The sequence below is a fragment of the Chryseobacterium sp. KBW03 genome, from assembly GCF_003852415.1.
Lineage (GTDB): Bacteria > Bacteroidota > Bacteroidia > Flavobacteriales > Weeksellaceae > Chryseobacterium > Chryseobacterium viscerum.
The window spans coordinates 57,672-115,342 of the sequence record NZ_QAJO01000015.1 but is presented as its reverse complement, the minus strand read 5'-3'; the positions used below and the strand labels follow the sequence as shown (position 1 = coordinate 115,342).

Genomic DNA, 57,671 nt, shown 5'->3' with positions numbered 1-57,671 from the left:
CTACATTTCCAAGGCCTTTGCTTTGAAGATCTTTCCAGCTTCCTTTTGCCTGCCAAACAAGGTTCATTCTGTTTTCAAAAGCAAAACCACTCTGGGTATCATAATTGGCTTTTAACTGAAGGTTTTCCCCTACTTTACCCAATAATCCCAGCTGAATTCTCTGATCGATATCGAAGGTAAAACTGGTCCTGTTTTGTGGCAGGATCAAAGGGTTATCAATTTTCTGATACAATCCGGCAAAGTCCAAAGATGCATACCCTGAAGGAATAATTTCAATTTTATTACCTCCGAAAATCGTTTCGAACAACCTGTTATTGATCAAGAGTGAAGGAATAAGTCCTTTCTTCCTTGCATCTGATCTGTCTCTTCTGAAAAGAAGGTTATATTTATCAGATTTCTCCTTGTAATAAGCTTTTGTCTGGGTAGCAAGCATATATTCTTTATACTCTTGCGGAGACATCGCTGTAGGAGGACCTGTTATGGTATTTCCGATTTTAGGATATACATAGTACATCCCGGTTTTTATATCGTAATAGGCTTCGTACCTCGTAGGGTCGGCCACTTCATATTGTTTTCTTATGATCGCTGTATCACTCCGTACCTGCGCAAACGCGCTGACAGACATACACAGAAACGACAGGAACAAAAATATGTTAAGATGCTTACTTTTCGCCACCAAATGTTAAATGTTTTTTAAGATTTGTTTAACCAATTCTTCTACCGAGATACTTGGATTTTGTTTTATTATTCTATCCGCAATCTTCTCACTCGCCCGCTTAGGAATTCCTAAAACTTCTAATGCAGATAACGATTCTTCCTTAATTTTATTATCCACCATCACAGAAATATTCGCGTTCGGATCACTGAATTTCTGTACTTTATCTTTAAGGTCTACGATGATTCTTTCGGCCGTTTTGGCACCGATTCCTTTTGCTTTTTGGATGAGGGCACTGTTGCCTGAAAGTATGGCAGTAGCGATCTCATCAAGGCTCAGTGTTGACAGCAGAATCAATGCAGAAACAGCCCCTACTCCGTTAACGCTAATTAACAGATTGAACATTTCTTTTTCTGAACGTGTGTTAAAACCAAAGAGAAGATGAGCATCTTCACGGATGATCTGCTGGATAAATAAAATAGTCTGCTGATTCAAAACCAGCGTCTGTGAGGTCATCAAACTGATTCCCACGTAGTAGCCAACCCCTTGTACATTGATTACCGCGTAGGTAGGCGTAAGTTCTTGAACAGTGCCTTGTAAAGAAAATATCATTATTAATTTTTAAAACTCCCAAATATAGCAATTTAAACTAATTAATGTTTTCATTTCACGCGCGAATGATTTTTAACTTAAATTTCAAATAAGAATTCAATGAATTAACATAAAAGCAAAAGACTCCAAAATATGGAGTCTTTTTATTATCTCAACACGGTTTAAGGTGTCATTTTTTAAATAAGAAAAATCTGATCGGAGGTTAGTGATTACTACTCAGGATCTCAATTTTAGATTTATTTTTTTTCTCTTCTTTGAGCATCAAGAACGGCAATCGTAGCAAGGTTTACGATCTCATCTACGCTTGAACGCATTTGAAGAACGTGTACCGGCTGTTTTAATCCCATTAAGATTGGTCCTATCACCTGTGCTACTTTCATACCTCTCAGAATTTTGTAAGAAAGGTTTGCACTTTCAAGATTCGGGAAGATGAATGTATTTGCTGGTGTTGTTCCTAATTTTGAGAATGGATAATCGCTCAGGTGATCCGCATTCATTGCAAAATCAGGCTGAATTTCTCCATCTACAATCATTTTAGGATATTTCTCATGAAGAATGCTTACTGCTTTAGCTACTTTTTTGGAAGTTTCAGAAATAGCAGCGAAGTTTTCGAATCCAAGCATTGCAATTCTAGGCTCAATAGCAAAAGATTTCACTGTAAATTCTGCCATTTTAGCAATATTCACAAGGTCTTCAGAGGTTGGGTTCTGATTGATGGATGTATCTGCAAAGAAGATAGGTTTCTTTTCGGACAGGATCATCATCATTGCCGCTACTTTGTCTACTCCTTTATCTTTTTCAATAACTTCCAACACAGGACGCAATACTGAAGTATAGTTTTTAGAGAATCCTACGATAAGACCATCCGTATCCCCATGTCTTAGCATCAGAGGTCCAAAATAATCTCTCTGACGAACATATCTCTTCGCTTTGTACTCGTTCATTCCTTTTCTCTGACGAAGTTTCCAAAGGGTTTCTCTGTATTTTTTTCTGTTTTCTTTCTGATCATCATCACTTGGATCAATGATAGGAACATCAAGAGTAATTCCGTAACGCTCCATCTGCTCTTGGATGTATTTCTTATCTCCTAAAAGGCTTGGATAAGCAATTCCTTCTTCATAAAGAATCTGAGCAGCTTTCAATACGTTGTATTCTTCAGCATTCCCAAGGGTAATTCTTTTCGGATTGGATTTTGCACGGCTCTGCATCATTCTTACCAATCTTTCATCTCTTCCCATTCTGTCTAAAAGCTGGTGCTCATATTCTTCAAAATCAGCAATCGTTTTTCTCGCAACACCGCTTTCAATAGCCGCTTTTGCTACAGCGCTTGATACTTTTGTGATCAGTCTGTTATCAAATGGTTTTGGAATGAAATACTCTCTTCCAAATTGCATATTCTGAACGTTGTATGCTAAAATTACAGCTTCCGGCACCGGTTCTTTTGCCAGGTCAGCAATAGCGTGTACGGCAGCAAGCTTCATTTCTTCATTAATTCCTGTAGCCTGTACATCCAATGCGCCACGGAAGATATAAGGGAATCCCAATACGTTGTTTACCTGGTTAGGATAATCACTTCTTCCTGTTGCCATGATGACATCTTTACGAGTCTCGATAGCAAGATCGTAAGCGATTTCCGGATCTGGGTTTGCTAAAGCGAATACGATAGGATCGTTATTCATGCTCAACAGCATTTCCGGAGTCATCACGTTTCCTTTTGACAATCCTACGAAAACATCCGTTCCTTTTACAGCATCTTCTAATGTTTCAATATCTGTCTGAGCGATGAAATCTAATTTTTCAGGAGTAAGATTTTCTCTTTTATGATTGATAACCCCCTTACTGTCACACATCAGAACATTTTCTTTTTTCAGTCCTAATGAAATGTAAAGCTTGGTACATGCGATAGCAGCGGCCCCTGCACCGTTCACCACCATTTTCACTTTATCAATATCTTTATTAGCAATCTGCAAAGAGTTGATCAATGCTGCTGCAGAGATAATTGCTGTTCCGTGCTGGTCATCATGCATCAAAGGAATATTTAATTCCTCTTTCAGTTTTTGTTCTATATAAAATGCTTCAGGAGCTTTAATATCTTCCAGGTTGATTCCTCCGAAAGTAGGAGCAATACCTTTTACAATTTCAATAAATTTATCCGGGTCTTTTTCATCAATCTCGATATCAAAAACGTTGATATCAGCAAAGATCTTGAACAAAAGACCTTTTCCCTCCATTACCGGTTTTGAAGCTTCAGCACCGATATCTCCCAGTCCAAGTACCGCAGTACCGTTAGAAATTACTGCTACCAGGTTTCCTTTTCCTGTATAATCATAAACAGTTTCCGGTTTTTCATGAATTTCCATACAAGGAACAGCTACCCCAGGAGAGTAAGCCAGTGACAGGTCTCTTTGAGAAGAGTGTGGCTTTGACGGGATTACTTCAATTTTTCCTTTAGGTTCTGCTTTATGATAATCTAGCGCGGCCTGGCTAAAGTTCTTTTCGTCACGATTGTTGTTACTTGACATAAAATTTTGTTTTTTGTTAAAGTATATATTTAATGTGGTAATCTACTAAGCTTTCAATTGGTTTCTGCACAACATGTCCCACATTTAAATTAAGTTCTGTAGCTACAGAACGTAGTATGTTTTCATAATAATAGGCAATAGAGCCGATGAAATTGATCTCGGCATCTTTTGCTTCCTCATAAGGGAGAACCTGGTATTCAAAGAAGTTTCTCATTTCTTCAAAAACCATATCCTGGAAATAAGGATGATCTTTTCTTTCGATCACAAATTTGGTAAAGTTTGCCAAATAGGCGTTTGGTCTTGGAGTATGATACATATTTTTCAATGCATCTTCTACAGTAAGCTGATAGTCTGCTTCAAATTCTTTGTGAAGATCTGAAGGCAGTTTTTTCATGAAATATCTGCGCACTAATTGCTTTCCGATAGCACTGCCACTTCCTTCGTCCCCGATCAGGAATCCAAGTGAAGGCAATTCAATCTTCAGATTTTCACCGTCAAAAAAACAAGAGTTTGATCCTGTGCCCAAAATACATACGATGGCAGGTTTTCCGCCATATGCTGCATAGGCTGCAGCCATCAGGTCTTCCTTTACAATAATTTCGGCTTTTCCAAATACCTTCTGCAGTTCTTCTTCGATAGTTTCACAATTTTTTTTCACTCCACATCCGGAACCATAAAAAAAGACCTTGGTAATTGAATTTTTAACTGATATCAGATTGCTATTCTTCTGTATTTCAGGAGCGATAAGTTCTCTGTTGATAAAATTCGGATTGAAACCTATTGTTTCTGTTTTTAGAAAAACTTTTTTAAAGTCATCAAGTATCACCCAATCCGTTTTAGTAGAACCACTATCTACAATAGCAACCATATTTTAGATTTTAATTTAAGCTTGCTAAATTATGAATTTATCTTCAATTAGCATTTAAAAACAACCTGGAAGCTGTCTAAAATCATTAATGTTTAATCTCTGTTTTTTTTTCATTGAATTGTAAAAGCCAATCTTCTATTTCATCTTCCAGATAGGAAGTCTGTAATACCATTGCATTGATAAAATCATCGGGGACAGGTTCCCCGTTGGAGTTTTCAAGATTCCATAATTCGTTTGACATATTTTCATATTCAGAATACACTCTTTTGAAGCGGGAATTTTCTTTCTCAAGAGCCTCAATATTTTTCTGTTGAAGCTGGAATTTTCTGTATTTGTTTTGACGTTTCATACAAATATTATTAATAATTGGGTCATAAAATGTTGGAGTATATGCTCTTAATCGTGCACTACAAGATAGAAAAAACCATCAACACAAGGAGTTGAAAATGAATTTATTATCAGGTCATTATTACATCATTCTGAATATTAAAATTAGAAATAATTTTAATTAAAAAAAATATTTTAACAACTTTTTTCAGTGTTTAACATATAGTTATAAATTTGCATACTCATATTATGAAGTTTTGTAATTATTGGTATTTTAAAATCATTATGAACAATCAGAGTACGGTAAGGTATTCACCTGCTGAAATATAAACGCTCTCTTGCTTCATACAATATGTACACAAATTTTTAGTTTTATATTAATTGAATGAAAGATATACTCATACGCCAGAAACAGGTTTTGTTCTTCATCATTGCTGGAGGACTGAGCGCTATTGTAGAAATAGGAAGCTTTAAAATTTTCAGCACTTCTCTTCCTCATTTCTTTGTAAGGGAAACCAACTTTCATGGTATACATTATCCTTTAAGTAATATTTTTTCTACAAGCTGCGGGATCATCACCAATTATTTTCTGAGCATCTGGTTTGTGTTTGAAAGAGGAAAACATTCGAAGAAAAAAGAGTTTGCTTACTTTATGGTGGTATCCTTCTTTTCAACATTACTCAGCTTAGGATTTTTCCAGATATTTTATAGTTTTATATTTAAAGACAATATCAATTTATTTTTTTATACCTTGAGCCCGGAAATAATCAGTAAAATTGCAGCAATATTGCTGGTTTCCATTCTTAATTATTCGGTAAAAAAGAAAGTAATTTTTAACGGTTAGGCTGTGACAAAAATTTTAAATTATCTATGGAGATTCTGGTTGCTGTTGTTGGCATTTTTTCTGACAGTTACCATTGGAATCCCAGTCTATATTTTATCTTTTAATAAAAAGCACTACAAGTACGGATATAAACTTGTCAGACTCTGGTGTTTCGGAATGTTCTACGGAATGGGCTTCAGATATGATCTCATTAAGCTTTCAGAACAGGAAATGGACAAAAAGATACCGTATGTCTTTATCTCCAATCACACTTCCATCATGGATATTATGCTTACCTGTATTCTATTACCCGATCATCCGATATGTTTTGTAGGGAAGAAAGAACTGGTAAAGATTCCTATTTTTGGAACCGTATATAAAAGGATATGCGTCATGGTAGACAGAGCGAGTGCGAGAAGCCGTGCTGATGTATATCGAAGATGTGCAGAGAAGATGGAGGAAGGCAACAGTATTGCCATTTTTCCTGAAGGCGGTGTACCTGATGACACTTCTATTATCCTGGATGATTTTAAGGACGGAGCATTTATGCTGTCTTCAAAACATCATTCCCCAATAGCTGTTTATACCTTTATCGGACTCAAGGAAATGTTCCCTTTTGAAAACTCAAAAGGCTTTCCCGGAAGAGTAAAGGTGTATTTCAATGGAATCATTGAGCCTACAGATTCGCCAAAAGACTTAAAGGCAGAGGCTTATGAAAAAATAAAAAAAACCTTAATCAGGTATTCCGTTGAAAGGAAATAGTTATATTTGTTTGTGAAATCTATAATAAATATGTCAAATTATTCTAAACAAACCAATTGGGCACAATTCATTCCGTTGGTTACTGTATTCTTCTTTTGGGGATTTGTAGCAGCCAGTAATGATATCCTGATCCCAGTTTTTCAAAAAGCCTTCAACTTATCACAAACTGAAAGTATGCTGGTCCAGATATGCTTCTATGTAGCATATACTGTAGGTTCTTTAATTTATATGATCATATCAAAAAGCATTAAGCAGGATTTGATCAATAAAATAGGGTACAAAAACGGTCTTATTGTGGGACTTCTTATTTCTGCAATGGGAACCTTGTTGTTTTACCCGGCTGCCAATATGCATTCTTTTCCGTTAATGATCTCCGGATTATTTATTGTAGGTTTAGGATTCTCTCTTCAGCAGATTGTTGCCAACCCGCTCGCTATTGAGGTAGGTCCTACGGAAACAGGATCTCAGAGATTAACAATGGCTGGGGGAATCAATAACTTAGGAACGACAATAGGACCACTTATCGTTGCATTTGCTATTTTTGGATCTGCAAGCGCAGCCAATACAGAAGCAAGTATCGAAAGTGTAAAAATACCTTATCTTATATTAGGGGCAGCTTTTGCTCTTGTAGCTTTAATGCTTAAATTCTCTTCCCTTCCTGCTATAACACCTACCAATAGTACGGATACAGATGATACAACTCCGGGAGAGCACAGAAGTTCAGCTTTCCAGTACCCTCAATTGGTAATGGGAATGATCGCGATTTTCGTGTATGTAGGAGTGGAGGTTTCCACCGCGAGTAACCTTCCTGCTTATATGGAAAAAAACTTAGGATTTGAAACTAAAGATGTAGCCCCTTACATCTCATTATACTGGGCGTCATTAATGATTGGCCGTTGGACAGGTGCTGTAGAGGCATTTGACGTGAACGCAGGCTTCAAAAAGATCTTAAGATTCTTAGCGCCTTATCTTGCATTTGGTGTCTTTTTATTCGTAAATGCGCTGGCTCATCATGATCTTTCTCCATTCTATGTATATGGATTTATCATTATTGCGATGATCATCTGCGATATCATGAGTAAAGGAAACCCGGCAAGGATGCTTTTAATCTTCTCATTAGCAGGAATTACGGCTCTACTTATCGGTATGTTCACTTCAGGTATGGTTTCTGTGTATGCATTTACCAGTGTAGGTCTTTTCTGCTCTACTCTATGGCCATGTATCTTTGCACTGGCTATCAACGGACTTGGAAAGCACACCAACCAGGGATCAGGGTATCTTATCATGATGATTATGGGTGGTGGTATCGTAAGCTTTATACAAGGTTATATTGCAGATATTACGAATATCCACTTCAGTTATATCGTTGGGGTTGTTTGTTTTGCTTATCTTGCATTCTATGCGATCCGTGTAAGTGGGATTTTGAAAGCCCAAGGCATTGATCTGGATAAAGTATCTAAAGGCAATGGTCATTAATATAACAAGGAAAATATATAATAAGAAAAGATTTTGGGCAGGTGTATTACTTGCCCAATTTCTTTTATTTTACGGTTTCTCAAAATCCAAAATGATGATTTCTTTTTTTGAGGATTTCTTTGAGCTTCAGAAAACAATACATCAGATGCTGTTCAGCTGGATTCCGTTTTCTATGGGAGATCTTATCTATATTATATTCGGCGCTTTTATTTTGTATTATATAATCACTTTATTCAGAAAGCAACGAAGAAATGATTCTATGATAAAGCTCCTGATTATCATTAATATCTTTTATTTTATCCATCAAATCTTTTGGGGAATGCTGTACTTCCAGACTCCTATTATTAAGAAGCTTTCAAGCCAGAAAGAACCGGATGTAGAAAAAGCAAAAAAACTGGCTCTTACCTACCTTGAAAAATGTAAGCTAACCCGACAGTCTGTTCATGAAAATGCTAAAGGAATTTTTGTCATCACAAACCTTACTGCTATACAAAAGGAAATTCTCAATCAGCAGGCAAAATTACCCTCTTACATATCAGATAAAAAAGCCACTCAGATATTAGCTATTAAACCGAGTTTATTCAGGAATGTGATGAGCTTTACCGGGATTTTGGGGTATTACAATCCTTTTACCGCAGAAGCCCAATATAACTCTGAATTACCTCCTACTTTCATCCCTTTTACAACCGCTCACGAGAGTTCTCATCAGCTGGGTTTCGCCAGGGAACAGGAAGCTAATTTTGTGGGGTATTTAATAGGGATTCATTCCAGTAATCTGGAATTGCGGTACAGCACCGAGCTTTTTACGTTAAAGAGTCTTTTAAGGTTCATTGTAGAGGAAGATCCTGAGTTTGTAAAAAATGTTCTTCATCAATATTCTCCTGCTATGAAAAAAGACCGCACTTATGAAAAAAATTTCGTATTCAGTCATCAGGGATGGCTGGATGACTTCTTTGGATACACCAACAATCTGTTTTTGAAAAGTAACCAACAGGAAGGCTCGGTCACCTACTCTTACTTCATAGATCTCCTCTTAAATTACGAAAAATAAACAAAAAAAAAGAATCGTATCAGGCGATACGATTCTAAAAACACAAATGATGAAAAAAAATTTATTACCTTGACTTGTTCCCTCATTCAAGGCGATGTAAAAGTACGACATATTTTATAAATACAAAAACATTTCTATCCTTTTTTAAAACTTTATGAAAACTTTATGATTTTTTAAGTTTTTTTGAGTTCATACCGAAACATCACAAATCGCAATCAATCCGGACATCAATATAAAAAACATCAATTAAACACCATATAACCTATAAAAAGATCAATAAACTAAACGATTGTTTAAATATAATTTATTGCACTTTTCTCGATATTTCATACTTTTAAAGTTGGAGTTATCACGCCTATTTTACATGATATTTCTAAAATTTGAGTTCAAAAAAAACAGAGATATTGGGATCAGAATGGCAGCATTTATTTTTACTGTTTTAACACCATTTATTCCTTACAAAAACGCTCTATATTTTGTTTAAAAGAAAGCTCTTTTCACTCCCAAAAGTAAAATTTAATGCAAACTTAACGATGAACGGTTAAAAATATATGTCTATGAAAAACGATCCTTATTGTGTCCAAAACATATATCCTGAAAATCAGGTATTTTCCTCAAAAACCTGTTTTATCGAGAAATAATCTATCTCTGAAAACAGGGAAAATCAGCTAATTTTAATAAAAAAACATAGCATAGAATTTAATTTTAAATTCAAGTTTTGTAAAATAAAATACTGAGATTCAAATAAAATCTACCAACACCTGCTTATATCTCACTAATAAAGGAGATTTTTTTTTGTATATTTAAAACATCTGTGTATTTTAGATAAAAATATTAACATGATTTTTGACAAACTAATTAACCACTTAAAACTCGATAAACAGGAATTCATTTTCCAGTTCAACTCACATCCCAATTACCCATCTGCACTTGCTTTTAGTGACACACTCAACTTTATGGGGGTAAAAAATGATGCTTATGAACTTGACAAGGAGTATTGGGATGAGCTTCCGGAAGAATTTATTGCAATTGTTGAAAATTCATTTTCTCTGGTAAAAAAGTCAGGAAGCAACTATTCAGTATATTCAGAAAAGGCAAAAACTTTGGGTAAAGAAGAGCTTTATACCAAATCAACAGACTTTGTGCTTTTGTTTGAAAAAACGGAGAACGCAGAAAGCAAAACAGCTTTCAATTTCAAACCTGTCCTTTATTTGATTTTCGCTGCTGTTCTGGCCTATTCTTTTATAAGCCAAACGATCTATGAAGCCCTGTTCAATCTTCTTTCTTTAGCCGGTGTATATATTTCACTGGAAATTTTCAATCAGAAATTCGGAAATACATCCACTGTAATTGGGAGTATATGTGGTGGCGGAGGTGCTGCTGCCAGCCAAACAGCCAATTCATGTGATAAAATTATAAAACAGGATAAAACAAGTATTTTAGGATTAAAGTTTTCAGACTTTTCTCTGATTTATTTTGCCGGACTTGCTGTATTGGGTCTGTTTTTACCCGCAACAGCTTATATTGTAAAAGGATTTACTTTTGTCTCTGTACTTGCCATAGGATATTCTTTATACATCCAGGCATTTGTGGAAAAAACATTTTGTAGAGTTTGTCTCTTGATTATTTCAATCCTTGTAGGACAGTTGGTCATCAGCAGTTTATTGTTCGAGAATTTCTCTTTCAGTATTGGAACACTTTTATTGACTGTTATTCTATGGGCGCTTGTTTTCTCTTCTATTATTTATTTTAATACTTTGCTTGAGCAAAAAGAAACGCTTCAGAAATCGAATGCTAAAAACCTTAGATTTAAAAGAAATTATGAGCTTTTCAAAAATCAAATGGAGCAGAATCAAAAAATAGAATTCCAGGATACTGAAACTTTCGCCGTTGGGAAAAAAGATGCTAAACTTCGTATTTCCATCGTTTCAAATCCATATTGTGGTTTCTGTAAAGATGCTCATAAGCTTGCAGAAGGTCTTTTGGAGAAATATCCGGATAACATCTCTTTACAGATGAGATTCAACTACAGCCCGGAAAGAGCTCAAGAAAAATACACCGGGCTTATTTCAGACTTAACTTATATTTATCATAACAAACCTGAAAAAGAATTTTTACATGCTGTAGAAGAATGGTTTGAAACAAAGGATGAAAGCAAAATCAATGCTCTTTCCGGAGGAAATGTAACATCGGAAAACCTGAATCCACTGGTAGAGATGTCTAAGGAAAACAGTAACGCGGGATTAAGCTTTACTCCTATCTTTATCATCAACGGATACCAGTTCCCCGACAAGTATGATCGTGAAGACATTTTGTTCTTTATTGATGAATTAATTGAAGATGATGAGATTTAGTAAATAAATCTTATGCATTCAAAAATTTCACTATCTTAGGAAAAACAAAATAACCATCTGAAAAGGTGTAAAAGAGTAGAAAAGCGGTGATAAATGGACCTATTTCCGGTTCACCATTTCATTGAATTATAATTGAATTAAAGTAAAAATGTCGTCATTTATTGACGGCATTTTATAATGAGTATTAGTTTTGAAAAAAAAATTTCCTTTTTATAAGCAGCCAGATACCAAAGACTGCGGTCCTACCTGTCTCAGGATCGTAAGTAAACATTATGGTAAAAGTATATCCCTGCAACAGATTCGTAATCTCTCCGAAACCACACGTGAAGGAAGCAGCCTTCTTGGGCTGAGTGATGCTGCAGAAAACCTGGGATTCCGATCAATGGGAGTCCAAATTGACTTCAACACCCTCACAGAAGAGGTTCCATTCCCTTGTATTGCACACTGGAATAAAAATCACTTTGTTGTCGTTTATAAAATTGATAAAAACAATAAGGTATATATTTCAGATCCCAGTTATGGGCTGATCACCTATACGCGTGAAGAATTTATCAAATCCTGGATCGGAGAAAATGCCAATGAGAAAACAGAAGAAGGAATTATCCTTATTCTTGAAACAACTCCTGCATTCTTCCAAACTGAATTTGATGCGGAAGAGAGCAAAGCCAGCTTTACTTTCCTTTCCAAATACCTTCTAAAGTATAAAACACTTGTTGTACAGCTTGCTGTAGGACTTTTGGGAGGAAGTTTATTATCGCTGATATTCCCGTTTCTTACCCAAAGTATTGTAGACGTCGGGATACAGAATCAGGATATTAACTTTATCTATGTGGTTTTACTTGCGCAGATCATGTTGTTCCTGGGAAGAATGGGTATTGAAACCATTCGAAGCTGGATTCTTCTTCACCTTTCGGCAAGAATTAATATTTCGATCATTTCCGATTTCTTTATCAAATTGATGAAGCTTCCAATAAGTTTCTTTGACACGAGAATGACCGGAGATATCATGCAGAGAATAAATGACCACCATAGAATTGAGCAGCTTCTTACAAGCTCATCTCTAAATACATTATTTTCATTGGTGAATCTTATCATTTTCAGTATTGTACTTCTGTTTTATGATTACAGATTATTCATTGTTTATCTTGTAGGAGCGATATTGTATATCGGCTGGATCAGCTTCTTTTTGAAAAAAAGAAAAGAGCTTGACTATAAAAGATTCTCTCAGGTATCTCAGGAACAGAGTAAGGTGATCGAGCTTATCAACGGGATGCAGGAAATCAAAATGCATAACGCTGAAAAGCAGAAAAGATGGGACTGGGAATTTCTTCAGGTAAAATTATTCAAAATCCGAATAAAATCGCTTTCACTAGAGCAATGGCAATCTGTGGGAGGAAATTTTATCAACCAGATGAAAGATATCCTGGTGAGTTTCCTTTCAGCAAAACTGGTTTTAAGTGGAAATCTTACCTTAGGGATGATGCTTTCTGTACAATATATCATTGGACAGCTGAACAGCCCTCTTCTCCAGCTTATCGACTTTATCAAACAGACACAGGATGCTAAGATTTCCCTTGAAAGATTGGGGGAAATTCATGACAAAGATGATGAAGAAGATAAGAATGAACAATACGTCACAGACTTTCCAAAAAAAGACATAGAGATCAAAGACATGTCATTCAGATATATAGGTTCTGATGTTCCCGTTTTTGAAAACTTAAACCTTACCATACCTTATCAGCAGACGACTGCAATTGTAGGCGCCAGCGGAAGTGGAAAAACAACTCTGCTGAAACTCTTGATGAAGTTCTATGATCCTGACAAGGGGGAGATCAGAATTGGAAGCACCAATATGAAAAATATTTCTCCAAGAAACTGGAGAGATCATTGTGGAGTGGTAATGCAGGAAGGATATGTATTCAATGACACTATTGCCAATAATATTGCAGTAGGTGAAGATCATATTGATAAACAAAAACTAAGACGTGCCGTAGAAATTGCCAACATCAAAGAATTTATAGAAAGTCTTCCACTAAGCTATAATACAAAGATTGGAAATGAAGGTGTAGGAGTCAGCGGTGGCCAAAAACAAAGGCTGTTTATTGCAAGAGCAGTATACAAATCACCTGAATACATTTTGTTTGATGAAGCAACCTCTGCACTGGATGCCAATAATGAGAAAGTGATCATGGAAAATCTTGAGCAGTTCTTCAAAGGAAAAACTGCTGTAGTTATTGCCCACAGGCTTTCCACAGTAAGACATGCTGATAAAATCATTGTGCTGGATCAAGGAAAAGTAGTGGAAGAAGGAAGCCATGCTGATTTGGTAGATTTAAGGGGAGAATATTACAGACTTGTAAGAAATCAGCTTGAATTGGGAAGCTAACCAACATACAGCGGAATCCGAAAAGCTTACAGAGTAGGAAAAATAAAAACTAATTTAATCATGAAAAATCTAAAAAAACTTTCGAGAAAAGATCTGACATTTGTCAGCGGAGGTGTAGTTATTCCGGACAACAACTGCTGTGGTTCTTGGTGTCTTGGCAGTTGGATGCCATGCCGTCTCCACCATATTGCATGTCCACCGGATGCAGATACTTCACCACCATCATGGTATGACGGGAATTGCCCATTTAATTAAATTATATTCCCCCTGAAATATTGGGGGAAATTTTACTACATAACAATGAAAGAAGACGTTTTAGACAATATTGAACTCCGCTCAGAAAGCGTACAGGATATTCTTACCCAGCCTCCTCATTGGATGATCCGTTGGGGGAATACCGTTATATTTATTATCCTCCTGCTCATTCTATTAATGAGCTACATTATAAAATATCCGGAGTTTGTGCCAGCTCCTATTATTGTAACTTCTCAGAATCCTCCAGAGAAAATAGAAGCAAGAACAAGTTCAAAAATTGAAAAAATATTTATAAAAGATCATCAGGAAGTTAAAAAAAATGATGTACTGATGGTCATGCAGTCTGCAGCCAACTATAAAGATATTTTAGAGTTGAAAAAACTGGTAGACTCTATTACTCCTGATAAATTATACGCCTTCCCTATTGCCCAGACATCAAGTTTTAAATTAGGCGAATTACAGGGTGAATACAACAGTTTTGCCAAGGCATTTCAGGATGAGGCCCTATTTACAAGATTGCAGCCTTATGCTCCGGAAAATCTGGCAGCCAATCAGAGTATTTCTGAATACAGGATAAGAATAGCTACCTTAAAACAACAGAAAAATCTTGAATCTATAAAATATGATCTGACGAGGAAAAACTTCAACAGATCTCAGGAACTTTTTAATCAAGGTGTTATTTCAGCAATGGAACTTGAGAATGAAAAGATCAAATTTCTTCAGGCTCAGCAAAATCTTGAAAATCTTAAAATTTCCATATCACAAATGGATGAAGGTATTTCCAACCTTAATAAAACAAAAAGTGGAACTGCCATTAACACAGAAAAGGACAAAATCACATACTCTTCACAAACTTTACAGCTCCTTGAACAGCTGAGAAAGTCTCTAAAGCAATGGGAACTGAATTACCTTGTCATCTCATCTACTGATGGTGTTGCCAGTTTTCAACAGTTTTTTGGCGAGAATCAGTTCGTAAAGTCAGGGGAGCCCATCCTTTCTATTCTTCCTAAAAATAAAGAACAGTTAGTAGGCAGAATGTCCGTTCCAACGGTCAATTCAGGAAAAATAATTCCGGGTGAAAAAGTACTGATTAAGCTCGACAATTACCGATTCCAGGAATACGGTATTATCGAAGGAAAAGTGCAGAACATCTCTCTTATTCCTGATGAAAAAGGAAATTATTATGTAGATGTGATTTTACCAAAAGGATTAAAAACAAGCTACAACAAAACGCTTACTTTTGATAAAGAACTGAGAGGAAGTGCAGAGATCGTAACACAAGATCTGCGACTGATTGAAAGATTCTTCTATCAGATTAGAAAGCTACTTGGATACCAGGTCTGATAAAGAACCTGTACAAAAAATAAAAAGCCGTTTTGCAGATTGTAAAACGGCTTTTTTATGATGTCTTAAGAAGCATTCACCCAAGGCTCTTTTAGGGAAAAACGATCACCATTACATACATCTGTTTTAGAGATCAATTATTCGCTTTATCTGACTAAACAAGAGTGTGAATCAAAATAAAAAAGTTCTTTCAAAAAAAGCCTATGAGAAAGCAAATAAAAGGAACATATTAATTTCCCTTTATTATAAAACTATAAGTACTATGGTCAAAAGAGGTATAGACTTGAAATCCCTCAATTTTCTCTTGGAAAGTCAGAATCTATAAAAAAAGAAAATTTTTTGGAGAAATTAGAAGATAATGTTTTTGACTATTCTAAAAATAAAAACCGCAATCATTAATCAATGATTGCGGTTTATCGTAGCGAAGACGGGAATTGAACCCGTGACCTCAGGGTTATGAATCCTGCGCTCTAACCAACTGAGCTACCTCGCCTTTTTGGTGGTGCAAATATAGAAAATATTTCTTTACCTCCAAAATTATTTTAGCTTAAAATATTCCAAAACATCCCCAACATGGTCTGGTTTACTGATTATCTTATTGTTAGCATCTAAAATAAAATACGTCGGAGTTGCATGAATATTGTACAAATCAGTGTAGCTACTGTTCCAGCCTCTCAATTCTGAATCATTCACCCAAGGAAAAGCAGCAATTTTTTTAGAATAAGAATTTTTATCAACATCCAGGGATAGCCCAATAACCTGAATATTTTTTGATTTAAGGTCATTGTATTTTTCCAGAAGTTTCGGAAGTTCGCTTTCACAGTGCGAACATGTAGATGACCAGAAAACAACAACCTTCTTATCTGCTTTTATATCGTATAATGACTTTGCAGTGGTATTTACAGGTGACTGGAATTTATAATTAGGAAAAGCAGCCCCCATTTCAATGTTCGCATTCGATTTCAATGTAGAAGCAAGCCTGTCTGTAATTGTACATTTAAGGTTCTTGGCAAGGGAAAGATATTTACTCTTGTATTCATCCATCTCATAAACATCAAAGATGTCGATCAGTTCTGATAATACAGTCTGTCCTCTTGGAGTTTCCACTTTCAAACGATCTAATAGTTTATCAACAGAAGCTGTAACATTAGTATTACCACCTGAGTTCAGATAATTAACTAATACAGGTCTCAATAATGATGAGCTCTCAAGCATATCACCTGATTTATCCAAAAAGTTGATTATTTCTTCCTGATCTACTTTTTTGGTTGTATCCGCTGAATTGGATAAGAACTTACTATAATTCGTATTATAATATGTAATAAACGGATGCTGTGCTGCATCAATAGAACTAGAACTACCAGAAAGTCTGTCAATCTCAGTTTTCAAAGCTTTTCCGAAGTCTGTGTTATCTTTATAATACTCTTTGATCTGAGATAAAGCCGGCAGGATAAGCTCTTTCTTTTGTGATCCCTCCTGCTGCTTGCTCATCAGAGCATTAGCTTCGTCCAGATAAGTAACATCTTTAACCTTATTATTCTGGATATCCAGCTTAAAGTTGACATTTTTATTTTCAGAAATAAAGCTTACTGTATTATTAGAAACCGGGAAATAGACTTTCATCATTCCCATGTAGTTGCTTGGGTATTTAAAGGTCCATGTATTATTCTTACTTTGTTCTTTAGTAACAATAATATCTTTCGAGCCGTTTAATGTATATAGAATAGCATCCTGATCTTTAAAATCTGCCGGAGTCTGAATTGTAACCGTAAATTGAGCCTGTAGAGCAAATGCGGCCAAAACAGCAGATAGCGTATAAATCTTTTTCATAGAGTAAAAATAAAAAAACTCTCTGACTAATCAGAGAGTTTAATATTATTTTAATAAAATTTTATGCTTTTACGCTTTTATACTTTTTTGTAAAGTAAACAACAAATCCAATTGCTACAATACCAAGTACATATACATACATATCAATGGGTGAGGCAAGTGATCCGGTACCATTTCCTCCGTTTCCTCCTCCGCTTGGCGGTGGTGGAGCTGCATTTGCTAAAGATATAACAAATAGAAAAAAGGCCAATACTAGTTTATTAATAGTCTTCATGTGGTTTATTTTAAGATTTTAGTGTTAACAGTTTCTCCCTTATCTGAAACGATTTTTACAACATATGAATTTTTAACTGAGCCATCAAGCTCGATTACAAAATCTCTGGATGTTTCAACCGCTTTTTTAGAGATTACCAGTTTACCGCTCATATCATAAACTTGAATATCTGCTTTTTTCCATTTTGGATCAAATCTTACAATGTAATTTGTAATAGATGGATCATACACTACAAGTGTTCTTGAAGCATTAGCTTTATTATCTACTGCTAAAGTAATATTACTTGGTTCTCCATAGTACAAATTAGCTTCCTCATTTGTTACAGGAACAATATCTCCTTGTTTAGCTTCTATTAAATTGCCATTTTCTGCTTTATAATAGAAACCAATTCCTGAAGATAACTGGTGTGCACCAGCTGGAATTAACTCAGTGTTTTCTCTGATCTCGAATTTATAAGACTTCACCTGGTCGTAATAGCTCATTAGCTTAACATTCTTACCCTGGAAGTTATTCTCATTAGCTTCGTTAATATATAACCAATAGTTTTGATTATTAGTATCATACCCGCCATTCAATGCTTCTTCATAAGTACCGATAAGGTTTTTACCGGCTGAAGCCTGAACCGAAGTTGCAGCAGAAATCTGGTGTCCTGTTGTTAATCCTGGAGAAACAACATAGTATGTTCTGGAAAGTTCTTTTCCATTAGCATCTAGTCCAATCACCCCAAGCTGTTTTACAGTATTCGTTACAGATTTCACATTAGCATTTCTAGCAGCATTCACATTATAATCAGTACCTGATGTTCTTGCTGTTGACTTAAATCTTCTCAGTGTATTAAAATTTAAAGTTTGAAGTGAATTATCTCTTAACTTTATTTTAAACGACTGCATAGGTTTGATAACCATTTTATCTAAGTTCACATCCCCAACTGCCGGAGCAACTCCATCACCTGTAGCTATATAAGTAACTACCTGAGCTCCTGTAGCATAAGTAGAACCATTTGGTAGAGTAACCACTGTACCCGGGTTATATTCAATACCCCAGATATTCTTCACAGCATTTCCATCAGTTGTTGTACCACCTTCAGTATATCCAATATTAGCTAAATCTATATTGGTAAGGAAAGGGTTTCCGAATTGATACCAGTTTTGACCAAATGTTCCAGACCATGGGGTTAGAGTAAACTCAAAACTGTCATCAAGATAAGTATTGTACTTCTCGTTGTATTGGTTTACAGCATTACCATTAGCTCCAAACACTACGTTAGAAGCACCTAAATTAGATTTCCCTCCATTCTGCAATGTTATAACACCAGCATATGGTGCATATGGTTTACCATTAATATTGAATACAGTCGCTGCACCTGCAGGAGTACTTGGATTCCAGTCGTTATTTTTAACCTTAAGCATATAATAACCTGAAGCATCCCAAGTAGTCGAGGTAGGAGCTAGATTCAAAGTGGTAATAGAAACAGCATTAGCATTATCCCATTTAAGAATTGGATTATCATACCTTCCAGTATTGAAAACCTTGCCCACTTCAGTAGATAATGAATTGTAAGCTTTACCAGAGAAAGGCAAAGCAACTTGCTGAAAATAATTACCGCTACCGTTACTTGTAGTTCTGTATTCTTTGGTGACAACACCTGAAATGTTGGATTGGGATAATCCATCAATGTACAACTGACCATACGTGGAAGTAGCAAAAGAAGCAGGAGTGTTAAGTCTTAAGATGATATTTCCACCGTCAGTTTTATCAGCACCGCCAGCATCAATTGTCTTAAAACCATCTGTAGCAGATCCTACAACCATGATATTTCCATGTACGTCCAAAAGACCATTACCTCTTGTCTGTACACCTCCACCGCTATAAACTAGGGTGCCTTCGCTCACATACATATTAGCATTAGTGTCAACATGACATAGTATCTGCGCCTGAACAGAATAACTAATTGCTAAAAGACCTATAGCAAATAAACTTTTTCTCATTGTATAAATTATTTGTGTGTTAATACAATCTTCACCCGCAAAGGTATTATTTTTTTTTCTAAAAAAAAAAAAAAATTATCTATTAATCAAAACATTATCCTCTGTAAGGACAATATCTTTCTCCTCTCCGATTGAAAACATGTAGTCTTCCAAAACTTTTTCAGTAGTGCCTCTTAGTCCTCGGGCACCTAATCCTTTTTCAAGGGTTTCTTCAACAATTTTTTCAATTGCTCCATCCGTAATTGCCAAATTCGTGCCATCCATTTTGAAGAGTTCTACAAATTGGTTCACGATTGAATTTTTAGGTTCCTTCATGATTCTTACCAGCGTCTCTTTTGTGAGTTTATCGAGGTAAGTGATGATTGGAAATCTTCCTAAAAGTTCCGGAATTAATCCGAAAGTACGAAGATCAATTGCATTAATATTTGTTAATACATATTCGTCTTCATCTGTTTTATTAATTTTTTCAGAGCTGAATCCGATTGCCTGTTTGTTCATTCTTCTTTCGATAATCTCTTTGATTCCGTCAAAAGCCCCTCCGGCAATAAATAATATGTTCTGAGTGTTCACCTGAATATATTTTTGATCCGGGTGTTTTCTTCCTCCCTGTGGTGGAACATTCACAATACTTCCTTCCAACAGTTTCAATAATCCCTGCTGTACTCCTTCTCCGGAAACGTCTCTTGTAATACTTGGATTGTCGGATTTTCTTGCAATCTTATCAATCTCATCGATGAAAACAATTCCTTTTTCAGCTTTTTCCACATCGTAATCCGCGACCATCAGAAGTCTGGACAGGATACTTTCAACATCCTCTCCTACATATCCGGCTTCTGTCAAAATAGTAGCATCTACGATACAAAAAGGAACATTAAGTTCTCTCGCGATTGTTTTTGCAAGAAGGGTTTTACCTGTTCCGGTCTCCCCTATCATGATAATATTTGACTTTTCAAGCTCCACCTCTCTGTTTTCGTCCTGAGCGTGAAGTAGTCTCTTGTAGTGATTATATACAGCAATTGAAAGCTGTTTTTTCGCCTGATCCTGGCCAATCACATACTGATCAAGAAATACCTTGATCTCCTTAGGTTTTTTAAGCTCATCCATGTTGTCTGCAGGTGTATGCCCTGTTTTCGATGCACCGTCTTTTACAATAGCATGTGCCTGCTCTATACAATTTTCACAAATAAAACCATTCTGGCCAGAAATCAGCATCTGCACTTCATTTCTTTTTCTGCCACAGAAAGAACATTGGTTTGAGTTCATATGATATAATATATATGTATATGTTATTAAAGAAAATCGTAAAAAATTACTTTTTTACGATTTTCTGTTTTTTAAGAATTAATAATTGAGTTTTGAATCTCTGTATATTCTTCGTTCGTTAATTTTAATCTTTCATTTCTAAAATTCATTTCTTCCACCTTGTTTAAAGGGATGAGATGGATGTGCGCATGAGGGACTTCAAGTCCTACGACCGCCACTCCTACTCTTACACATGGAATTGCAGTTTTGATCTTCTTGGCTACCTCTTGGGCAAATCCCCAAAGGTTTTTGTATTCTTCACTTTCAAGATCAAAAATCAAATCCACTTCTTTTTTCGGAACTACTAAAGTATGTCCCTTCACCAAAGGCATTGCGTCTAAAAATGCAATAAAATTTTCATCTTCTGCAATTGTATAGGAGGGAATTTCGCCATTGATGATTTTTGTGAATATAGTGCTCATTTTATATAGAAGTTGGATATCAGAAGTTAGAAATAGAATATGGTATCAGACTATAAAGAAATGTCTAATACTTCAAAAGATAGTTTGTTCCCGTTGGGTAAAGTAATTTCAGCAGTTTCGCCAATCACTTTTCCTAACAGACCTTTTGCGATAGGAGTGTTTACAGAAATCCTTCCTGTCTTCAGGTCGCTTTCGTTATCCGGTACCAATTTAAATACCTGTTCTTGCTGGGTAGCATTATTTTTAAGTTTCACTGTTGTTAAGATTGAAACTTTTGAAGTATCTAATTGGCTTTCGTCTATAATTTTAGAAGTAGAGACAACGTCTTTCAGCTTAGAAATTCTCATTTCAAGCATCCCCTGAGCCTCTTTAGCCGCGTCGTATTCTGCATTTTCCGACAAATCTCCTTTGTCTCTGGCTTCTGCGATCTGCTGAGTAATTTTTGGTCTTTCCACAGTTTCCAACTGTTCAAGCTCAGCTTTCATTTTCTCTAGGCCCTCCTTAGTTACATAGCTTGCCATAATTTTCAAAATTTAGTTTTAGTATAAAAAAATAATCCGACATTTGCCGGACAATGTTTTCGTGTTGTAATCGTTTAACTTTTACAAATATATAAAAATTTAAATTGAAATGAAAAAAACTTTCTCAATCTTATCTATTTTCAGTTTATTGATTTTCAGTAATTTAACTATAAATTCTTGTGGAAGCAGAGAAGATACAGTGAGCTGCTTTCCCAATACTCCGATCAATGTATCGCTTAATTTAAATCTGCCTGCCTACTATGCTTTGAACAATATCAACGGTTGGATTTACGTCAATGAGCAGCAGTCCGGAACAAGAGGGTTAATCATTGTCCGAACAGCAAACGGATTTAAAGTATATGACAGGAATGCGCCTCATATATGCCCTGATAACAATACAACTCTTGAGGTAAAGGACAATATTGCCATTCTATGCCCTCAGGATAACACAAGATGGATATTAAGTACAGGACAGCCAGAGTCTGGCGCTAAAACATCTCTTCCGCCTAAGACCTATCCTTACAGTTATGATGCGCCAAGCAAAACGTTGAATGTTTACTATTAGAATATAAAATGAAGATCGTTATACAAAGAGTCTCTGAAGCGAGTGTAAAAGTAGAGGGAAAAACAGTGGGTGAAGTCGGAAAGGGACTCATGCTGCTTGTAGGTGTAGATGAAAATGATGAAAAAGCAGATGCAGATTGGCTTGTACAGAAGGTTTTAAATCTAAGAATCTTTGGAGATGAAGAGGGAAAACTGAATCTTTCTGTGAAGGATATTTCAGGAGAAATCCTTTGCATCAGCCAGTTTACATTAATTGCAGATTATAAAAAAGGTAACCGTCCTTCTTTCATAAAGGCGGCAAAACCTGATAAGGCTGTACCTCTTTTTGATTACTTTAAAGAAGAAATAGCTAAGTCAGGATTAAAGACAGAAAGTGGAATTTTCGGAGCCGATATGAAAGTATCCCTGATTAATGACGGACCTGTCACGATTGTAATGGATTCTATTACCAAAAACTAATTCAGAGAGATGAAGAACAAAAAGATAGTCATTGCTTATCTGGCGGTGACTTTAATTTTTCTGTTTGGGATCGTATTAAGCCTGAACCATTACAGTTTTGCCGGATATTATATTGATAAAATAATTAGCTGGCTTTGGCTGGTAATGACTATTTTTATCATCATCTGGTTCTGGAAGAAAAAAATAATCAAAGTATATTTTGGTCTTTTGATATCGGGAATTATTCTGAGTATTCTTCCGATGATGATGCCTTTTTTTGGTATGCTTCTTTATTTCTCTACCATTGGGTGTGAACAGCGAGTTAAGCTGGATGACACTTACAGAATAGAAAGAGGCCGGCCTGGAGCAATGTCCAGACCGCTCATTACGATTTACAAAAAAGAAGGAATCTTCGAAAAACAAATCTCAAGAATTCCCTATTCAGACGTTATTGAGAAGGTAGTACAATCTTCCCCTGAAACTTATTTAGATGAAAAAGAGCAGTCAATTCAGGAAGCGAAACTCATCAACGCTAACCAGGACAGCATTGGTATTGAATACAAGATTATGAATAAAAAGAAAGTGATTTACCACAAAAATACATTAAACTGGTTTGACGATATATAAAGAATAAACCTGTACCCCTCAACAATACCATTCAGCGATTCTGGATGGTATTTTTTTTGTGATAAACAGAGGGAAATTTAAGATTGAAATACTATTAATATCATTCTTTCAAAGCCTCATCTGTTTTAAAAATCGGTAAGGTTTATTGTCAAAAAACGATGAAATGCCCTACTCATAAGGCAAAGGAAAAAAATTCAATAATAAACTCACAAAAATGTGATTTGTTTTCATTTTATTATTATTTTTGATGTAAATCAGTTTTGATTTACAACCATTTAACAAAATAGTATGAAAACAAAAATCAACCTTCTCGCATTATTTGCGTTCTGCTCTTCTATGTCATTTGGCCAGGACAGCCAAGCCAAAATGGCTAATGATCAAAATTCAGTGATCTATGTATGTTTTTCAAAAGGCATTAATTCAGAGAAAACAGCTTTCAGCAGAAATGCTGATCTGGAGAGATTTTCAAGAGAAAATCATATTTCGTTTAAGTATGATCTGGATTTCACAGACCATAAACTTGATGAAATGGCCAGAAGCAGCAAAGCCATCGGCAACTCCGGAGAATCTGTGGAAAAACTGAAAAGAATTTACAAAGCAGATCTACCTCTTCAAAATCAGGAAGCAGCGCAGAAAATCATTCAGACTCTGGAAAGATTTCCGGAGATAGAATATGTATCTGTGATGAGCGCTACCCCAATAGAACCTCCTTTGGTAAACGCTTTTGTAGCGACACCAGATCTTGAAAGCCTGCAGACTTACCTGAATGACAATCCGGGAATCAATGCAAAATATGCTTGGTCAAGAGGAATCACCGGACAGAATATTCGCGTACGTGATGTAGAATATGGTTTTTACAAAACTCATGAAATGCTGACCAACCAAAATTCTATACAACTTGAACCGGGATATTCTCCGAATGCCGGGTTAGCTAATAATAATTATCGTGACCACGGAACTGCTGTGGTAAGTATTTTAGGTTCCATAAAAGACAATATTGGACTTACAGGAGCGGCTTACAATACTTCTGAAATAAAGGGATATATGGAATGGACCACTGTGGGATACAACAGGGCTTCTGCAGTGAGCAGATCTATAAACGCCTCCCAGGCAGGCGATATTATTTTATATGAAATGCAGACGGGTGGAAAAGACGGACAGTATTGTCCTGCGGAATATGATAAAGTAATCTGGGATCTTACAAAAGCTGCTACTGATTCGGGAATTATTATCATCGCAGCTGCGGGTAATGGAAATCAGAATCTGGATGATCCGTTTTATGCGACATATAATGCAAGAGGAAACAGCGGTGCTATCATTGTAGGAGCTGGATCTCCCAATACAACCCATTCAAAATTAAGTTTCAGTACTTTTGGAAACAGAGTGGATGTTCAGGGCTGGGGAAGCAGTGTTATGGCGGCAGGTTATGGATCTTATGCGAAATATGACAATGACAACAACAGAACTTATAATTATTTCAGTGGTACAAGTTCTGCGACACCGGTAGTATCTTCTGCGGCTATTTTGATTCAATCCTTCTATCGCCAAACTACAGGACAGTATTTGACTCCAACAGCGATGAAGAACCTTTTAATTTCTACAGGGATTCCTCAGGGAGGAACTGTGACGGGTCAGAAGATAGGACCTCTTCCTAATGTAAAGAATGCCATTGTTCAACTGGAGAGTAAATTTGCAACACCTATTAAAACTTTGGCTGCTTTAGAGGTTAAAATTTATCCTAATCCATCAAGCAATTCTATTGCCATTCACAATGCAGAAAACAAAAAAATGGATTTTGAAATCATCAACCTTCAGGGGCGTACCGTGATCAAAAATTCTGTTTTATCTGATGAAAAGATTGATATTTCACAGTTGCCAACCGGACAGTATATTATCAATATCAATGAAGGGCAAAGAAGAGTTGTTGAGAAGTTCACAAAACTCTAATAGACAAACTTTATATACATTTTACTTCACATCAAACCGCCTTTCAGAATTCTGAAAGGCGGTTTTTTCTAAATATTTATTCGGTTTTATTTCGCAGGAACACTGCTGAAATTAAGGGCCACCTTAATATTCATATCTGAAGAGGTTTGATTCTTCAGCTCATAAACCGTTCTTACGGTTAATCCTGAACTTTTCACAATTTCATCCAGGAATCCTGTATCATTCAGATCCAGATTTAAGCTAGAAGAATTAGCAGATATATTGGCACGGGATGCGATCAATCTTTCTCCCGTTCCGTTGGATGAAACGTATATTTTAATGGTTTTGAATGCACTCAGATTTCCTCCTGAAGGAGATGCCACAGAAATTTTGGCATCTGAAATTCTCACATCTTTGATCTTTGCATTATTATTTCCTCCGAACCATGTCTGTACATTGGTAGCGGTTGCAGTGGAAGAAACTTCTTTATCTGCAGGAACGCCTGTAGAAACTAAAACATTCGTTGTGTATGGAAATGTATTCTGAACCAGCGACTGTACGGTTCCGCAACTTACGAGTACGGCTGAGGCAGCTATGGCTGTTAGAACTATATTTTTCATAATATTAAATTTTAAACTTCAGAGTTTAGTTTGCAGAAACTGTACCAAATTGATTTCATCTTATTCTACAGTCACTGTAAAACTTCCCTTGGTATTTCCGGAAGCCATGTTGCTTTTCCCTATAATCAGCCACACCTCACCTTTTCCGGAAGTATCATATGTAATTTCTCTTCCGAAAGGCCCATCATAGTCTCCGTTAGGAAGTTTGATCTGATTGAAACGGATATTGAAATCTTTCTCTTTGGTTGAGATTTTTGCTTTAATATTCGGGCGGTCGTAATGGGTCAGTTTTAAAACCAGTTCCTGATCATCTTTTGTAAATTCTTCTCCCAAAGTAAAAGGAAGCTGATTAGCATCGGCAATTCTTATGATCTGACCTTCTTTTTCATTTCTCATTACGCCTTTGCGCAAAACGTCTTTAGTGGCCGGAGCATTGTTAATAATTGAATCTTTTTTTCTCAATGCAGCGGAATCAGCTTTTACAACAGAGTCCGGCATTTCTGTTACGATTGTAGAATCCTTATCCTGAATTGCTGTCACAGCAGGTTCTTTTTTACAAGCAACAATAATCAAGGGGATTAACAATAAGCATTTTTTCATAATATTAATTTTAAGGATGATCAACATTCATTTGTTGAGCTCATTTAAATGCTAAAATTGTTCCAATTCATTTAAGGATTTATTTTCTCCGGCTGTAATTCTCTTCCATTATTTGTTCCCATCCATTTAAAGGTAAAGTACATAAAGTTCAGCATAATTCCCATCAAGAGAGTAACACCCCATGTTTTGGTATATTCCAGCGGGTAGATAAACCGCACCACAATATCGGAGAAAAGACCAAAAGGATTATTGAGCACATCCCAGCTGTTCCACCTCAGAAATCGTCCCAGATATACTCCAAAGCTGCTCATGAAAAGGAAAAAAATAATCAAACCGTTGATGAAGTTTCTTTTACCATAATAGTCTGAAAGCCGTTGTTCAATATCATTAAGACTGATAAAACCACAGATCAGCCCTGTCCATGCATAAGAGAGAATGACAATCAGATCATACCAGATCGGTATCGTATTCCTAGCCTTCAGGTGAAAAAGATCAGTGAGAATATAAGGTGAATTGGGAAAAAACAAAATCCAGACTATAATAATAAAGATCAGGGAGATTTTACTTTTGATGTTAAAGGCAAGAATAAAAGAGCTTAACAATAAAGGAATCCACGCCAGGAAAAGATTCCAGTTGAGGAATAAAAACACTTTTGTATCACTGATATAGTATCTGAAAGCCGAGAGACTGAAACAGAATATAGTCATCAGTATCAATAATATACTGATTTTAAACCTTGAAGATTCCAGGAATTTTCTCATAGTTGGTTATTTAATGGTCTGATAATACATGATCTTTGAAAGGAAACTCTTGGAAGTTTCCATTTTCACTTTATCCTGTAAAGACTTTTTAAGCTTCTGATCATTTTTTTCATCTGCATATTTCAACAGCGCTTTTTCACTGAAATTGATAGATGTTAAATGATAGTTGACCGCAAAATCTTTTCGCTTTATATTCTGGGAAGTAATAAAACCACCCCAATTAAAGTAACTGCAGACTAAAATGGTTCCATAAAGATACCAGACCATCATATTCACCAGGAATATGTTTCTTTTCCTCTTTTGAATTTTAATAAAGGTTAAAACCAATCCTACTATTGATAAAAGTAAAAAGGCAAAAACACCCAGTCTTTTATAGGTAAATGCGTAATTTACAATATACTCATAGTTTTTAAGAGCTGCAGACAGTACAAGGATGGCATTGAGAAAAATCCAGATTTTGGCTAATATTTTCAGAAGCCCTGCTTTTGGATCAAAATTAAATCCGGATTTAAAGTAAAACATGATCACAAGAATGGCCATTACAATAGACATGATCACTGCATTTACTCTTTCATGCGTTTCTTCTGAAAGCTGAACAGGTGTTTTTACCACTTCATAAAACTGTTCATAATTGTAAGTGATAATGAAGAAGATCAATAAGATATTCAGTAAAACAAAAGATATTACTCCGCTCATTCTTTCAGCATCAAGATCAATGAAAGAGTAGGTAGATTTAGGAGTTTGAGAATCTTTTTGAAAGTCATTATCCAAAAAACAATTGTTTTTATAGATCAGTTTTTCTACGGCATAGTTCCAGTAATTGAAGGCGATAAAGAATCCTAAAACAAAAAGACAGAAGACCTGCCAAAGATTAAGATCCAGCTCATAATCTGTAAAAAGGGCTGCAAAGTGGTTGCTTCCCGCAGAATAGATACCAAAGAAAACCGAAACAAGCACAAGTGGAATCAGAATAAAAGCCAATGCCTTCTGCCACAATCCGGGAACATTCTTTTGAGGAATCCATTTATCGAAATTAAAAAAACGACAGAAGGAAGTACAGCAGTTGACAATAAAAACCGGAACAAGAAGAAGAATTTTCATCCTCCTGTTTTTTGATTTATAACCCAGCAAAAGGAGCGAACTTACCACCGCCAAAAAGGATGAAAAATCTCCATACCAGGCAAAAGCAATACTGGAGAGAATACTTGTTGCAAAAAGGGCATACAGGGTTCCGGTTTTATTTTTTTTCGGAGTTCTGAACAGAGTTAATACTGCATAGACAGTTCCCAGAATTCCAAGGTTCAGCCCTACATCCTGATCGTAAAAGACAATGACAAACAGAATGGCTGTAAGAAATATATAGTGATGTGTTTTCATGATATTTAAAGATTTAAGAATTAAAACATTGAAAGATTTAAGGTGGCCAATTATAGAGGTTAGCAAATATTAAAGAATAAGGTGAGGTATGTAAGAGCAATAGGAATGTTGAGTAACAATAGAAGTACAGAATTTCCTGAACTTTTGTTTTCTGAGATATCATTCAGATATTCCATAAGTTCGTATAAAGTGATCAACAGGTTAATAACCGCAGCAATAACAACATAGTAAAACCCGAATATTATAAGAAATCCTGCCCTTGTAATCCAGAACAAAAGCAATAAACATGTTCCCAGCAAAAAGGAGGTCATGAATGTTTTCTCTCCTAACGAACTGAATTTTATTTTTCCCATCATATCAAGTTTTAATGAATAACAACGGTTTCTTTCTGTTGAATGAAATCCATCACATGCTCAAAATTCTGCCATAGGAGCTCTTCAAAATTCCAGTGATGAAAGGTTCTCATGTTCTGTCCTTTTTTGTAGGCTTTGATATAAATTTTCACATATTCCGGAAGAATAATTGTTCCTAATACGATTGCCGCCAGAAGGTGTGCATTGAGCTTACCATTTCCGAGAAGCAGATACTGCATGGCAATTTCATCTTCGAAGTTGGTTCCACAGCCGGTAATCAGATGGTGTACGTCATGATTTTCCATTTTGGGGATCATAGAAAAACCATGTTTCCTATAAAACTCTCCCAGTTTTCTTCCTAGGGAATCTTCCTGAAATTCCAGCAGTTGTTTTTCGTTGAACTGCCATTGTCTTTTTTTCTTTTTAAAGTATTTTCTGTATAATTTCTGCGTTTTATCGTACACAAAAAGCAGAAACTGAACGCGTATTTTTTTCATATTGTATTTATTTTAGTGTAGACTATTAAGTCCTATGACTGTATAAAGAATAGCAATGGGTATATTGATCAGAAGGATACCAATGGCTTTCAAACATTCATTCAATCTCGATCTGTATACGCAACCATAAATCAATAGTCCCAGTATCACCAGTAAGTTCAAAAATGCTCCAAATATTAGCAGCATATATCCACCTATTGCAAATTCTTCCATTCTTGTTGTCAAATACCCGAGAAGACAAAGGCTTCCTAGTACCAAACACAAAGCAAACAGAGACTTTCCGAAGTATAAAATTTCCGAATCTTTCATAATTATTTAGGATTAATGAATCATTGAAATGATTAGTTTCCTGCAAATGGACTTCCGAAAATCCCTACTGCCAGCTCCATCCATATCAGTACAAGAGCTATCAAAATTAAAATACAGATCAGAACTTTCTGACTTTGCTTTTTAATTTTGTTTCTGACCAGGTTGATAAAAAAAGCTGTTGTAAAGAGTAAAGTTCCTGCTATCAGAAAATCTGAAGCTGACCAGTTTACTTCCTTAGAAAATAAGTTCCCCAGCAATGGAATACACAGTGAAACCAATGGAAGAGCATAAATTGTGAGTGTTTTTTGTTTTTGTGTTATCATTTTATTCATATTTTAACATATAAAGTACTTTGTAATTCAAAGTAAATTTTCAAAAAAATATAGGACTACCGTCCCAATAATTTTTCAAGGCCATCTAAATGTTCAGTAAATGCCTGTCTTCCACTCTGTGTTACGCGGTAAGAGGTTTTAGGCTTCTTCCCAACAAATTCTTTCTTCACTTCGATATATCCTGCCTTCTCCAATGCATTGCTGTGACTGGCCAGATTTCCATCTGTAATTTCGAGCAGGCTTTTCATTTCAGAAAAATCAACCCAGTCGTTGACCATAAGAACAGACATAATGCCCAATCTTACACGGCTTTCGAATTCTTTATTGAGCTGATTTATTTTGATCATTTTACTTTATCTTGTTTATTCAGCAATCACTGCTAAAGGCAACATTTATACTTATTCTACTGATTCCGCTATTCAAAGGCAAAACCATATCCAATTCCCATTACTTATACTTCTTATGCATAATCAATCCATATACGATATGCAAAACGCCGAAACCAATTGCCCAGAACAGCAATCCCCATCCTAAAAAGAATAAAGAAATAAGTCCTAAAATGATCTCAAGATATCCTAAATACTTTATATCCGTTAATGTATAGCGTTCTGCAGCTACCAGAGCCAGTCCGTAAAAAATCAGAGTAGCCGGAGCAATAAAAACGAAAAGATGATGATAAAGAAGCGCCAAACAAAAGACTCCTCCTGCTACCAAAGGCACTGCAAAGGTAATCAAAAGCCGCTTTGTAGTGGCATCCCAGATCTTCAATCCTTTCTTTTTACTTTTATGGGCAGTAAAAATATATCCACTGAAGATAGCAACCACTAAAATAACACCTCCAATCAGTACCAATTCTTTAACTAAGGCCGGTCCAAGAATATTTCTGTCTCCATCAAAATAGCTGATTCCTTCTCTTTGAAAAACAAAATACACATAAATAGCTCCAATAATTGCCGTCAGTCCTGCAACAACTCCTGATAAACCGCTTAAGGAAATAAATCTGGAAGACCGTTCCATCATAGAACGGATATGGGATAAATCTTCGTGATAGTTTTTTGAATCCATAAAAAGAACTTTGAATTACAAAGTTATAATTTATTTTTAATCCACCAATTATTTATTTTAAAATTTGAAAATAATTTTTCATTGAAACCTCATCTCTTATTTACTCATAGAAACAAAAAAAGAGAACCCCGCCAGCAGCCGGGTTCTCTATCATATATTAAAATCTGTACGTGTTATAATGGATTCTGAACAATCAATGGGTTGGCATTGATCTCAGTTCTTGGAATCAGGAATTCCCAGCGTAAATCTGTATTGGCAACGGTCATTACATTATTAGTAACTACAGAAGAATGATTAGCTCCTGTTCTGTCCAAACCTTGATTAAGTCTTTTCAGATCCAAAAATCTGAAACCTTCTCCCCAGAATTCCAGTCTTCTGCTGTTAAGAATTTCTGTGATATATGCCGCTCCTGTTGTAGTAGCACCTGTATAAGAAGGGTTTCTGTTTTTAGCAAATACATTGAAAACTGTTTTCGAACCCGCTTCATCTCCTGATCTTGCCAGAGCTTCTGCTTCTATAAGATACATTTCTGCAGATCTCATATAAGGAACATCTACTCTACTGTCTGCCTGACTCGCAGCAAGAAACTTCTGTCCTGTATATGGGAATTTAGCATAAGTCGAAGGTAATGCAAGTGCTGTATGCGCTCCCGTTGGATCGAAATTTTTAGTTCTTACATCTGTAGATGGGAATGATAAAAATAATTTACTGTTAATTGCTTTTGGAGCCTGACGAATATTGGTTGAATTAAAGTTCCTTGACATATAAGCCCCAAAGTTTGAGAATGAATCTCCCTGGTCTGCGATAATAGTAGCCCCCCACATCCATTCACCAACACCTGCCAAATTATTAAAGCCGGCAGTATAAGTTGCATTATCCATCAAAGCAAACCCTGCACGAGCTGACTGAGCAGCAGTTACAGCGGCAGCATAATTCCCTTGTGTTAATGCGATTCTAGCTTTCAATCCTAAAATTACTTTATCATTAAAGTGCGATTTTGTCGCTCTGGTAACTCCAGCAAGTCTGGTCGCTGCTTCATTAAGATCTTTTCCAATCTGCGTATACACTTCTTCTACGGTATTTCTTGCCAAAGGAATTTCATTGGCAACCAATCTGATAGGAACACCAAGCTGAGTATTATTTGTTCCCGGAACATATCGTTTACCATAAATCTGAACCAACATATAATAACAAAAAGCTCTGAATGCATATGCTTCACCAATGGCAGTTTTAATAGTAGCTGCATCAGCTGCTGTAGGTGCAGGAACTGATGGGCCATTAGCAATCACCAGGTTTGCATTTCTGATCAATGCATAATAAAATTGATAGGGATAAAAATCATTTGAACCACTCTCATTTACCTGATCCTGCCATCTTACTGTTGTAATATACCATCCATTTCCTGTAGATGGGAATACCAGATCATCTGCCAGAGCATCCATCATAATCATGATTCCACCCTGCCCATTCTGACCCTGGCTATCATTCTGTCTGGAATACATATCTCTATGCATCCCATTAACAATCGCCATAAGATTGGCCGCACTTGAATAAGCTGCTTCTTCAGAGGCTGCGGTAGTAGGATCTGTTTCAAGGTAATCACTCTGACATGAAACCATTCCTGTAAAGACTGAAAGAACAACAGCCCATTTTATATATTGTTTTTTGATATTTTTCATTACTTAATTATTTAAAATGACACATTAAATCCTATCGTTACCACTCTCGCCGGAGTATATCTGTTTGATGCTGTACCGTTGAAAGCTTGTGCCGGTTCTAACCCTTTTCTTGCTGTTTTGCTCCATAAGTTCTCACCTGAAACAAGGATTCTTAACCCTGACACTCCAAGTTGAGATAAAGTTTCCGGACTGAAACTATAGCTTAAAGTAGCCTGTCTAAATGTAATAAAATCTGAGCTAACCAGCCATCTTGATGAATTCCCGGCATTTGAGCTCGTATATGTTGACGAATTTAATGCAGGAATATCAGTAATCTGACCCGGAGTTGTCCATCTGTCAAGGATATCTGTACTTAAAGCTCCTCCTTGTGAGTAGCTGGACATCAATGCTGCATAATTGGAATCATATGTTTTTCCGCCTAACTGATAGGTAAACATTGCAGATAATGACCATTGTTTATATGTAATTGATGTTCCGAAACTCCCGAATAAATCAGGAATTGCTGTCCCAGAATAATCATATTTCGCTTTGTTGAAATTGGTAGTCACTTTTTGACCGTTCACAGTTCTGATATCAGCAGCTGTTGTATTAGCAAACGCATCAGCAGCAAGGAATAAAGGCGAACCATCTGCCGGATCTACCCCATACCATTGTCTTAACCAGTAATCATATATTGAATGTCCCACAGAAACTTTCTTTGTTCCATTGATAATTTCCGTTATTCCATTGGAAAGTTCGGTAACCTGGTTTTTAAGAGTGGATGCATTCGCATTGATATTCCACGTGAAATTTTGAGTTTTAATAACGTCCGCATTAATGCTGAATTCGAATCCACGGTTATACATTGTTCCCACGTTTCTACTGATTGTATTATCAGGAACTCCGGATGAAACCGGAAGAGGAACCGGGAAGATCAAATCTTCTGTAACTCTTTTATAATATTCTACAGAACCTGTAATTCTGTTATTTAAAAATCCAAAATCAATTCCTATATCGGTTTGTTTATTTGCCTCCCAAGTAATGGTAGGATCAGCTAAAAAGCCAAATAGGATTCCAGGCTCCTGAGCATTATTATATCCTAAAGTATATGTACTTTTATACATATAATAACTGTCTGTTCTGTCATTCCCTACTTCACCATATGAACCCCTAATTTTCAATTCACTGATAAGATTAGAATTGCTTAAGAATTCTTCTCCTTTCAGCCTCCATCCTGCACCAATAGACCAGAATGATGCCCATCTTACATCTTTGGCAAATCTGGATGAGCCATCCCAGCGGATAGACCCTGAAAGCAGGTATTTTGATTTATAATCATAATTCAATCTTGAAAATACTCCTTCTTTTCTGTAATTATCTGTACGGGAAGTAAGTGTTGCAGGCGTTACAAAGTTGATCAATTCATCATTATCGTCTACAATCTGTCCTTTTTTATATCCGTACAGGTATTCATACATGAATTTATAACTTTCATGTCCAAAAAGGAACTCAAAATTGTGTTCTCCAAATTTTCTTTTGTAGTTTAAGAGCTGGTTCCAGGTGAAGGTTTGTTCAGTAAAGCTGTATTTTTCAGCTGAACCTCCGGGAGCTGCATCTCCGATAATTTTATTTCCATAGGTACTTCTTCTGTTATTTCTGATGTCATACCCTACGTTGGTAGATAAAGTAAGATAAGGATCTACTTTGATCTCAGCATAGGCTCTGGAGATGATGTAATAGTTTTTAGAAAGATCTTTATTTAAAAGAGTTTCCTGAATTACGTTTCTCCCAGCAGCCGCATCAGCACCTCTGGCACTTCCTGCATCATATACTATCTTTCCATCATTATCATAAAGGGTAGCAAATGTATTAGGATCATGAGCATAAGGGCTGTAAATAGGCCCCATTGTTCTTGTCCATCTGTAAGGGTTGATATAAGCAGAATTATTATCCACACCTTCTACAGAGTTATTTCCGTTAGAAGATACTCCACTGATACTTGTTCCTAATTTCAACCAGCTTTTAACTTGTGAATCTACTTTCAATCTTGCTGTAAATCTTTCAAAATCTGATTTGATAAGATATCCTGTTTCATTGGTATATCCCACTGAAGAAAAGTATGTCGTTGTATTGCTTCCTCCACTGTAATTCAATTCATAATTCTGTCTGAAACCTGTATTCATCAAAGGTTTCTGCCAGTCTAAATCTGTATATTTCAGTTTTGCATCTGGGTTTAAAATTCCATTCACTACTAACTGATTATCAGGAACATTAAAAACATTGGTCTTCAAAACTCCTGAAATCAATTGTGCTGTAGCATAGGCATTCGCATCAGCTATAGATGTGCCTGGTATTGAGGTTATTCTACCATTTCTTATAGACTCCCAGATAAGAGGATAATACTGATGAACATTCACTCTGTCATATTCCGGAATTGATCTTCCAATTGCTCCGGTACTCATACTAAAGTTGAATGCATCTTTTCCTTTTCGACCAGATTTTGTGGTGATCAGTACAACACCATTAGCTGCTGCAGAACCATACAACGAGGTAGAGGCAGCATCTTTCAGGATATTGAATGATGCAATATCATTGGGATTGATCGCAGCAAGAGAACCTGTATATATGGTACCATCTACCACATATAAAGGATTGGTTGTAATACCATACGAACCTATTCCACGGATTTGAATACTTGGTGAACTTCCCGGCTGTCCTGTACCGGTACTTACTTTTACTCCGGCACTGGCTCCGTCTAAAGCTTGTCCGATACTTGTAATCGGGCGGTCTGCAAATTGCTTGGCTTTTACTTCGGTATTGGACCCTACCATGGTTTCTCTTTTCTGGCTTCCATAGGCAACCACAACAATTTCATCAATCTTAGTGTCCTGGGGTATTGTGTCCCGTTTCGCCTTTTGGGCTTCCACCAGATGTCCTCCTACAAAGAAGAGCACAGCAGTGCTTAATATTAACTTCATTTTCATATTTAACATATTTTAACAGTATGAAGGCAAATATATGTAATAAAAACTGTTAAAAACACAAAGAAAAAGATATTTCATTGAATTAAATACAATTGATTAATAATTTTAATCAAGATTATTTAATTAATTAAAAAATTAAGTTAAAATTTCGTTAAATTAGTTTTAAAAAAACCAAACAATCATTTAAATAATGTTAAAATACTAGTGATTTAAAATAAAAAACTCACTTTAAATACCATAAAACAAAAATAAACAACAATAGAATGAAAATATCCTAATCTCAACATGAGTAAATACAATTGATTTCCGATTCATTGAAAATATTCAAATAGAACTCTTACGATAATAAAAAGACATAAAAAATCCGGAGAAACAAAAATTTCTCCGGATCGTATACTCATTAAAATCCAGTATCTAAAAGAACAAGATTATTTTGCTCTCAATCTTTCTTTAATGGATTCGATATTTTTCTTTGCAGAATCTTCAAGGATAAGACTTGCGCTCATATGGATTCTTGCAGGCATCAATTCATTGAAATGATCCGTCCCTTCCCATGAAACTTTTTTTATTAAAGCTAAAGCATCACTGCTTCTTGATGCTAAAGTCTGTAAAAAAGTCTCCAATTTTTCATCCATTTCCTGAATAGAATCTGAAACGGAATGGTAAACATTATGCTGTTCAGCCCACTCAGCTGATCTGAAGTCAGCATCAATAGCCATTGCAGAGAATTGTGACTTTCCGATTTTTCTCTCTACATAAGGTCCGATTACAAAAGGTCCGATCCCAAGATTGATTTCTGTAAGGGCTAAAGCGGAGTCTTTTGTTGCAAAACAATAGTCTGCTCCACAGGCAATTCCTACTCCCCCACCGGTTGTTTTCCCTTGAACTCTTACTACTACGATTTTTCCACAATTTCTCATGGCATTTAAAACTTTTGCAAAACCACCGAAAAATTGTGTGGAAGCTTCGAGCTCTTCAATGGCTAAAAGCTCATCGAAACTTGCTCCCGCACAGAATGCTTTCTCACCTGCACTTTTTACTAAAATAGCTTTAACCTCATCTTTTGCGCCTTCTTCAAGGATGGTTTCTGCCAGTTTTTCTAAAATTGCCCCCGGAAGAGAGTTACTTTTGGGTGTTCCGAAACTGATCTCTGCGATATTATTTTTAATTTCTGACGCTACAAATTCGCTCATTTTTATTTTTATTGGATTCTTACAAAAATACGAAATACAGCTCGTTCAGAGAAACTTAAAGAAGAAAAATTCCTCCAAAATATTGCTTGATAAGGGAGTCATTACGTAGAAATACGGAGTTTTCAATTTGGTATTTTCTACTCTAGTACACAGCTCTTATTAATCGTTCCTTTGGACTAGAAATAATAACCAAAGGCGGAATCTGAAAAGCCCACAACAGAGTAAGAAATTTAAAACTAAAAATTATTATCATGGACGAGTACATTGGAATTGTTAAATTATTTGCTGGAAATTTCGCACCTAGAGGCTGGATGTTTTGCGACGGAAGCTTATTAAGAATCTCAAACAATTCTGCCTTATTTTCTATCTTAGGAACAACTTATGGTGGAGATGGTATCACAACTTTCGCTTTGCCCAACCTAAAAGGACGTATCGCATTAGGAGCTGGCAACGTAAATGCTAATGAGTATTATCCTTTGGGAGTAATGGCGGGTACTACACAAAATACCATTTTGTCTTCAAACCTTCCAAGTATCGGAAGTGGATTTCAGTTGAAAATAGCTAATCAGAACGCAAATTCAGTAACTCCTACGGCAGCATCTTCTTTTGCCATCACAGGAATTCCAAATGGGAGAAATTTTCAGGCAGTACCAAGTTATATCGATACCGATCCTGACACTGCGATCAACGCCAGATCTATTTCATTTATCGGGCAGAATCTTCCAATGAATAATATGCCACCTTATCTTGGACTGAACTATATCATCTGCATTGAAGGTATATATCCTCCACGCAGTTAATACTTATACAATAACCTAACATTTAAAACAGAAATCATGAAAAGCACTACTTTTTTTCTAATGTGTAGTCTGCTCATTTCAACTCTTACCTTCGGGCAGACCAGTACAGAGACTTTCGAAACAGAATCTGCAGGAAGCACTAGCTTTACAGATAATGGAGTTATATTTAATATCATCTCCCATTCTTCTACGTTCAACATAGGACTTTTTCCTGGAACAGGATGGGGTGGCACTGCTAATGATAACAGGTATATCGATAATACATCTAATGTAGGCCCTGCAACACCTTCTTTCAGTATAAAGACCACTTCTAATTTATATAAGATAAATAGATTTTGGGTATATGTAGCCAATCAGTTTTCAAATCCAGTTGTAACAGGGACATTAACTATAACAGGAAAACTAAGTGGGATCACAAAATTTACGCAAACCAAAACTACTGGTTTTGCAACCACTCTAGGTACCACCAACGGATATACCCTGATTGATATGACTAATCTAAACGGGCAAAATTATTCGAACATAGTTATCGATGAGCTTCAATTGACCCTTGGAGGTAATTATTATTATCTTGGTGTAGATGCCTTCACCTGGGTAAAAGACAGTAACATTGTATTGGGTACTTCAGAAGCCAAAAGCACACAAAAAAACATGACTGTTTATCCTAATCCAACCAATGGACCACTTTCTATCAATACTGAAAAAGCCAGTGAAGCTAAAATATACAGTATGGATGGTAAAATGCTGAAAACGGTACAAACTCAGAAAGGAAATAACGAAATTAATATTTCAGAGCTTCCAAAAGGAGTTTACATTATCAAAACAGCTAGTGAATCTACCAAAGTCATTAAAAACTAATATCAGGAAATTTCACATAAGTTCCAAGTTCCCCTAAAGATTCTAATTCATAAATGACAAATCCCTTAATTGTATTATTAAGGGATTTATTTTTTCAATGCTAAAATGTATTTGTTTATATAAAGCTGTTTCTCTTTGGATTTATATTGCTGGATATACCTGGGATGCTCCAGAACAGTCATGGTATCAAAAAGTTTCGCTTCTTTGTTTAATTTTGATATAAATTCGGCGTTCTTTTTACCGAGAATGAAAACCTCTGAGGTATCCAGGTTAAGACTGATATGCTTCTTCAGAGAATCAATCATAAAATCTTTGACTGCTTCGAACAGTTTTTTATCATCATAATAGTTGGCATTAAGCCATCCATTTTTTGTTTTTCTTACAATAGCCAGCGGAAATGGAGAATTGATATAAATGTCTTTGTAGAAAAGATCTGCACCTCCATATTCTTCGATCATATCATACATGAAAACAGAAGAGACTTCATGAGTACGGGCAGATTCCATTTTTATTCCGCAAATACTTTCCAGCCTTTTTGTATCAGTAAACGGAACACCCGTAACGCCCGCTCCGTGACGGCTGGGATTGATTCCGATCATAAATTTTCTTTGAGCAGAATCACTATAATATTTATGATAAAACTTTTGCATGACTTCCATCGTTTCCGGATGATCCAAATACGGATTCAATACCTGAAAACCTTCAGGAAGATTTCCCAGACATTCCAGGTTTTTATTGAACTGAACCACTTTATCAGCAAAAGTTTTATTCATATTTAGCTTTTAAGAAAAACAAAATTTTCAGGTTGATCATCATCTTCTTCCTCGTCCTCATCTTCGTCACTTAAAGCCAATTCAACATCAATAAATTGAATGTATAAACCACAAATTTCTTCGTTGTCATCATAAGCAAAGTAGACAGGATAGCTACCATCACCAAAGCCACTTGCAAACATCGGAATCTGATAATCGGTATTGGGAACCGTCCAATTGATCCAGTCGCCTGCTTCTCTCTGATTGTTGGGATTATCTTTATAGCTTTGTGAGAAAAGCTCGGCGAAATAATCATCATACACATTGTCAACCTCTATTTCATCTACAAATTTATCCACAAAAGGAAGCACTTCCTTATCACTAATACAACCTAAGCCTGCATCTACCCCGAAACCAAAAAAATCATCTTCGGTTATGTCATTCAATTCTTCAATCCCTACTAAGGCTTCTCTGTAAATAACCGGCTTTTCTTTGGTAAATTCTACTTTTACAACAGCATACCTGTCCCCCCAGTCTTCAGACTTTACCACGGCAATAGTGACAGGGAAATTACCTTTTGGAGCCTGAATAAAATAAGGTGATTGATTTGCATTTAGAGAAACCAACGGATCTCTTACCACCACTTTTCCGGAAGGAAGAGAAACATTTCCGATTTCCATCGTCTCCATTTTCTGCCCCAGAATTTCATCAGAAGTAAAATAGGTTTCCAGGTCTGTAGGACAAACCAAAATATTTTTCACTTCTTCCCATTTTTGCATCCAGCTTTCGTTCATAGTATTATTTTTTTGAATTGATTTCAGGTTTGAAAGTAATGAATAAATGTAAAGCCATCAAATATGTCAGAATTTTTAACAAAAGATTATAAAAATAAAGCAACAAACTCCGAAGAATTGCTGCTTTATGTATTGTTTTAAATGTTTAAATTAATTAAAAGGACTAAGAATCTGCACATATATAACATGCTCTGGGAATATCTGGCCATCTTCCAGGAAGACAACAGCTTCCGGGAGGACAAGGATTAAGGGCACAAGACCAGTTTGGCCCGGCACCTTTAAGAGATCTCAACTCGTGTCTTGAAAGTTTTTTTAAGTTTTTCATAGTAATCAGTTTTGAAGTTCTCTCCTACTCTATATGCTTTTCGGATTTCGCCTAATAAAGTTAGTTATTTTTAATCATACTTTGATCCTTGTCAAGGATGAGTTGGACTTTCAAATTAAAATTCGCCATCAAAATCAATTACCTTTTGATGCGATAATATAAAATTTTCTCTGTTATCAAATAATTCAATAACCTCATCCCTTCTCAATAATGTTTTTGATTGGCTCAAAATAGATTGATAGGAAGAAAAACTATATTTTGGAAACTGAACACCAAAATGATTTTGCGGATTTTGATGAATATAAATTATGACACTAATTAAATATTCATCCGATGTAATCAATTTCCTTTTAAATGGAGATTCAATAAGAGCACCATGCCTTTTATTCTCTTTATTAAAAGCCTGGGAATAAGAATTGAAGATCCGGGCAAACTGTTTTGAGAAAATATTCTGAGGAGAATGAAGGCCAGCTTTTATAGTATCTTCAAAATTTTGACCTTCGACAAAGTTACTCAGTTCAACATCAGACTTTATCTTAACCAAAAGATGAAAATGATTAGACATGAGACAATATGCATATACATCACAGACAGGAATAAGAAATTCCGAGACTTTATTGAGAAAGAACCTATAGTTTCCATCTGATTTGAAAATAGCTTCTCCGTTAATACCACGGTTGTAAATATGGTAAAAGCGATCTACCTCAATTGGAGTAGTTCTAATATCTGTCATCTTATTTTGTGTTTTTAAACTTTGAAAATATAAAATAATATTACCCTTGTCAAGGTTTAAAACCTTGACAAGGGTAATTGTCCATTAAAAAATCCCTTTCAATTACTGAAAGGGATTTTAAACTTATATTTTACTGAATTAAATCAATCCAAACTGTTGGAAGTGGTGTGTAAAATGCTTTTTATGCATTAGTTCCCACATTTCTTTATTCAGTTTTCCGAATACATAATTCATGTGTTCTGCCTGTGGATTTTCTTTGTAATAGATCACAAATTTCTTCAGGTTATCCATGAATGACAGTTTTGCTGCTTCCAGATTCTTGTGGATAAGTTCAGGAAGTGAACCATCCTGAGGAAGGAACGGAGCTGTAAATTCTTTTGGCATTGCTCGATGATTATACAGAGAATCCTGCCATTTTTCAAGATTTTCTTCAGGAGTGAAACATTTTTCTGCTTCGGGCTCTCCAAAGCTTACCAAGACTGCTTTCTCCAGGTGTTCAATCATTTGCTGCGGAGACATTTTACCCCAAATTGGAGGAGTATTCTCCGTCAGACCGTTCAAACTTTTTTGAATATTTTTCACATTCAGATCGATGAAAGGGGATTGTTTTGCCACCAATGTCAAGATTGTTGCTACGCAAACTACCTCATCTCTTTGGTTTACCACTTCAACCAGCCATTTTACAACACCGGAAGGAATATTTCTTCCTTTTACTCCTCTGTTGATTTTTTCTTTGGCTGTTAAATAAACCGTAATGGTATCTCCCGCGTATACTGGTTTGAAGAAGCTGCATTCTTCCAATCCGTAATTAGCAATTACAGGTCCTTTCTTACCGGAAACAAATAATCCTGCTGCTGCCGAAAGGATGAAATATCCATGGGCTACCGTTTTATCGAAGATTGTCCCCGATAAACTTGTTGCATCAGTATGGGCGTAGAAATGATCCCATGAAACATTGGAGAAGTTTACGATATCTGCATCTGTAACGGTTCTTCCTGCTGTTTCTAAAGAGTCTCCTACTTCTACTTCCTCAAAATATTTCTGGAAAGGATGCTTGTCTGAGAATTTTTTCTCTGCTCCCTGTTGATAAATTTTAGTAATCGCTTTCAGTACATCCGGTGAACCCTGAATAGCTGTTTTCTGCAGGAAGAAATGAAGACCGCTCAGACCTCCCATTTCCTCTCCGCCACCTGCTCTACCAGGACCTCCGTGCATCAATGTCGGAAGTGGAGAACCGTGACCTGTGCTTTCCTTGGCATTATCTCTGTTCAGTACAAAGATTCTTCCGTGTTGGGAAGCCATTTTCCATGAAGTTTCGGCGATAAAGTTCTCGTCATGAGAAACGATAGATCCTACTAAACTTCCTTTTCCTCTTTTTGCCAATGCAGCTGCTTCTTCAGCATCTTTATACGGCATTAAAGTAGATACCGGACCAAAGGCTTCTACATCGTGAGAGATATTTTTTTCGAAAGGCTTGTCATTCAGGAATAATTTCGGACTCATAAATGCTCCGTTTTCATAGTCGGCATCTACCAGCTCGTGTTTTCCGTCATAGACAAGTTCTGTTTCTGATTTTAAAATGTCTACTTTTCTAAGAACTTCTTCATACTGCTGTCTTCCCACCAAAGATCCCATTTTCGTCTCTCTGCTTAATGGGTTTCCGATTTTTGTTTGATCCAAAGCTTTAGACAAAGCATTCTGAACATCACCGATTAAGTGCTCAGGAACAATAATTCTTCTGATCGCTGTACATTTCTGTCCTGCTTTCGTCGTCATTTCGTTGCGAACTTCTTTGATGAATAGGTCAAATTCTGGAGTTCCCGGTTTTGCTTCCAATCCAAGGATAGAACAGTTCAAAGAATCTGCTTCCATATTGAAACGAACAGCATTTCCAGCGATAGAAGGCATTGATTTCAATTTTCTTCCTGTATGGGCTGAACCTGTAAACAACACAGAGTCTCCGTCTTGTATATAATCCAGAATATTTCCTGGTTCACCACACACTAACTGAACGGCACCTTCAGGCAATACTCCACTTTCAATCATGTCCTGGAATACAGCATTCGTAAGATAAGATCCAAAAGGTGAAGGCTTCACAATGGAAGGAACACCCGCCAATAAGGATGTAGATAGTTTTTCCAACATTCCCCAAACCGGAAAGTTATAGGCATTGATCTGTACAGAAACTCCTTCACTCGGCGTTAAAATATGAGTTCCTAAGAAAGTTCCGTTAGCTGAAATTTTCTGAGTATCACCATCAACCCAAAATGAAGTGTTAGGCAGCATTCTTTTTGCTAATCCTGAATAGGTAAAGAACGTTCCGAAACCTCCTTCAATATCCACCCATGAATCAACATGGGTAGCTCCTGTTTTATATGATAAGTCGTAATATTTTTTCTTTCTTTCCAGCAGGTAAAGCGCTACTTTTTTCAACATTTCTCCACGGTCGTAGAAAGTCATTGAAGAAAGGTTTTTATATCCCACTGTTCTTCCGTAGTCAAGAGCTTGTTCAAAATTAAGCCCTTCTGTATCGGAAACAGCCACCTGTTCTCCTGTAACGGCATTGTACAAAGGAACTCCGCTTCCGTTACCTTCTACCCATTGTCCGTAGATATAGTTTTTTAACTTTTCCATATAGTTTTTTACTTTTTGCTTAGATTATTCTTTTTAATAAGCTTATCTAAACCTTATAGGTTTTAAAAACCTATAAGGTTTGAGTATACAATCATTCTTTCAGATAAAAATTATTTCGGTTCCTGATACGGAAACATTTTCACTAATCCTTCATATAAACTTCTGTGAAGAATGGTTGCGTGATTATCTGTTTCCATCATTTTATATTCTAATGTCCAGTTTTTCTTTCCTGCTTTTTTCAAAACATCATAGAAATTCTCTGCATCTTTTATCATTACAGGATGTTCTCCTTTCCCTACAGAAACATAGACAAACTTTTTAGTATCAGGAGATTTTGAAAGTAGTTGTGGAGCCTGTTTTAAAAGACTCTCATCATCCCACCACAAACTTGGACTGATGATAAAATAGTTATTGAACATTTCCGGTTTTTTCAAAAGGATTTCTGTTGCTAAAAGTCCTCCCAAAGATTGACCAAAAAGGTATTTATCGGTTGTTTTAAACTGACTTTCCACATAAGGTTTTAATTCTTTTTCAAGAAATGCAATGAACTTATCAGAGTGTCCTGTTGTAGGATAATCTTTCTGTAAGTCTTTTAAATCCGTATGAAAAGTAAAGTCTCTTTTTCTGTCTACATTAGCAACTCCCACCACAATGGCTTCCGGCATGGAATACATCTGATTAAAGAATTGTACTAATCCTGTCACGTGAATAAAATCTTCATTCATACTTCCATCCAATAAATAGATCACCGGATATGATTTTGTTTTATCAAATCCTTGTGGAAGATAAATATTCAGCGTTCTGTCTTCATTTAAGGTTTTGGACTTAATCGTCCTCACTTCTCCTATTGTAAGCGGTTTTGTCGTAACAGTCTGTGCTGACAGCGTACTCCCCACCGCAAACATTATGCTGCATGCAAGTGCAATTTTCTTAATCATATTTAATTTTGTCTCTTGTTCACAAGTATTTAAATTATTCCAAATCCATAAAGTCATATTCTACATTAGAAATATGATACTTTATAAAATCTTCTGTTGTATCAAAAAATTTCATCAATTGCATCCTCTCTAATTTACTTGGTTTAGATAAATTGACATAGGAGCTATATGATGTATATTTCCATTCGTTAATATCATTTACATAGCCGTGATTTACCGGATTGTTATGAATATAATGAACAAGCTTAGTCAAATATTTTTCGTCCTGAACTCTTTTACGTTTCAAAAAGTCAAGAAAAAGAGCACCTTTCCTATTGTATCTTTTGTTATAAGCTTTAGCATATGCATTCAATAAATTGCTAAAGGGTTTCATTAGATACTTATGTTCAACTTCATTCAATTCTTTAAACCTCAACAGCAAATGAAAATGATTTGGCAATAAACAGTAAGCATAAATATCAGCAACAGGAATAATATATTTTAATAATTTATTCAAAAAATACTGATAGTTTTCATCTTCACGGAAAATTAAATCTTTTCCAACAGCGTGGGAATATATGTGATAGATATATCCACACTCGAAGCTTTCTGTATTATTAGCCATTTATTTATCATTTTGTGTGTTTTTATTTTGGTAAGTTCAAACCTTATAGGTTTTAAAAACCTATAAGGTTTGAACTGTTATTTTATATCATCCCAAATGCTGTAATCCACAATTTTCGTTGGGATCTGCTGAACATATTCTGTAAAAGGCTCACATGGCAGAATAGCTTCTTTTCCTTCTCTTGCCAGCTCCTGATATAATTTTGTTCCTTCTGTTTTCCAGTGAATCATTTCGTCAGATACATCACGGATTACTTTTGCAGGGCTTCCAACGATCAGCTTTCTTGGTTCACATCTGAAATTAGCCGGTACAAAAGCCAATGCTCCGACGATACTTTCATCACCGATATAAGCTTTGTCCATTACCACAGCGTTCATTCCGATTAAGCAGTTTTTCCCAATGTGTCCGGAATGAATGATCGCTCCATGTCCGATATGTGCAGATTCTTCCAATATGGTTTCTATATTCGGGAAAACGTGAAGAGTACAGTTTTCCTGTACATTAGCTCCGTCTTTAATGATAATTTTTCCCCAGTCCCCACGAATGACTGCATTGGGACCGATATATACTTCTTCACCTATTTCTACGTTCCCGATAATGACTGCCTGCGGATGAATGTAAGCAGATGGTTTTATAATGGGACGAATTCCGTGGTATGAGTAGATGTTCATATTTTTTAATTTGAAAATCTGAGAATGGGATAATTTGAAAATTAATAATGTCTTTAAACATTTTCAAATTCTCAAATTAACTCACTTTCAAATTAATTATACTTTTTCGATAACCATTGCATATCCTTGTCCTACACCGATACATAGGGCACACAATGCATATTTTTTATCTTGTTTCTGAAGTTCCATTGCTGCAGAACCTACAATTCTTGCTCCGGAAACACCCAGTGGGTGACCGATGGCAATAGCTCCCCCGTTCGGGTTTATTCTTGCATCATCATCTTTCAATCCTAAGCTTCTTGTTACTGCCAGCGCCTGTGCTGCAAATGCTTCATTGAGTTCGATGATATCCATGTCTTCAAGAGAAAGGTTCAATCTCTTCAATAGCTTTTGAGAGGCTTCTACTGGTCCTATCCCCATGATTCTTGGCTCTACTCCTGCTACGGAAGATCCTAAAATTCTGGCTTTTGGTTTTAAACCATATTTTTTAACGGCTTCTTCACTTGCTAAAATCAAGGCAGCAGCTCCGTCATTCATTCCTGAAGCGTTACCAGCAGTTACCGTTCCTTCTTTTCTGAAAGCCGGACGAAGTTTTGCCAAACCTTCCATAGAAGAGGTTGGCTTAATGAATTCATCTTTTTCAAAAACAATAGGATCACCTTTTCTCTGAGGAATTTCAACTTTTACAATTTCTTCTGCCAGTCTACCATTTTCCTGAGCTTTTGTCGCTTTCTGCTGAGACCAAAGGGCAAATTTATCCTGATCTTCTCTATTGATCTGGTGGATATCTGCTAAATTTTCAGCAGTTTCTCCCATTCCGTCAACCCCGTATAATTCTTTCATTTTAGGGTTGATGAAACGCCATCCGAAAGTAGTATCAAACATCTGACTGTCTCTTCCGAAAGCAGCACTTGGTTTTGACATTACATAAGGGGAACGTGTCATATGCTCCACTCCTCCTGCAATATAAATTTCTCCTTCTCCTGCAGCAATGGAACGGAATGCATTTGCTACAGCAGACATTCCTGAAGCACACAGTCTATTAACAGTCTCTCCTCCGATTTTGTAAGGGAGACCAGCCAGTAAAAGCCCCATTCTTGCAACGTTTCTGTTATCTTCTCCCGCCTGATTGGCACATCCGAAAATAACGTCTTCAATTTCCTCCACAGGAACTTCAGGGTTTCTTGCTACTACTTCTTTAATAACAATAGCAGCCAAATCATCGGCTCTTACTTCTGATAATCCTCCCTGCAGTTTTGAGATGGGAGTTCTGACATAGTCTATGATGTATACGTTATTCATAAATATTTTAATATAATAATCCAGTAATGTAACCGTGTAACAATACCTGATTTATTTGTTTTTATTTCTCAGTTCTAAAACCTGTTTTACAGTATAGGGCTCGTATTTGAAGTCCTTTCCATACATTCTTTGGATACTTTCTTCAAAGGTGGAATCAAACCCTGCTTCTTTTCTTCTTTTATTTACATTCTTAAGATCTTTGACAGGCCATACAAAATTGACAAAGATTTGTTTCCCGTCTTTATCTTTTGTCATTTCTCCTTTTCCCTGTGTTCCGTAGATCTGTTCTTTGTTTTCATTCATCAGGTATCGGTCTTCCATCATAGCAACCGATGTAAAAGGAATTTCCTTCTTTTCCCCGGCTTCTTTGATGAGCGGAAAATATTTTGCAATTTTGGTTGAATGCTGAATCACATACCATGCAGCGTGATTGGTAGGCTCACCCACCAGTGTTTTTCCGGGATAGCCGTATTTTGAAATAATACTTTCTATTCTCTTTATGTTCAGAGTATCATGCTCAGCCACCAACTCCCATCTTCTCTTTTCAAACTCATCACTGTCGATATTCAGATCTTTCAGAATCTGTTTTTTCTTATCCGGGGTTATTTCAGAGTCAAAAAGCATTCTGTATCCCTGATCCACCTTCATGATGTCATCAAGTTCTTTTTTCAAAGTTTCGTTCACTTTCTGCTGAGCGTTTATCAAAAGAGTTGAAATCCCGAAAAGCAGTGCAACTATTTTTTTCATTTTGTTTAATCCGGTGTCTGGTTTTAGTTTTTTATAAATCGGTTACTTTTTTCCCGATTTTGTAGACTGTACCTACAAATTTTGCTATCAGCTCCTGGTTTTGATTGGTAATCTGAATGTCATAAACGGCTGTTTTTCTTGTGTTATTCACCAAAATACTTTCTGCTCTGAAAACATCGCCTTCCTTTCCTGCTTTGGTAAAATTGATGATACAATTCAATGCTACAGCGGCATCTCCGGTATTGTTGGAAGAAAATGCCAGCGCTGAGTCTGCAAAAGCGAATGTGACTCCACCATGAACTGTTTTAAGCCCATTAATCATATCCTTCTTAATTGGCATTTCTATTAAACAGTAATTTTCTTTTACTTCAATCATCTTGATATTCATCCACTGGGAAAAATAATCCTGATTGAACATATAATCTGCTACTTGTCTTGGATTCATTTCTATTATATGTTTGTTATTTCTTCATACAGCTCATCAGATAACCTGTCATAAATACTCATGGTCTTACCCAGAATGATTTGTTCGTATGAAAGATTTTCTACGTCTGATGAATTTTCAGAGGGGTAGGAAGCATTTAACTCAATTCCGTTTTCGTTGGCTAATCTTTTGATCAGCTCTTTATATTTTTCATTAAACTTTCCTAATAATTCTAGCCTTTCTTCATTATTTACAGAGGAAGCTTCCTGTGTTAAATACTGTTTTTCAATTAAAAGTCTGGTCTCCAGCTCTGCTCTGAGTTCTTCTATATCCATAATATTAATTTGAAAATTAAATAAATTTGAGAATTTGAAAATGAAAACCTATTATAATCAATTTTCAAATTGGCCCATTTTCAAATTATCTAATTCATTTTACGAAGTAAGGGACTTTGTCTGTATCTTTCTTCCTGATATTCTTCGTAAAGGCTCTGAAGGGTTTCGGAAATTTTTGCATACCCGATTTCTTTACCCCAGCTTAATAATCCTTTCGGATAGTTTACGCCTTTCTGCATGGCCAGTTCGAGATCTTCATCATTCGCAACGCCTAATCTTTTGGCTTCAACAGCTTCGTTGATCAGCATGGAAATGATTCTTAAAAAGATCTGCTGGTATAAAGCATCGTCTTTCTGAGCAACAGGTTTTTCTGCTCCTTCGCTGTAATCGTAGAAACCTTTTCCTGTTTTTCTGCCGTGAAGTTTTGCTTCAGACATTCTTTGCTGCAATAGAGACGGCTTGTATTTCGGATCGTAGAAATAATCTTTGTAAACGGTTGTTGTTACAGCAAAGTTCACATCAACTCCGATAAGATCCATCAATTCGAAAGGTCCCATTTTGAAGTTCCCCAGGGTTTTCATGGCGTCATCCACCTGTTCTGGTGTAGCGATGTTTTCTTCAACAATCCTCAGCCCTTCCCCATAATAAGGTCTGGCAATTCTGTTGACAATAAATCCAGGGATATCTTTGGCAATAACAGGCATTTTTCCCCATTCTTTCATGAGGTTGTATATTTTTTCTGCTAATGTTTTTTCTGTTAGTAAGGATGAAATAACTTCCACTAAAGGCATCAATGGAGCCGGATTGAAAAAGTGAATTCCGATGAAACGCTCCGGTTTCTTTAGTTCTGCACCCAGAGAGGTGATAGAAATAGATGAGGTATTGGAACTGATGACACAGCTTTCTGAAACATACGTTTCAAGTTCTGTAAACACTTTGGTTTTAATGTCTTTGTTTTCAATAATTGCTTCAATAACCAATTCACAATCTTTGAAGTCTTTCAATTCTGTAGCAATGGAAATATTAGATAAAATTTCAGTCATTTTCTCTGCCGAAATTTTTTGTTTATCAACCAATTTGGTTAATGTTTTTTCCAAACCTACGGTTGCCGTTTCTACTTGCTTTGCGTTGGCGTCATACACCCAAACTTTGCATCCGTTCGTTGCGGCTACTTGTGCAATGCCGATTCCCATCGTTCCGGCACCGATAATTCCTACATTCATATTTTAAATTTGAAAATTTGAAAATGAGTTAATTTGAAAATTATTTTAATTTTGAGCTTGAAATAATTTTAGACAGAATTAATAGAATTTCTTTTAAATCAGATATTAATTTTTCGTTTGGAGATTTCAAATATGGAGACTTTAAGCACAGCAAAAGCCAATATTCTGTTTCATCAGCTTCTTTAGCTGCAATTTTTAATTTATGAATAAAATCTGCCTTACTTTCTGCATTTTGAGCTTCTCTAACATTGGCTCCAATCGAAGTTCCTGATTTAAAAATTTGATTTGCCAAAGGAAATTTTTTAGCTTCGTATAAATCTTCTGAAAATTCAATAATATGTAGTGCAAAATCAAAAGTCTTATTTACAATAATATTTTCTTTGTCATTTCTCATTTTCAAATTCTCAAATTAACTCATTTCAAATTAATTATTTTCCTTTATAATTAGGTTTTCTTTTTTGTAAAAAGGCATTTACTCCTTCAAAGAAGTCTTCTGTTCCTGCAGCTTCCTGCTGAAGATCTCCTTCCAGCTCAAGCTGTTCTTTCAATGTGTTGGTATAAGAACTGGCAAAAGCTTTTTTCGTAAGCTTAAGCGCTGCTGTTGGCATGTTTGCCATTCTTTCAAGAATTTCCATAGATTTTGGAACGAACTCTTCTTCAGTGAAAACTTCAGCAACAAGGCCATGAGTTTTAGATTCTTCTGCAGATAACTTTTTACCTGTGAATGCTAAATAATTGGCCAATTGTCTACCTAAAAGCTTCGGTAAGAAGTAAGTTCCTCCTGTATCAGGAATTAAACCGATATTTGAAAATGCCTGAGCAAAATATGCTTTCTCATTTGCTAAAACGAAGTCGGAGATTAAAGCCAACATCGCTCCCGCTCCTACTGCAGGACCGTTTACTAAAGCAATAACCGGCTTTTTGCAACGAGTAACTTCCAACACTAAAGGGTTATAATAATCTACCACAATTTTTCTGATAATATCATGATCGTGGTGTTCTTTACCTGCCACAAATGCTTCATCCAGATTCTGACCTGAGCAAAATGCTCTTCCTCTTCCAGAAATGGCAACACATCTTACAGTTTCGTCTTCGCTACATTCTTTAACAAAATCTCTAAGATCTGATAAAGCCGGCTTTGTAAGGGCATTCATTGTTTCCGGTTGATTAAGATATGCGATTTTAAGCTTCCCGTCAAAATGCGTTTCGATATCGAGTTGTGTATACATAGTTTTTATAAATTTATTATTTAACAACGCACTAATTTAACAATATAAATTAATGTAACCGTCTAATAATTTAACAATCTAGCAATTCCTTCGTTATGCTTTGCATAGCCGTAAAGTTTGTTGCTGATTGATGAATAACTCATCAATGACATTTAAAATAATCAAATGGCTCCAGGCAGTCTAAACATTGATAAGAAGCCTTACACAAGGTAGACCCAAATCTGCTGATCTGCTTGGTATGTTCGGAACCGCAACGTGGACATTTTTTCGGTTTCCCAATGTGATGTTCGTCTGCCCCTTTTTCGGGAGGTGTGATTCCGTAAACACGGAGTTTTTCTCTCGCTTCATCAGTAAGCCAGTCTGTTGTCCAGATCGGAAACATCTTGGTTACTACTTTTGCATCCCATCCATTTTCTTTCATCATTTTGATAATATCCTCCTCAATGGTAAACATAGCGGGACAGGCAGAATAAGTGGGCGTAATTGTCACTTCACAAGAATTCTCGCTGGTGACTTTCGCTTCTCTTACAATACCCAATTCCACGATATTGATTACCGGAATTTCCGGATCGGGAACCATTTCTAATATTTCTAAAGGATTTTTCAAGATCATTGTATCTTTTCTAAGTTTAGAATTATAATCTCCTTCAAATCTTCTTCACTCATAATTTCATAACTTAAACATCTATCAATTAAATCATTTAAATGAAAAAAAGGAAGATATTCTAAAAACACTTCTGATTTAAACATCGCATATTCATCTGGATTTTTAACTAAATCTGGGTTTGAATTTAATATCTGTTGTAATGTATTATAATCAAATTCAGATGTATTATCATTAATGTCATATATCTTAAATCCAAAATATTCAGACCTAATAATGTTTGGGCTTTCTTTATAAAGAATATAAAATTTAAAAATAAATTTATCTTTTAATAAAAAATATTTTTCAAAACTATTGATAATAAACTGATTCGAAAATAAATCAATTTCTGACTTGAAACAATTAGAAATATTAACCTCTTCATTAGTTACCAAATCTAATGCTACATCATTATCAATTAAATTCCCAATAAAGGATTCTGAAATATTTGGTCTATAAAATTTTAATATATTCATAATATTTAAATTACCAAGTACAACCCGGATATGCTCTCTGCATATACTGAAGTTCACAAAGGATAAATCCGAAATACTCTGTATGGTATCCTGTTCTTGACTTTGGCTGCATGAAAGGGTTTTCAGGATATTCTAATCCGAAATCTGCAAAATCTTTCTTCGTAATGGCAATGAATTCTTCGTAAAGAGCATCTGCATTCGGAACGATATTCAAAGCAATAAGATCATCTTCACCTTCTGTTTTGGCAAAAAGTCCTTTTGTATATTCCCAGATATTTTCAATAGCTTTCACCAAACGCTCACGGCTTTCTTCTGTTCCCTGAGCAAAAATCTTCATCCATGAAGCAGAGTGAGTATAGTGATATCTCACTTCTTTCAACGATTTTTGAGCAATCGCCGAAAGTTCTTCATCAGCAGAGCTTGATAATGCCTCGTACATTAGTTTCTGATATACAGACAACACATATACTTTAAGAATGGTGTGGGCATAATCTTCATTCGGAAGTTCTGTCCAGTGTGCATTTACATATTCATGCTCATATCTTAAAAAGGCTAAATCATCTTCACTTTTACCATTGTCTATTACTCTTGAAGCATACACATAAAAGTTATTAGCCTGACCCAGCTCATCTAATGCAATGTTTGTCAATGCGATATCTTCCTCCAAATAAGGTCCTTCACCGCACCATGCAGATAAACGCTGTCCCATAATGAAACTGTCGTCTGCTAGTTTTAATAAATAATTATATAATGGGTTCATTTGTTTGTAATTTGAAAATTTGAGAATTAGTTAATTTGAAAATGAATCTGCAATAGTTACATTTTCAAATTAGCACATTTTCAAATTATTAATTAATCTACATATTTTTTACGTCGTTTGGAATATCGTAGAAAGTTGGGTGACGGTATAGTTTGTCATCAGCCGGATCGAAGAAAGCTTCTTTGTCGATTCCTTCCGAAGTCACAATATATTTACTTGGAACTACCCAAACAGAAGTTCCTTCTTTTCTTCTTGTATAAACGTCTCTTGCATTCTGCAAAGCCATTTCTGCTGTTGGTGCCTGTACAATTCCAACGTGTTTGTGAGATAATCCCGGTTTAGTTTGAATAAACACTTCCCACATATCTAAATTTGCCATATATCTTATATTTCGGTTAATTTTTGTCTTATGAAATTAATATCTGCACCAATTGAATCATTTTCTACACTAAATTCATAACATCTATTAATTAATATTTCCAAAGTACTATAACCACTAGCTGTAAGATTATCGTTAATTTTCTGAATCTCATCCTTATTTTCTATTTTTTGTATTGCCGTTTTAATCGCTAAAATAAGAGGACTAACTCTACTAACATTTTTATCTTGTGTATAAAATTCTAATGATTTTGCTATACTAGCTATTGACTGCCAATATCTTTTTTCCATCAAAAGAGATCTTCCTTGGAGAAAATACATACTAGCATCAACAGATTTTTCGGTTTTTTTATTCTTAATTTCTAGTGTTTGAAATTTAGATTCTAAAATATTTAATTCAGCATTAATGCGAGACTCATTATCTGATTTTAATTCAGCTATAATTTTATTAATGTTATCAGTGTGAGATGTTATAAGTTCTTCAAAATTCTTTTTTTGTATATATTGAACCACCAATGGCATTACAATTCCGACAAATGTTAATAGACAAATTAACTTCAACCAAGCCGAATCATAAAATTCATTAACACCATTAATGATATTTAGATTATTATCAACCTTATTATTAATATATTCTAACTTATATTTCAAGTCAATTGAATCAACAATTTTCTGAATTTGGATACTATCAATTTTAGATTTAGCCATTAATTTTGCTCTCTTGTTTTTCTGCAAAAGCAGCCGCTGCTTCTTTTACCCACGAATTTTCTCTTTGTGCTTTTCGTTTTGTTTCGATACGCTTTTTGTTGCAAGGTCCGTTTCCTTTTAAGATTTCCATGAATTCTCCCCAAGGAAGTTCTCCGAAATCGTAATGTTGTCTTTCCTCATTCCATTTTAGATCCTTATCTGGAATCGTTAACCCTAAGAATTCAGCCTGAGAAACGGTAACATCAATAAATCTCTGACGAAGGCTATCATTACTTTCTCTTTTCACTCTGTAATTCATAGAGATCTTAGAGTTTGGTGAGCTGTCATCATTTGGACCAAACATCATCAAGGCTGGCCACCAGAAACGGTTTAACGAAGCCTGAGCCATTTCTTTCTGTTGTTTTGTACCACGGCAAAGCGCCATCAGAATCTCATATCCTTGTCTTTGGTGGAAAGATTCTTCTTTACAGATTTTCACCATTGCTCTTGAATAAGGACCATAAGAATTCCCCATCAGCATTACCTGGTTCATAATCGCTGCACCATCTACCAGCCAACCGATTGCACCGATATCGGCCCAGCTTAATGTTGGATAGTTGAAAATACTCGAATATTTCGCTTTTCCTTCCAGCATATCGTCATAAGTAGCGTCTCTATCAGCTCTGATAGTTCCGTTTCCTAGTGTTTCAGTTGCTGAATAAAGGTATAGCCCGTGGCCTGCCTCATCCTGAACTTTAGCCAGAAGAGCCATTTTTCTTCTTAATGAAGGCGCTCTGGAAATCCAGTTAGCTTCCGGCAGCATTCCTACAATCTCGGAATGAGCGTGCTGTGAAATCTGACGAACCAATAATTTCCTGTAATCATCAGGCATTACATCTTTTGGTTCTACTTTATTTTCTTCGTGAACGTATTCAACAAATTTTTCTAAGTCCATCTTTTTTGAATTTGAAAATTAAATAATTTGAGAATTTGAGAATTTGAGAATTTTGAAAATTTAAACACAATAATGGCATTTTCAAATTAGCACATTTTCTCATTTTCAAATTGTCTTAAACATCATAATTAAGCATCACCACATTCGTTGTCGGGTGACATTGGCAGGTAAGGACAAAGCCTCTGGCTACTTCGTCTTCGGTAAGCGCATAGTTTTTCTCCATGAAAACTTCTCCTTCTAAAACCTGGGCTTTACACGTACAGCACACCCCTCCTTTACATGCGAAAGGAACCGGAAGCTGGTCTTTCAATGCTTTATCTAAGATACTTTCTTTTTTAGAATTAAGGTGGAACGAATATTCATCATCATCAATGATCACCGTTACCATACTTTCAATATTGGCAATAGCCTTGAATTCATCGCTCATTTCCTCCGTATTCTCTTCATCCGGAGCGGTAAAATATTCAAATAATACCTGAATAGCAGGCACTTTTTTATCTTTTTTCAGATAATCAGCGATCCCTTTGATCATTTCTGAAGGTCCACAGATGAAATAAGTAGCTTCTTTTACATCAATATCAATGTATCTTTCAAATAACTGCTCTAGTTTTTCAGCAGAAATTCTTCCTTCAAAAATAGGATCTTCGTGTTTCTCACGGCTTACCAAATAAACTACTTTCAGCCTGCCATTGAAATGCTCTACCAGCTTATCAATTTCAGATTTTCTTAAAATATGATTCATGCTTCTGTTGCTATAGAACAGGTAAGCATTACTGTTAGGTTCCTGATAAAGGCTTTCTTTAATATTGGATAAAACAGGAGTAATTCCGCTTCCAGCTGCCAATCCCACATATGTTTTCACATTGGTCGGGTGATAAGAAGTATTAAAACCACCCATCGGAGGCATTACTTCCAGAATCTCATCCATATGAAGATGCTCATTGAAATAGCCTGATACTTTCCCGCCTTCAAGCAGCTTTACCAATACTTCCAGCGTATTGCTCTTTTCACTTGGAGCATTACAGATAGAGTAAGAACGTCTTTCCTCATTTCCGTTGATCATCATTCGGAAATTCAGATACTGCCCTTGCTTGAACCTGAACTTATCTTTCAGTTCTTCAGGGACTTCTACCGCTACACTTACTGCTTCGGAAGTATCTTTCTGAACTTTAACTGTTTTAAGTTTATAAAATGAATTCATTATTTTTTAAGTATTCTATTAATTTTTCCACCTTCGCACTTCGGCAAACTGTCCTGGGCATGAATTTTCACTTTTGTAGTGATCCCTACCCGTTTTTTTATTTCGTTTTCTATGCTTTTTCCAAAGTTCCCGACAAAATTAAAATAATCATCGGTATTTGCTTGTATTTTTTGTTCCTCCACCAGTTCATCACCTATTTCAACATCAATATCCAGGGCGATGCACATATGTTCTTTTTCAACAGGCGTTAAATAATAATTAGGAACCACTCCCTTTACATAAGAGAACGCATCTTCAATCTGGCTTGGATATACATTGACTCCTCTTACGATCAGCATATCGTCTGCTCTGCCAACGATAGGTTTCATTTTCACCATTGTTCTTTTAGCATTCTCATCATAATAAAGACTGGTGATATCATTCGTCCAATACCGTAAAAGCGGCATTGCTTTTTTCGTTAAAGTTGTAATCACCAGCACTCCTTCTTCTCCAAAAGGAACCGGCTGTTTAGTAACCGGATCTAAAATTTCAGGATAAAAATGATCTTCCCAGATATAAGAACCTCCTTTTTCTTCGAAATCCTCCATGGAAACCCCGGGACCGATAATTTCACTCAATCCGTAGATATTAGTTGCATGAACTCCTAATCTTTCTTCAATGTGGCCTCTGATAATTTCTGTCCATGGTTCTGATCCCAACACTGCGTATTGAAGACTTATTTCATCTGCTGGAATTCCTCTTTTGGCAAATTCATCAGCAATGGTCAAAGCGTATGATGGTGAACAGCAGATCACTTCAGGTTTGAAATCTATAATCAGATCTACCTGTCTTGCCGTCATTCCTCCTGAAATAGGAAGAACACTCATCCCTAACTTTTCTGCCCCATAATGAAGTCCTAAGCCTCCTGTGAAAATCCCATAACCATAAGCGTTGTGTAACTGCATTCCTGGTTTTGCTCCTGCAGCATTTAAAGATCTCGCCACTACTTCACTGAAAAGGTCTACATCTTCTTTTGTGTATCCTACCACAGTTGGTTTTCCTGTAGTTCCGCTTGAACAGTGAATTCGCTGAAGCTCAGCTTTAGGAACTGTAAATAAACCGAACGGATAGTTATCTCTTAAATCCT

61 protein-coding genes and 1 tRNA gene (2 of these 62 cut by a window edge) are annotated in these 57,671 nt (G+C 35.9%); 14 read left to right on the top strand and 48 right to left on the bottom strand.

All coding sequences use genetic code 11. The features are described from left to right. The 5 genes from sprA to DBR39_RS23405 all read right to left on the bottom strand — a co-directional run. Positions 1–625 carry the 5' end (the start) of a cell surface protein SprA gene (gene sprA, locus DBR39_RS23425; RefSeq protein WP_124537088.1) on the bottom strand. 6,410 nt of this gene lie to the left of the window's left edge, so only the first 625 of its 7,035 coding nucleotides appear in the window; the start codon lies at positions 623–625; its stop codon lies off the left edge, out of view. Positions 626–682: 57 nt separating this feature from the next. After that, a complete protein-coding gene (gene ruvA / locus DBR39_RS23420; RefSeq protein ID WP_103233979.1) occupies positions 683–1,267 on the bottom strand; it encodes a Holliday junction branch migration protein RuvA in 585 nt (194 codons plus the stop codon). Between the two features lie 236 nt (positions 1,268–1,503). Next, positions 1,504–3,789 carry an NADP-dependent malic enzyme gene (locus DBR39_RS23415; protein ID WP_124537085.1) on the bottom strand — a complete coding sequence of 762 codons (2,286 nt, stop codon included), beginning with the start codon at positions 3,787–3,789 and terminating at the stop codon, positions 1,504–1,506. 16 nt (positions 3,790–3,805) lie between these two features. Next, on the bottom strand, positions 3,806–4,657 hold the full coding sequence (locus DBR39_RS23410; protein WP_124537084.1) for a BadF/BadG/BcrA/BcrD ATPase family protein: 852 nt from the start codon (positions 4,655–4,657) through the stop codon (positions 3,806–3,808). An 85-nt stretch (positions 4,658–4,742) separates the two neighbouring features. Then, complete coding sequence (locus DBR39_RS23405; protein ID WP_124537083.1) at positions 4,743–5,006, bottom strand: hypothetical protein; 264 nt, start codon at positions 5,004–5,006, stop codon at positions 4,743–4,745. Between the two features lie 363 nt (positions 5,007–5,369). On the opposite strand from DBR39_RS23405, the gene DBR39_RS23400 reads away from it, so the two are divergent. The 8 genes from DBR39_RS23400 to DBR39_RS23365 all read left to right on the top strand — a co-directional run bounded on the left by DBR39_RS23400 (position 5,370) and on the right by DBR39_RS23365 (position 15,435). Continuing rightward, entirely contained in the window at positions 5,370–5,828 is a 459-nt protein-coding gene (locus DBR39_RS23400) for a GtrA family protein (RefSeq protein WP_103234996.1), read from the top strand. Positions 5,829–5,831: 3 nt separating this feature from the next. Further along, positions 5,832–6,569 (top strand): lysophospholipid acyltransferase family protein, encoded by a 738-nt coding sequence (locus DBR39_RS23395; protein ID WP_124537082.1) that lies wholly within the window; start codon positions 5,832–5,834, stop codon positions 6,567–6,569. 30 nt (positions 6,570–6,599) lie between these two features. After that, entirely contained in the window at positions 6,600–8,045 is a 1,446-nt protein-coding gene (locus DBR39_RS23390; RefSeq protein WP_124537081.1) for an MFS transporter, read from the top strand. Positions 8,046–8,136: 91 nt separating this feature from the next. Next, entirely contained in the window at positions 8,137–9,096 is a 960-nt protein-coding gene (locus DBR39_RS23385; RefSeq protein ID WP_228447907.1) for a DUF3810 domain-containing protein, read from the top strand. A gap of 839 nt (positions 9,097–9,935) precedes the next feature. Then, positions 9,936–11,450, top strand: a complete 1,515-nt coding sequence (locus DBR39_RS23380) for a thioredoxin domain-containing protein (protein ID WP_124537079.1) — start codon at positions 9,936–9,938, stop codon at positions 11,448–11,450. A 190-nt stretch (positions 11,451–11,640) separates the two neighbouring features. Then, a complete protein-coding gene (locus DBR39_RS23375) occupies positions 11,641–13,836 on the top strand; it encodes a peptidase domain-containing ABC transporter (RefSeq protein ID WP_124537078.1) in 2,196 nt (731 codons plus the stop codon). 60 nt (positions 13,837–13,896) lie between these two features. Beyond that, positions 13,897–14,091 (top strand): hypothetical protein, encoded by a 195-nt coding sequence (locus DBR39_RS23370; protein ID WP_124537077.1) that lies wholly within the window; start codon positions 13,897–13,899, stop codon positions 14,089–14,091. A 45-nt stretch (positions 14,092–14,136) separates the two neighbouring features. After that, positions 14,137–15,435 carry an HlyD family secretion protein gene (locus DBR39_RS23365; RefSeq protein ID WP_185147252.1) on the top strand — a complete coding sequence of 433 codons (1,299 nt, stop codon included), beginning with the start codon at positions 14,137–14,139 and terminating at the stop codon, positions 15,433–15,435. A 419-nt stretch (positions 15,436–15,854) separates the two neighbouring features. On the opposite strand, the gene DBR39_RS23360 is transcribed toward DBR39_RS23365, so the two are convergent. From DBR39_RS23360 to greA, 7 genes are all read right to left on the bottom strand, one after another. After that, a tRNA-Met gene (locus DBR39_RS23360) sits at positions 15,855–15,928 on the bottom strand. A 44-nt stretch (positions 15,929–15,972) separates the two neighbouring features. Continuing rightward, entirely contained in the window at positions 15,973–17,265 is a 1,293-nt protein-coding gene (locus DBR39_RS23355) for a TlpA family protein disulfide reductase (protein WP_124537075.1), read from the bottom strand. Positions 17,266–17,326: 61 nt separating this feature from the next. Further along, the gene (locus tag DBR39_RS23350; RefSeq protein ID WP_124537074.1) at positions 17,327–17,539 is read right to left on the bottom strand and encodes a signal peptidase; all 213 of its coding nucleotides are present in this window, start codon (positions 17,537–17,539) and stop codon (positions 17,327–17,329) included. A 5-nt stretch (positions 17,540–17,544) separates the two neighbouring features. Further along, a complete protein-coding gene (locus tag DBR39_RS23345) occupies positions 17,545–19,527 on the bottom strand; it encodes a T9SS type A sorting domain-containing protein (RefSeq protein WP_124537073.1) in 1,983 nt (660 codons plus the stop codon). 75 nt (positions 19,528–19,602) lie between these two features. Then, positions 19,603–20,790 carry an ATP-dependent Clp protease ATP-binding subunit ClpX gene (gene clpX / locus DBR39_RS23340; protein ID WP_124537072.1) on the bottom strand — a complete coding sequence of 396 codons (1,188 nt, stop codon included), beginning with the start codon at positions 20,788–20,790 and terminating at the stop codon, positions 19,603–19,605. A gap of 71 nt (positions 20,791–20,861) precedes the next feature. After that, a complete protein-coding gene (locus tag DBR39_RS23335) occupies positions 20,862–21,251 on the bottom strand; it encodes an HIT family protein (RefSeq protein WP_103232365.1) in 390 nt (129 codons plus the stop codon). Between the two features lie 50 nt (positions 21,252–21,301). Continuing rightward, entirely contained in the window at positions 21,302–21,772 is a 471-nt protein-coding gene (greA, locus tag DBR39_RS23330; protein ID WP_103232366.1) for a transcription elongation factor GreA, read from the bottom strand. 109 nt (positions 21,773–21,881) lie between these two features. Between greA and DBR39_RS23325 the strand changes: the two genes are divergently transcribed. The 4 genes from DBR39_RS23325 to DBR39_RS23310 all read left to right on the top strand — a co-directional run bounded on the left by DBR39_RS23325 (position 21,882) and on the right by DBR39_RS23310 (position 25,348). Further along, complete coding sequence (locus DBR39_RS23325) at positions 21,882–22,337, top strand: hypothetical protein (protein WP_124537071.1); 456 nt, start codon at positions 21,882–21,884, stop codon at positions 22,335–22,337. A gap of 8 nt (positions 22,338–22,345) precedes the next feature. After that, positions 22,346–22,795, top strand: coding sequence for a D-aminoacyl-tRNA deacylase (dtd, locus tag DBR39_RS23320; RefSeq protein WP_124537070.1), 450 nt, complete (start codon positions 22,346–22,348; stop codon positions 22,793–22,795). Positions 22,796–22,804: 9 nt separating this feature from the next. Further along, entirely contained in the window at positions 22,805–23,401 is a 597-nt protein-coding gene (locus DBR39_RS23315; RefSeq protein WP_124537069.1) for a hypothetical protein, read from the top strand. A gap of 288 nt (positions 23,402–23,689) precedes the next feature. Then, entirely contained in the window at positions 23,690–25,348 is a 1,659-nt protein-coding gene (locus DBR39_RS23310) for a S8 family peptidase (protein ID WP_124537068.1), read from the top strand. 86 nt (positions 25,349–25,434) lie between these two features. On the opposite strand, the gene DBR39_RS23305 is transcribed toward DBR39_RS23310, so the two are convergent. The 13 genes from DBR39_RS23305 to DBR39_RS23245 all read right to left on the bottom strand — a co-directional run bounded on the left by DBR39_RS23305 (position 25,435) and on the right by DBR39_RS23245 (position 37,076). After that, entirely contained in the window at positions 25,435–25,947 is a 513-nt protein-coding gene (locus tag DBR39_RS23305) for a hypothetical protein (protein ID WP_103232372.1), read from the bottom strand. A gap of 60 nt (positions 25,948–26,007) precedes the next feature. Then, positions 26,008–26,547: a hypothetical protein gene (locus DBR39_RS23300; RefSeq protein ID WP_124537067.1), complete on the bottom strand. Its 540-nt coding sequence runs from the start codon at positions 26,545–26,547 to the stop codon at positions 26,008–26,010. A gap of 71 nt (positions 26,548–26,618) precedes the next feature. Then, positions 26,619–27,308 carry a DUF1361 domain-containing protein gene (locus DBR39_RS23295; RefSeq protein ID WP_124537066.1) on the bottom strand — a complete coding sequence of 230 codons (690 nt, stop codon included), beginning with the start codon at positions 27,306–27,308 and terminating at the stop codon, positions 26,619–26,621. A 6-nt stretch (positions 27,309–27,314) separates the two neighbouring features. Next, complete coding sequence (locus tag DBR39_RS23290; protein ID WP_124537065.1) at positions 27,315–28,685, bottom strand: DUF4173 domain-containing protein; 1,371 nt, start codon at positions 28,683–28,685, stop codon at positions 27,315–27,317. Positions 28,686–28,744: 59 nt separating this feature from the next. Continuing rightward, positions 28,745–29,041 carry a hypothetical protein gene (locus tag DBR39_RS23285; protein ID WP_124537064.1) on the bottom strand — a complete coding sequence of 99 codons (297 nt, stop codon included), beginning with the start codon at positions 29,039–29,041 and terminating at the stop codon, positions 28,745–28,747. Between the two features lie 8 nt (positions 29,042–29,049). After that, positions 29,050–29,535 (bottom strand): Coq4 family protein, encoded by a 486-nt coding sequence (locus tag DBR39_RS23280; protein WP_124537063.1) that lies wholly within the window; start codon positions 29,533–29,535, stop codon positions 29,050–29,052. A 12-nt stretch (positions 29,536–29,547) separates the two neighbouring features. After that, positions 29,548–29,844, bottom strand: a complete 297-nt coding sequence (locus DBR39_RS23275; protein WP_124537062.1) for a hypothetical protein — start codon at positions 29,842–29,844, stop codon at positions 29,548–29,550. A gap of 32 nt (positions 29,845–29,876) precedes the next feature. Next, the gene (locus DBR39_RS23270; RefSeq protein WP_124537061.1) at positions 29,877–30,167 is read right to left on the bottom strand and encodes a hypothetical protein; all 291 of its coding nucleotides are present in this window, start codon (positions 30,165–30,167) and stop codon (positions 29,877–29,879) included. 65 nt (positions 30,168–30,232) lie between these two features. Further along, positions 30,233–30,523, bottom strand: a complete 291-nt coding sequence (locus DBR39_RS23265; protein ID WP_109739256.1) for a winged helix-turn-helix domain-containing protein — start codon at positions 30,521–30,523, stop codon at positions 30,233–30,235. A 100-nt stretch (positions 30,524–30,623) separates the two neighbouring features. Beyond that, the gene (locus DBR39_RS23260) at positions 30,624–31,241 is read right to left on the bottom strand and encodes a hypothetical protein (protein ID WP_124537060.1); all 618 of its coding nucleotides are present in this window, start codon (positions 31,239–31,241) and stop codon (positions 30,624–30,626) included. Positions 31,242–31,414: 173 nt separating this feature from the next. Beyond that, on the bottom strand, positions 31,415–32,920 hold the full coding sequence (locus tag DBR39_RS23255) for a RagB/SusD family nutrient uptake outer membrane protein (protein WP_124537059.1): 1,506 nt from the start codon (positions 32,918–32,920) through the stop codon (positions 31,415–31,417). A gap of 11 nt (positions 32,921–32,931) precedes the next feature. Further along, complete coding sequence (locus DBR39_RS23250) at positions 32,932–35,877, bottom strand: SusC/RagA family TonB-linked outer membrane protein (RefSeq protein ID WP_228447906.1); 2,946 nt, start codon at positions 35,875–35,877, stop codon at positions 32,932–32,934. A gap of 434 nt (positions 35,878–36,311) precedes the next feature. Further along, a complete protein-coding gene (locus DBR39_RS23245; protein ID WP_124537057.1) occupies positions 36,312–37,076 on the bottom strand; it encodes an enoyl-CoA hydratase/isomerase family protein in 765 nt (254 codons plus the stop codon). 251 nt (positions 37,077–37,327) lie between these two features. Between DBR39_RS23245 and DBR39_RS23240 the strand changes: the two genes are divergently transcribed. Continuing rightward, positions 37,328–37,876 (top strand): phage tail protein, encoded by a 549-nt coding sequence (locus DBR39_RS23240; RefSeq protein ID WP_103234318.1) that lies wholly within the window; start codon positions 37,328–37,330, stop codon positions 37,874–37,876. A gap of 36 nt (positions 37,877–37,912) precedes the next feature. Then, positions 37,913–38,734, top strand: coding sequence for a T9SS type A sorting domain-containing protein (locus tag DBR39_RS23235; RefSeq protein ID WP_124537056.1), 822 nt, complete (start codon positions 37,913–37,915; stop codon positions 38,732–38,734). Between the two features lie 86 nt (positions 38,735–38,820). Here the strand turns inward: DBR39_RS23235 and DBR39_RS23230 are convergent, their stop codons facing one another. From DBR39_RS23230 to DBR39_RS23125, 23 genes are all read right to left on the bottom strand, one after another. Beyond that, the gene (locus DBR39_RS23230) at positions 38,821–39,507 is read right to left on the bottom strand and encodes an SMUG2 DNA glycosylase family protein (protein WP_124537055.1); all 687 of its coding nucleotides are present in this window, start codon (positions 39,505–39,507) and stop codon (positions 38,821–38,823) included. Between the two features lie 2 nt (positions 39,508–39,509). Further along, a complete protein-coding gene (locus DBR39_RS23225; RefSeq protein WP_124537054.1) occupies positions 39,510–40,280 on the bottom strand; it encodes a DUF4241 domain-containing protein in 771 nt (256 codons plus the stop codon). A 163-nt stretch (positions 40,281–40,443) separates the two neighbouring features. Beyond that, positions 40,444–40,605 carry a bacteriocin-like protein gene (locus tag DBR39_RS24415; protein ID WP_185147250.1) on the bottom strand — a complete coding sequence of 54 codons (162 nt, stop codon included), beginning with the start codon at positions 40,603–40,605 and terminating at the stop codon, positions 40,444–40,446. Positions 40,606–40,720: 115 nt separating this feature from the next. Beyond that, positions 40,721–41,338, bottom strand: coding sequence for a transposase (locus DBR39_RS23220; protein WP_124537053.1), 618 nt, complete (start codon positions 41,336–41,338; stop codon positions 40,721–40,723). A gap of 138 nt (positions 41,339–41,476) precedes the next feature. Then, positions 41,477–43,972 carry a phenylacetic acid degradation bifunctional protein PaaZ gene (paaZ, locus tag DBR39_RS23215; RefSeq protein WP_124537052.1) on the bottom strand — a complete coding sequence of 832 codons (2,496 nt, stop codon included), beginning with the start codon at positions 43,970–43,972 and terminating at the stop codon, positions 41,477–41,479. 110 nt (positions 43,973–44,082) lie between these two features. Further along, entirely contained in the window at positions 44,083–44,910 is an 828-nt protein-coding gene (locus DBR39_RS23210) for an alpha/beta hydrolase (protein WP_124537051.1), read from the bottom strand. Between the two features lie 34 nt (positions 44,911–44,944). After that, entirely contained in the window at positions 44,945–45,514 is a 570-nt protein-coding gene (locus DBR39_RS23205) for a transposase (RefSeq protein WP_124537050.1), read from the bottom strand. Positions 45,515–45,591: 77 nt separating this feature from the next. Next, positions 45,592–46,185: a transferase hexapeptide repeat family protein gene (locus tag DBR39_RS23200; protein ID WP_124537049.1), complete on the bottom strand. Its 594-nt coding sequence runs from the start codon at positions 46,183–46,185 to the stop codon at positions 45,592–45,594. A 96-nt stretch (positions 46,186–46,281) separates the two neighbouring features. Then, positions 46,282–47,487 carry a 3-oxoadipyl-CoA thiolase gene (pcaF, locus tag DBR39_RS23195; RefSeq protein ID WP_124537048.1) on the bottom strand — a complete coding sequence of 402 codons (1,206 nt, stop codon included), beginning with the start codon at positions 47,485–47,487 and terminating at the stop codon, positions 46,282–46,284. A 51-nt stretch (positions 47,488–47,538) separates the two neighbouring features. Then, positions 47,539–48,234: a DUF6624 domain-containing protein gene (locus DBR39_RS23190; RefSeq protein ID WP_124537047.1), complete on the bottom strand. Its 696-nt coding sequence runs from the start codon at positions 48,232–48,234 to the stop codon at positions 47,539–47,541. A 31-nt stretch (positions 48,235–48,265) separates the two neighbouring features. After that, complete coding sequence (locus tag DBR39_RS23185) at positions 48,266–48,679, bottom strand: PaaI family thioesterase (protein WP_124537046.1); 414 nt, start codon at positions 48,677–48,679, stop codon at positions 48,266–48,268. A 5-nt stretch (positions 48,680–48,684) separates the two neighbouring features. Further along, positions 48,685–48,993 (bottom strand): hypothetical protein, encoded by a 309-nt coding sequence (locus DBR39_RS23180; protein WP_124537045.1) that lies wholly within the window; start codon positions 48,991–48,993, stop codon positions 48,685–48,687. Between the two features lie 89 nt (positions 48,994–49,082). Continuing rightward, a complete protein-coding gene (locus DBR39_RS23175; RefSeq protein ID WP_124537044.1) occupies positions 49,083–50,216 on the bottom strand; it encodes a 3-hydroxyacyl-CoA dehydrogenase NAD-binding domain-containing protein in 1,134 nt (377 codons plus the stop codon). Positions 50,217–50,256: 40 nt separating this feature from the next. Then, positions 50,257–50,610: a four helix bundle protein gene (locus DBR39_RS23170; protein ID WP_103233838.1), complete on the bottom strand. Its 354-nt coding sequence runs from the start codon at positions 50,608–50,610 to the stop codon at positions 50,257–50,259. 34 nt (positions 50,611–50,644) lie between these two features. Next, positions 50,645–51,445, bottom strand: a complete 801-nt coding sequence (locus DBR39_RS23165) for an enoyl-CoA hydratase/isomerase family protein (protein ID WP_109739263.1) — start codon at positions 51,443–51,445, stop codon at positions 50,645–50,647. A gap of 142 nt (positions 51,446–51,587) precedes the next feature. Next, positions 51,588–52,058, bottom strand: a complete 471-nt coding sequence (gene paaD, locus DBR39_RS23160) for a 1,2-phenylacetyl-CoA epoxidase subunit PaaD (RefSeq protein ID WP_185147249.1) — start codon at positions 52,056–52,058, stop codon at positions 51,588–51,590. After that, positions 52,055–52,564, bottom strand: a complete 510-nt coding sequence (locus DBR39_RS23155; protein ID WP_124537043.1) for a hypothetical protein — start codon at positions 52,562–52,564, stop codon at positions 52,055–52,057. Before DBR39_RS23155 ends, paaD begins: the two co-directional genes overlap by 4 nt. A gap of 10 nt (positions 52,565–52,574) precedes the next feature. Then, positions 52,575–53,324, bottom strand: coding sequence for a 1,2-phenylacetyl-CoA epoxidase subunit PaaC (paaC, locus tag DBR39_RS23150; protein ID WP_124537042.1), 750 nt, complete (start codon positions 53,322–53,324; stop codon positions 52,575–52,577). A gap of 97 nt (positions 53,325–53,421) precedes the next feature. After that, on the bottom strand, positions 53,422–53,703 hold the full coding sequence (paaB, locus tag DBR39_RS23145; RefSeq protein ID WP_034679196.1) for a 1,2-phenylacetyl-CoA epoxidase subunit PaaB: 282 nt from the start codon (positions 53,701–53,703) through the stop codon (positions 53,422–53,424). Positions 53,704–53,708: 5 nt separating this feature from the next. After that, entirely contained in the window at positions 53,709–54,410 is a 702-nt protein-coding gene (locus tag DBR39_RS23140; protein WP_124537041.1) for a hypothetical protein, read from the bottom strand. Then, positions 54,403–55,344 (bottom strand): 1,2-phenylacetyl-CoA epoxidase subunit PaaA, encoded by a 942-nt coding sequence (gene paaA, locus DBR39_RS23135; protein ID WP_124537040.1) that lies wholly within the window; start codon positions 55,342–55,344, stop codon positions 54,403–54,405. The genes DBR39_RS23140 and paaA overlap by 8 nt, the downstream gene beginning before the upstream one ends. 115 nt (positions 55,345–55,459) lie before the next feature. Then, on the bottom strand, positions 55,460–56,545 hold the full coding sequence (locus DBR39_RS23130) for a 2Fe-2S iron-sulfur cluster-binding protein (RefSeq protein WP_109739265.1): 1,086 nt from the start codon (positions 56,543–56,545) through the stop codon (positions 55,460–55,462). Next, on the bottom strand, positions 56,545–57,671 hold the 3' portion of the coding sequence (locus DBR39_RS23125) for a phenylacetate--CoA ligase family protein (RefSeq protein WP_124537039.1). 190 nt of this gene lie beyond the right edge of the window; the window shows 1,127 of its 1,317 coding nt (coding positions 191–1,317); its start codon lies off the right edge, out of view — the gene reads right to left on this strand; the stop codon is at positions 56,545–56,547. The genes DBR39_RS23130 and DBR39_RS23125 overlap by 1 nt, the downstream gene beginning before the upstream one ends.

What these genes read in the sequence shown, in the direction of transcription:
- ruvA (WP_103233979.1), bottom strand. Translation starts at nt 1,267, where the DNA reads ATGATATTTTCTTTACAAGGCACTGTTCAAGAACTTACGCCTACCTAC.
- DBR39_RS23415 (WP_124537085.1), bottom strand. Translation starts at nt 3,789, where the DNA reads ATGTCAAGTAACAACAATCGTGACGAAAAGAACTTTAGCCAGGCCGCG.
- DBR39_RS23410 (WP_124537084.1), bottom strand. Translation starts at nt 4,657, where the DNA reads ATGGTTGCTATTGTAGATAGTGGTTCTACTAAAACGGATTGGGTGATA.
- DBR39_RS23405 (WP_124537083.1), bottom strand. Translation starts at nt 5,006, where the DNA reads ATGAAACGTCAAAACAAATACAGAAAATTCCAGCTTCAACAGAAAAAT.
- DBR39_RS23400 (WP_103234996.1), top strand. Translation starts at nt 5,370, where the DNA reads ATGAAAGATATACTCATACGCCAGAAACAGGTTTTGTTCTTCATCATT.
- DBR39_RS23390 (WP_124537081.1), top strand. Translation starts at nt 6,600, where the DNA reads ATGTCAAATTATTCTAAACAAACCAATTGGGCACAATTCATTCCGTTG.
- DBR39_RS23385 (WP_228447907.1), top strand. Translation starts at nt 8,137, where the DNA reads ATGATGATTTCTTTTTTTGAGGATTTCTTTGAGCTTCAGAAAACAATA.
- DBR39_RS23380 (WP_124537079.1), top strand. Translation starts at nt 9,936, where the DNA reads ATGATTTTTGACAAACTAATTAACCACTTAAAACTCGATAAACAGGAA.
- DBR39_RS23370 (WP_124537077.1), top strand. Translation starts at nt 13,897, where the DNA reads ATGAAAAATCTAAAAAAACTTTCGAGAAAAGATCTGACATTTGTCAGC.
- DBR39_RS23365 (WP_185147252.1), top strand. Translation starts at nt 14,137, where the DNA reads ATGAAAGAAGACGTTTTAGACAATATTGAACTCCGCTCAGAAAGCGTA.
- DBR39_RS23355 (WP_124537075.1), bottom strand. Translation starts at nt 17,265, where the DNA reads ATGAAAAAGATTTATACGCTATCTGCTGTTTTGGCCGCATTTGCTCTA.
- DBR39_RS23350 (WP_124537074.1), bottom strand. Translation starts at nt 17,539, where the DNA reads ATGAAGACTATTAATAAACTAGTATTGGCCTTTTTTCTATTTGTTATA.
- DBR39_RS23345 (WP_124537073.1), bottom strand. Translation starts at nt 19,527, where the DNA reads ATGAGAAAAAGTTTATTTGCTATAGGTCTTTTAGCAATTAGTTATTCT.
- clpX (WP_124537072.1), bottom strand. Translation starts at nt 20,790, where the DNA reads ATGAACTCAAACCAATGTTCTTTCTGTGGCAGAAAAAGAAATGAAGTG.
- DBR39_RS23335 (WP_103232365.1), bottom strand. Translation starts at nt 21,251, where the DNA reads ATGAGCACTATATTCACAAAAATCATCAATGGCGAAATTCCCTCCTAT.
- greA (WP_103232366.1), bottom strand. Translation starts at nt 21,772, where the DNA reads ATGGCAAGCTATGTAACTAAGGAGGGCCTAGAGAAAATGAAAGCTGAG.
- DBR39_RS23325 (WP_124537071.1), top strand. Translation starts at nt 21,882, where the DNA reads ATGAAAAAAACTTTCTCAATCTTATCTATTTTCAGTTTATTGATTTTC.
- dtd (WP_124537070.1), top strand. Translation starts at nt 22,346, where the DNA reads ATGAAGATCGTTATACAAAGAGTCTCTGAAGCGAGTGTAAAAGTAGAG.
- DBR39_RS23315 (WP_124537069.1), top strand. Translation starts at nt 22,805, where the DNA reads ATGAAGAACAAAAAGATAGTCATTGCTTATCTGGCGGTGACTTTAATT.
- DBR39_RS23310 (WP_124537068.1), top strand. Translation starts at nt 23,690, where the DNA reads ATGAAAACAAAAATCAACCTTCTCGCATTATTTGCGTTCTGCTCTTCT.
- DBR39_RS23305 (WP_103232372.1), bottom strand. Translation starts at nt 25,947, where the DNA reads ATGAAAAATATAGTTCTAACAGCCATAGCTGCCTCAGCCGTACTCGTA.
- DBR39_RS23300 (WP_124537067.1), bottom strand. Translation starts at nt 26,547, where the DNA reads ATGAAAAAATGCTTATTGTTAATCCCCTTGATTATTGTTGCTTGTAAA.
- DBR39_RS23295 (WP_124537066.1), bottom strand. Translation starts at nt 27,308, where the DNA reads ATGAGAAAATTCCTGGAATCTTCAAGGTTTAAAATCAGTATATTATTG.
- DBR39_RS23290 (WP_124537065.1), bottom strand. Translation starts at nt 28,685, where the DNA reads ATGAAAACACATCACTATATATTTCTTACAGCCATTCTGTTTGTCATT.
- DBR39_RS23285 (WP_124537064.1), bottom strand. Translation starts at nt 29,041, where the DNA reads ATGATGGGAAAAATAAAATTCAGTTCGTTAGGAGAGAAAACATTCATG.
- DBR39_RS23280 (WP_124537063.1), bottom strand. Translation starts at nt 29,535, where the DNA reads ATGAAAAAAATACGCGTTCAGTTTCTGCTTTTTGTGTACGATAAAACG.
- DBR39_RS23275 (WP_124537062.1), bottom strand. Translation starts at nt 29,844, where the DNA reads ATGAAAGATTCGGAAATTTTATACTTCGGAAAGTCTCTGTTTGCTTTG.
- DBR39_RS23270 (WP_124537061.1), bottom strand. Translation starts at nt 30,167, where the DNA reads ATGATAACACAAAAACAAAAAACACTCACAATTTATGCTCTTCCATTG.
- DBR39_RS23265 (WP_109739256.1), bottom strand. Translation starts at nt 30,523, where the DNA reads ATGATCAAAATAAATCAGCTCAATAAAGAATTCGAAAGCCGTGTAAGA.
- DBR39_RS23260 (WP_124537060.1), bottom strand. Translation starts at nt 31,241, where the DNA reads ATGGATTCAAAAAACTATCACGAAGATTTATCCCATATCCGTTCTATG.
- DBR39_RS23255 (WP_124537059.1), bottom strand. Translation starts at nt 32,920, where the DNA reads ATGAAAAATATCAAAAAACAATATATAAAATGGGCTGTTGTTCTTTCA.
- DBR39_RS23250 (WP_228447906.1), bottom strand. Translation starts at nt 35,877, where the DNA reads ATGAAGTTAATATTAAGCACTGCTGTGCTCTTCTTTGTAGGAGGACAT.
- DBR39_RS23245 (WP_124537057.1), bottom strand. Translation starts at nt 37,076, where the DNA reads ATGAGCGAATTTGTAGCGTCAGAAATTAAAAATAATATCGCAGAGATC.
- DBR39_RS23240 (WP_103234318.1), top strand. Translation starts at nt 37,328, where the DNA reads ATGGACGAGTACATTGGAATTGTTAAATTATTTGCTGGAAATTTCGCA.
- DBR39_RS23235 (WP_124537056.1), top strand. Translation starts at nt 37,913, where the DNA reads ATGAAAAGCACTACTTTTTTTCTAATGTGTAGTCTGCTCATTTCAACT.
- DBR39_RS23230 (WP_124537055.1), bottom strand. Translation starts at nt 39,507, where the DNA reads ATGAATAAAACTTTTGCTGATAAAGTGGTTCAGTTCAATAAAAACCTG.
- DBR39_RS23225 (WP_124537054.1), bottom strand. Translation starts at nt 40,280, where the DNA reads ATGAACGAAAGCTGGATGCAAAAATGGGAAGAAGTGAAAAATATTTTG.
- DBR39_RS24415 (WP_185147250.1), bottom strand. Translation starts at nt 40,605, where the DNA reads ATGAAAAACTTAAAAAAACTTTCAAGACACGAGTTGAGATCTCTTAAA.
- DBR39_RS23220 (WP_124537053.1), bottom strand. Translation starts at nt 41,338, where the DNA reads ATGACAGATATTAGAACTACTCCAATTGAGGTAGATCGCTTTTACCAT.
- paaZ (WP_124537052.1), bottom strand. Translation starts at nt 43,972, where the DNA reads ATGGAAAAGTTAAAAAACTATATCTACGGACAATGGGTAGAAGGTAAC.
- DBR39_RS23210 (WP_124537051.1), bottom strand. Translation starts at nt 44,910, where the DNA reads ATGATTAAGAAAATTGCACTTGCATGCAGCATAATGTTTGCGGTGGGG.
- DBR39_RS23205 (WP_124537050.1), bottom strand. Translation starts at nt 45,514, where the DNA reads ATGGCTAATAATACAGAAAGCTTCGAGTGTGGATATATCTATCACATA.
- DBR39_RS23200 (WP_124537049.1), bottom strand. Translation starts at nt 46,185, where the DNA reads ATGAACATCTACTCATACCACGGAATTCGTCCCATTATAAAACCATCT.
- pcaF (WP_124537048.1), bottom strand. Translation starts at nt 47,487, where the DNA reads ATGAATAACGTATACATCATAGACTATGTCAGAACTCCCATCTCAAAA.
- DBR39_RS23190 (WP_124537047.1), bottom strand. Translation starts at nt 48,234, where the DNA reads ATGAAAAAAATAGTTGCACTGCTTTTCGGGATTTCAACTCTTTTGATA.
- DBR39_RS23185 (WP_124537046.1), bottom strand. Translation starts at nt 48,679, where the DNA reads ATGAATCCAAGACAAGTAGCAGATTATATGTTCAATCAGGATTATTTT.
- DBR39_RS23180 (WP_124537045.1), bottom strand. Translation starts at nt 48,993, where the DNA reads ATGGATATAGAAGAACTCAGAGCAGAGCTGGAGACCAGACTTTTAATT.
- DBR39_RS23175 (WP_124537044.1), bottom strand. Translation starts at nt 50,216, where the DNA reads ATGAATGTAGGAATTATCGGTGCCGGAACGATGGGAATCGGCATTGCA.
- DBR39_RS23170 (WP_103233838.1), bottom strand. Translation starts at nt 50,610, where the DNA reads ATGAGAAATGACAAAGAAAATATTATTGTAAATAAGACTTTTGATTTT.
- DBR39_RS23165 (WP_109739263.1), bottom strand. Translation starts at nt 51,445, where the DNA reads ATGTATACACAACTCGATATCGAAACGCATTTTGACGGGAAGCTTAAA.
- paaD (WP_185147249.1), bottom strand. Translation starts at nt 52,058, where the DNA reads ATGATCTTGAAAAATCCTTTAGAAATATTAGAAATGGTTCCCGATCCG.
- DBR39_RS23155 (WP_124537043.1), bottom strand. Translation starts at nt 52,564, where the DNA reads ATGAATATATTAAAATTTTATAGACCAAATATTTCAGAATCCTTTATT.
- paaC (WP_124537042.1), bottom strand. Translation starts at nt 53,324, where the DNA reads ATGAACCCATTATATAATTATTTATTAAAACTAGCAGACGACAGTTTC.
- paaB (WP_034679196.1), bottom strand. Translation starts at nt 53,703, where the DNA reads ATGGCAAATTTAGATATGTGGGAAGTGTTTATTCAAACTAAACCGGGA.
- DBR39_RS23140 (WP_124537041.1), bottom strand. Translation starts at nt 54,410, where the DNA reads ATGGCTAAATCTAAAATTGATAGTATCCAAATTCAGAAAATTGTTGAT.
- paaA (WP_124537040.1), bottom strand. Translation starts at nt 55,344, where the DNA reads ATGGACTTAGAAAAATTTGTTGAATACGTTCACGAAGAAAATAAAGTA.
- DBR39_RS23130 (WP_109739265.1), bottom strand. Translation starts at nt 56,545, where the DNA reads ATGAATTCATTTTATAAACTTAAAACAGTTAAAGTTCAGAAAGATACT.